The 47,772-nt window shown below is 36.7% G+C and carries 43 protein-coding genes (1 of these 43 cut by a window edge); 26 read left to right on the top strand and 17 right to left on the bottom strand.

Annotation, left to right across the window (positions count from 1 at the left end; all coding sequences use genetic code 11):
• Positions 1-97 precede the first annotated feature (97 nt).
• The 4 genes from MKJ01_RS04270 to MKJ01_RS04255 all read right to left on the bottom strand — a co-directional run bounded on the left by MKJ01_RS04270 (position 98) and on the right by MKJ01_RS04255 (position 2,982).
• Positions 98-352 (bottom strand): DUF3820 family protein, encoded by a 255-nt coding sequence (locus MKJ01_RS04270; RefSeq protein WP_241632500.1) that lies wholly within the window; start codon positions 350-352, stop codon positions 98-100.
• A 13-nt stretch (positions 353-365) separates the two neighbouring features.
• Positions 366-1,451: an AI-2E family transporter gene (locus MKJ01_RS04265; protein ID WP_241611706.1), complete on the bottom strand. Its 1,086-nt coding sequence runs from the start codon at positions 1,449-1,451 to the stop codon at positions 366-368.
• Entirely contained in the window at positions 1,452-2,189 is a 738-nt protein-coding gene (locus MKJ01_RS04260; protein WP_241611708.1) for a hypothetical protein, read from the bottom strand.
• A 70-nt stretch (positions 2,190-2,259) separates the two neighbouring features.
• Complete coding sequence (locus MKJ01_RS04255) at positions 2,260-2,982, bottom strand: hypothetical protein (RefSeq protein ID WP_241611710.1); 723 nt, start codon at positions 2,980-2,982, stop codon at positions 2,260-2,262.
• A gap of 46 nt (positions 2,983-3,028) precedes the next feature.
• On the opposite strand from MKJ01_RS04255, the gene MKJ01_RS04250 reads away from it, so the two are divergent.
• Together MKJ01_RS04250 and MKJ01_RS04245 are read left to right on the top strand one after the other, a co-directional pair.
• Positions 3,029-4,006 (top strand): aminodeoxychorismate synthase component I, encoded by a 978-nt coding sequence (locus tag MKJ01_RS04250; protein WP_241632493.1) that lies wholly within the window; start codon positions 3,029-3,031, stop codon positions 4,004-4,006.
• Complete coding sequence (locus tag MKJ01_RS04245) at positions 3,990-4,616, top strand: aminotransferase class IV (RefSeq protein ID WP_241611715.1); 627 nt, start codon at positions 3,990-3,992, stop codon at positions 4,614-4,616. The genes MKJ01_RS04250 and MKJ01_RS04245 overlap by 17 nt, the downstream gene beginning before the upstream one ends.
• A gap of 2 nt (positions 4,617-4,618) precedes the next feature.
• Here MKJ01_RS04245 and menD read toward each other — a convergent pair whose 3' ends face one another.
• On the bottom strand, positions 4,619-6,289 hold the full coding sequence (menD, locus tag MKJ01_RS04240) for a 2-succinyl-5-enolpyruvyl-6-hydroxy-3-cyclohexene-1-carboxylic-acid synthase (RefSeq protein ID WP_241611716.1): 1,671 nt from the start codon (positions 6,287-6,289) through the stop codon (positions 4,619-4,621).
• 84 nt (positions 6,290-6,373) lie between these two features.
• Between menD and MKJ01_RS04235 the strand changes: the two genes are divergently transcribed.
• Positions 6,374-7,324, top strand: coding sequence for an isopenicillin N synthase family oxygenase (locus MKJ01_RS04235; RefSeq protein WP_241611718.1), 951 nt, complete (start codon positions 6,374-6,376; stop codon positions 7,322-7,324).
• Between the two features lie 36 nt (positions 7,325-7,360).
• Here the strand turns inward: MKJ01_RS04235 and MKJ01_RS04230 are convergent, their stop codons facing one another.
• Positions 7,361-8,248, bottom strand: a complete 888-nt coding sequence (locus tag MKJ01_RS04230; RefSeq protein WP_241611720.1) for a hypothetical protein — start codon at positions 8,246-8,248, stop codon at positions 7,361-7,363.
• Positions 8,249-8,427: 179 nt separating this feature from the next.
• Here MKJ01_RS04230 and MKJ01_RS04225 point away from each other — a divergent pair, with 179 nt between their 5' ends.
• Entirely contained in the window at positions 8,428-8,589 is a 162-nt protein-coding gene (locus MKJ01_RS04225; RefSeq protein ID WP_241632491.1) for a hypothetical protein, read from the top strand.
• A gap of 609 nt (positions 8,590-9,198) precedes the next feature.
• Here MKJ01_RS04225 and MKJ01_RS04220 read toward each other — a convergent pair.
• Positions 9,199-10,020: a GLPGLI family protein gene (locus MKJ01_RS04220; protein WP_241611722.1), complete on the bottom strand. Its 822-nt coding sequence runs from the start codon at positions 10,018-10,020 to the stop codon at positions 9,199-9,201.
• A 60-nt stretch (positions 10,021-10,080) separates the two neighbouring features.
• Entirely contained in the window at positions 10,081-10,266 is a 186-nt protein-coding gene (locus MKJ01_RS04215) for a hypothetical protein (protein WP_241611724.1), read from the bottom strand.
• Between the two features lie 147 nt (positions 10,267-10,413).
• On the opposite strand from MKJ01_RS04215, the gene MKJ01_RS04210 reads away from it, so the two are divergent.
• The gene (locus MKJ01_RS04210; RefSeq protein ID WP_241611726.1) at positions 10,414-10,707 is read left to right on the top strand and encodes a helix-turn-helix transcriptional regulator; all 294 of its coding nucleotides are present in this window, start codon (positions 10,414-10,416) and stop codon (positions 10,705-10,707) included.
• An 11-nt stretch (positions 10,708-10,718) separates the two neighbouring features.
• Here MKJ01_RS04210 and MKJ01_RS04205 read toward each other — a convergent pair whose 3' ends face one another.
• Together MKJ01_RS04205 and MKJ01_RS04200 are read right to left on the bottom strand one after the other, a co-directional pair.
• The gene (locus MKJ01_RS04205) at positions 10,719-11,765 is read right to left on the bottom strand and encodes a PA0069 family radical SAM protein (protein WP_241611728.1); all 1,047 of its coding nucleotides are present in this window, start codon (positions 11,763-11,765) and stop codon (positions 10,719-10,721) included.
• Positions 11,766-11,887: 122 nt separating this feature from the next.
• Positions 11,888-12,082, bottom strand: coding sequence for a hypothetical protein (locus tag MKJ01_RS04200; RefSeq protein ID WP_241611730.1), 195 nt, complete (start codon positions 12,080-12,082; stop codon positions 11,888-11,890).
• 166 nt (positions 12,083-12,248) lie between these two features.
• On the opposite strand from MKJ01_RS04200, the gene MKJ01_RS04195 reads away from it, so the two are divergent.
• Positions 12,249-12,593, top strand: a complete 345-nt coding sequence (locus MKJ01_RS04195; protein ID WP_241611732.1) for a hypothetical protein — start codon at positions 12,249-12,251, stop codon at positions 12,591-12,593.
• A 16-nt stretch (positions 12,594-12,609) separates the two neighbouring features.
• Here MKJ01_RS04195 and MKJ01_RS04190 read toward each other — a convergent pair whose 3' ends face one another.
• Together MKJ01_RS04190 and MKJ01_RS04185 are read right to left on the bottom strand one after the other, a co-directional pair.
• Positions 12,610-15,261 (bottom strand): hypothetical protein, encoded by a 2,652-nt coding sequence (locus MKJ01_RS04190; RefSeq protein WP_241611734.1) that lies wholly within the window; start codon positions 15,259-15,261, stop codon positions 12,610-12,612.
• A 26-nt stretch (positions 15,262-15,287) separates the two neighbouring features.
• Positions 15,288-16,085 carry a DUF2797 domain-containing protein gene (locus tag MKJ01_RS04185; RefSeq protein ID WP_241632489.1) on the bottom strand — a complete coding sequence of 266 codons (798 nt, stop codon included), beginning with the start codon at positions 16,083-16,085 and terminating at the stop codon, positions 15,288-15,290.
• 88 nt (positions 16,086-16,173) lie between these two features.
• On the opposite strand from MKJ01_RS04185, the gene MKJ01_RS04180 reads away from it, so the two are divergent.
• The 9 genes from MKJ01_RS04180 to msrA all read left to right on the top strand — a co-directional run bounded on the left by MKJ01_RS04180 (position 16,174) and on the right by msrA (position 29,838).
• Positions 16,174-17,196 (top strand): GDP-mannose 4,6-dehydratase, encoded by a 1,023-nt coding sequence (locus tag MKJ01_RS04180; protein WP_241611737.1) that lies wholly within the window; start codon positions 16,174-16,176, stop codon positions 17,194-17,196.
• A 139-nt stretch (positions 17,197-17,335) separates the two neighbouring features.
• Positions 17,336-17,557 (top strand): DUF2795 domain-containing protein, encoded by a 222-nt coding sequence (locus MKJ01_RS04175; protein WP_027382805.1) that lies wholly within the window; start codon positions 17,336-17,338, stop codon positions 17,555-17,557.
• Positions 17,558-17,680: 123 nt separating this feature from the next.
• Entirely contained in the window at positions 17,681-20,755 is a 3,075-nt protein-coding gene (gene secA / locus MKJ01_RS04170; protein WP_241611739.1) for a preprotein translocase subunit SecA, read from the top strand.
• Positions 20,756-20,905: 150 nt separating this feature from the next.
• The gene (locus MKJ01_RS04165; protein ID WP_241611742.1) at positions 20,906-23,062 is read left to right on the top strand and encodes a TonB-dependent siderophore receptor; all 2,157 of its coding nucleotides are present in this window, start codon (positions 20,906-20,908) and stop codon (positions 23,060-23,062) included.
• A 46-nt stretch (positions 23,063-23,108) separates the two neighbouring features.
• Positions 23,109-24,314 carry a PepSY domain-containing protein gene (locus tag MKJ01_RS04160; protein WP_241611744.1) on the top strand — a complete coding sequence of 402 codons (1,206 nt, stop codon included), beginning with the start codon at positions 23,109-23,111 and terminating at the stop codon, positions 24,312-24,314.
• Positions 24,311-26,428 (top strand): TonB-dependent receptor, encoded by a 2,118-nt coding sequence (locus MKJ01_RS04155; RefSeq protein WP_241611746.1) that lies wholly within the window; start codon positions 24,311-24,313, stop codon positions 26,426-26,428. Before MKJ01_RS04160 ends, MKJ01_RS04155 begins: the two co-directional genes overlap by 4 nt.
• Before the next feature lie 164 nt (positions 26,429-26,592).
• Positions 26,593-27,804 (top strand): PepSY domain-containing protein, encoded by a 1,212-nt coding sequence (locus MKJ01_RS04150; protein WP_241611748.1) that lies wholly within the window; start codon positions 26,593-26,595, stop codon positions 27,802-27,804.
• Between the two features lie 86 nt (positions 27,805-27,890).
• Entirely contained in the window at positions 27,891-28,859 is a 969-nt protein-coding gene (locus tag MKJ01_RS04145) for an ROK family protein (protein ID WP_241611750.1), read from the top strand.
• A 424-nt stretch (positions 28,860-29,283) separates the two neighbouring features.
• Complete coding sequence (gene msrA, locus MKJ01_RS04140) at positions 29,284-29,838, top strand: peptide-methionine (S)-S-oxide reductase MsrA (RefSeq protein WP_241611752.1); 555 nt, start codon at positions 29,284-29,286, stop codon at positions 29,836-29,838.
• 56 nt (positions 29,839-29,894) lie between these two features.
• Here msrA and MKJ01_RS04135 read toward each other — a convergent pair whose 3' ends face one another.
• The 3 genes from MKJ01_RS04135 to MKJ01_RS04125 form a co-directional block, all read right to left on the bottom strand.
• Complete coding sequence (locus tag MKJ01_RS04135) at positions 29,895-31,892, bottom strand: BCCT family transporter (RefSeq protein WP_241611754.1); 1,998 nt, start codon at positions 31,890-31,892, stop codon at positions 29,895-29,897.
• Positions 31,893-32,215: 323 nt separating this feature from the next.
• On the bottom strand, positions 32,216-33,976 hold the full coding sequence (locus tag MKJ01_RS04130; protein WP_241611756.1) for a RagB/SusD family nutrient uptake outer membrane protein: 1,761 nt from the start codon (positions 33,974-33,976) through the stop codon (positions 32,216-32,218).
• 17 nt (positions 33,977-33,993) lie between these two features.
• Entirely contained in the window at positions 33,994-37,038 is a 3,045-nt protein-coding gene (locus tag MKJ01_RS04125; protein ID WP_241611758.1) for a SusC/RagA family TonB-linked outer membrane protein, read from the bottom strand.
• 330 nt (positions 37,039-37,368) lie between these two features.
• Here MKJ01_RS04125 and MKJ01_RS04120 point away from each other — a divergent pair, with 330 nt between their 5' ends.
• Positions 37,369-38,436: a phosphatidylinositol-specific phospholipase C1-like protein gene (locus MKJ01_RS04120; protein ID WP_241611760.1), complete on the top strand. Its 1,068-nt coding sequence runs from the start codon at positions 37,369-37,371 to the stop codon at positions 38,434-38,436.
• A gap of 260 nt (positions 38,437-38,696) precedes the next feature.
• Here the strand turns inward: MKJ01_RS04120 and MKJ01_RS04115 are convergent, their stop codons facing one another.
• Both MKJ01_RS04115 and MKJ01_RS04110 read right to left on the bottom strand, forming a co-directional pair.
• Entirely contained in the window at positions 38,697-40,487 is a 1,791-nt protein-coding gene (locus MKJ01_RS04115; protein ID WP_241611762.1) for a metallophosphoesterase, read from the bottom strand.
• 73 nt (positions 40,488-40,560) lie between these two features.
• Positions 40,561-41,409, bottom strand: a complete 849-nt coding sequence (locus tag MKJ01_RS04110; protein WP_241611763.1) for a hypothetical protein — start codon at positions 41,407-41,409, stop codon at positions 40,561-40,563.
• A gap of 403 nt (positions 41,410-41,812) precedes the next feature.
• On the opposite strand from MKJ01_RS04110, the gene MKJ01_RS04105 reads away from it, so the two are divergent.
• From MKJ01_RS04105 to MKJ01_RS04060, 10 genes are all read left to right on the top strand, one after another.
• A complete protein-coding gene (locus MKJ01_RS04105) occupies positions 41,813-42,010 on the top strand; it encodes a hypothetical protein (RefSeq protein WP_241611764.1) in 198 nt (65 codons plus the stop codon).
• 83 nt (positions 42,011-42,093) lie between these two features.
• Positions 42,094-43,734, top strand: coding sequence for a tetratricopeptide repeat-containing sensor histidine kinase (locus MKJ01_RS04100; protein WP_241632487.1), 1,641 nt, complete (start codon positions 42,094-42,096; stop codon positions 43,732-43,734).
• Positions 43,735-43,745: 11 nt separating this feature from the next.
• Entirely contained in the window at positions 43,746-44,411 is a 666-nt protein-coding gene (locus MKJ01_RS04095) for a response regulator (RefSeq protein WP_241611766.1), read from the top strand.
• Positions 44,412-44,545: 134 nt separating this feature from the next.
• Entirely contained in the window at positions 44,546-44,884 is a 339-nt protein-coding gene (locus tag MKJ01_RS04090; RefSeq protein ID WP_241611767.1) for a YegP family protein, read from the top strand.
• A 5-nt stretch (positions 44,885-44,889) separates the two neighbouring features.
• Complete coding sequence (locus MKJ01_RS04085; RefSeq protein WP_241611768.1) at positions 44,890-45,960, top strand: type I restriction endonuclease; 1,071 nt, start codon at positions 44,890-44,892, stop codon at positions 45,958-45,960.
• A gap of 7 nt (positions 45,961-45,967) precedes the next feature.
• Positions 45,968-46,321, top strand: coding sequence for a DUF6232 family protein (locus tag MKJ01_RS04080; RefSeq protein WP_241611769.1), 354 nt, complete (start codon positions 45,968-45,970; stop codon positions 46,319-46,321).
• A gap of 50 nt (positions 46,322-46,371) precedes the next feature.
• Entirely contained in the window at positions 46,372-46,683 is a 312-nt protein-coding gene (locus MKJ01_RS04075) for a hypothetical protein (RefSeq protein ID WP_241611770.1), read from the top strand.
• 33 nt (positions 46,684-46,716) lie between these two features.
• Positions 46,717-47,079, top strand: a complete 363-nt coding sequence (locus MKJ01_RS04070; RefSeq protein WP_241611772.1) for a DUF6804 family protein — start codon at positions 46,717-46,719, stop codon at positions 47,077-47,079.
• Positions 47,080-47,085: 6 nt separating this feature from the next.
• Positions 47,086-47,496, top strand: coding sequence for a hypothetical protein (locus MKJ01_RS04065; RefSeq protein ID WP_241611773.1), 411 nt, complete (start codon positions 47,086-47,088; stop codon positions 47,494-47,496).
• A 2-nt stretch (positions 47,497-47,498) separates the two neighbouring features.
• A protein-coding gene (locus MKJ01_RS04060) for a hypothetical protein (protein WP_241611775.1) crosses the window boundary here: on the top strand, positions 47,499-47,772 show its 5' end (the start). 1,058 nt of this gene lie beyond the right edge of the window; 274 of the gene's 1,332 nt are visible here — the first part of the coding sequence; it begins with the start codon at positions 47,499-47,501; its stop codon lies off the right edge, out of view.

Genomic DNA, 47,772 nt, shown 5'->3' with positions numbered 1-47,772 from the left:
ACACAAGGCTCCCGAAAAAAAAAATTGTGTAGCTTGGTCAACATAACTCTTTAATATTAATCCTCCCCCCCCCCCCCCCCCCCCCCCCGAAACTATTTTAAAACTTATACGTCTTCGTTTTGGATTTATCATAATTCACGGTTCCTCCTCGAAGAGGAATCAGTAAATCCATCAGCCCGTTTAATTTGATTTCGTAAATGGTTGACAGCTGCATTCCCAGTTTTCCGGTGGGCATCCCTTTCCGGTGGAACCATTCAAGGTAACTTACCGGCAAATCAGCAAGAACAGTCCCTTCATATTTTCCGAAAGGCATTTTAACGATACAGATTTCTTTCAGTATATCCGGATTTATTCCTTCTGTCATTTTATAATATTAAATCAATTTTCTTTTCCAATTCTTCATCTTTATCAGGAAGTTTCAATTCTGGGATATCGTCTTCTGAAAATTCATTTCTGTACACCTGTATAAGAAGCAGCGTAAGCGAAACCATGATTGGCCCGAAAATCAAACCCATAAATCCAAATAGGTTCATTCCCATGATAATTCCAAAAACCGTATTTAACGGATGAATATCTTCAAGCTTTTTAAGCAAAGTAAAGCGAAGCAGATTATCCGTTAAGCCTACAATAATAAGACAATAAGCAGCCAATCCAAGACCTGTACCCGTGTCTCCTTCAGCAATCATAAATACACAGACCGGAATATAAACAATGGCTGCTCCTACTACAGGAATCATCGATGCGGCTGCAGTCAGGGCAAAAAGCAGGATAGGACTTGGTGCTCCGAAAATAAAATACCCTATCAAAGCAACAATTCCCTGGCCCAGTGCCACGACCGGAATACCAATGGCATTCGCCATAATCAGTTTTCTCATTTTTTCCCCAATCAAAGAAACATTTGATCTCTTTAAAGGAGCGGATGAGGATAAAATTCTTTCAAAGAACCTCGGCTTTTCCAACATAAAGTAAAGAATAAAATACATCGATATAATCACGGTAAGCGTATTTACTGTACCGCTCAATGCTTTTGTCGAAAACTGCCCGACATTGCTTTTCAGCTTGTCCATGTTTTCTTTACTTAAAATATCAATGCTGGTCTTTGAATAAATATAGGTGTGAATTTTTTCAAGGAATACATTAAATTTAGTCATATAAGCCTGTGCATTCCCAAGCTTCTCAATCAATAAATCCCCGATAAAATAAATAGGCAGAATAAGGATAATCAGACTGGCAAACATTAAAACCAATGAGGAGGCCCAAGGTTTCCATTTTTTTTCTTCCTGCAGGTAAAAGTTATATTTTCTGCAAACTACATAAATTGTAATCGCTCCCAATACAGAAGGTATGAAAAGCGCAAGATTAAAACAGATTAAACCTGCCAGAACCAAAATAATGGTAAGCAGTGCGACCTGCTTTATTTTGACACTGCTTATTTGTTCGTCCTTATTCATTTATTTCTTATATATGATTTGTCTAGGTTTTCCAAGGAAAGCACAGTACAGAGAATACATAACCACCATAATAAAAGGTGCCGTAGCAATGATTCCTATTCCGCAGAGTATAATTCCTGCGCATGAAATAATAATTCCTAAAACAGTCGTTCCTAAAAACGTGCCGTAATTTTCTTTCGCGATGTTGAATGTCTTTCCCAAAGCATCCATTGCTGTAGCATTCTCAAAGAGCAAAATAGGATACCCCAACATTAATAAAGGATATACAAAAAATACAGGAATCACACAGAAGAAAGCCGCAACAGAAGAAATCAGTCCTGAAAGAAGACTATAGATAAGGATATTAACAAAATTCTGTTTATATCCGATAAACAGATCAGAAAATTCTACCGGAGTTTTTGTATTATATTTATTGACGATATAAATGAGTCCTACATAAAGCGGTGCTAATAAAACCCCCAGAAGCCATGAGAGGGAAAGGTATGCTGTAAACCCCGGAGCAGCCCAGATATTATAGCCTGAAAAATCATCACCATAGCTCTTCATATCTTCCGCAAGCCCCATAGAATTAAAACCGCTTAAAGTCTGTATCAGGGAACCTCCGATAATATAAATGACCATTGCAATGACAGCATATAGGAATACGCCTTTATACATTTCGAAGGCATGAGAAATAATTGAGCCTGTATTCCTTTCCGGAACAGAACCCTGCTGATCAAATTCGTTAAATTCTGACATGGTATATATTTTAATGATGTATTGTCAAATTTAACTTTTTTTGGCAATAAAACACTGATCCATCTAAAATTTACTTTGTCTCTGTAAAAACTGTTTTATAAAGTGAATAGATCATAGCATTCCAGAAAGGAAATGTAAACAGTCCTCCGATACAGAAAAGTGCGAATCCGGCATATTTGAAAATAACAGCAACGAGTGTACAGACCAATATTTCCAGAAAATACATTTTCAGTGCTTTAAAATTCAAGGAAATGGATTCAAAGATTGTTTTATTCATGAAAAACATTATCGGAGCTACAAACATAGTGATGCAAACCCAGACAATAGCCAAAATAATAGTGGGAAAGGTAAACCTGTAAATAAAATACCAGAAAATATAATACGATATATATCTGAAAAAATTCAGGCCATTATACCCTGCAAACAAATCACTCAGATTCGGTTTTTCGCCAGTATCAATTTTTCTGTAGATCTGATAGAAGCCGAGATTAAGAGGATACAGGAAAATGGTTGTCCCCATAATCCACAAAGAGAAATTCTGATAATTATCGGTTATAATGAGCTTATTAAGCTGCTCCACATATACTTTCATTCCATCCTGCATGTATTTTCCAACTTCATTAAATTCACCCATAATGCCATATTTCATATCACACATAAACAGGATAGTAAGGAAAATCCCGAAATACATGATGGAAAACATCAGCTGATAAATAAGTGTCTTATTCCAGTAGAAAAATGCCTGCTTCAGTATAAAATCTAGTCCCGGTTTCTGTGGATATCTGTTTTCCATTAAAAAATTTTGTGCAAAAGTAATCATCAATAATTACTTTTGCAGGATGTTTTCAATGAATCAGCAAAAATTTTTAGACATGGATGAACTTTCTCTCCGGAAAGTTCCTTTTTTCTTCATCATCGACTTTAAAGGAGAGAATGTTGAAATTTTTGAACATAATGACATTGCAGAATCAGGCCTGCTAATTGATTTTGAAAACTTTTCAAATGCAGAACATCAGCATAAGCTGCAAAAAAATATAGAATGGAATTACTTTCCCGAATCCCTGGAAAACTTTCAAACAGGATTTGATAAAGTCAAGGAAAACATTCATCTCGGAAATTCATATCTGGCCAATTACACAAGGAAAACCAAGATACATACGAACTTAACGCTTAAAGAAATATTTTTTCATTCAAGTGCTAAATACAAAGTTTTGTATAAAGATTTTTTTGTATTTTTTTCTCCTGAAACTTTTGTAAAGATCGTTGACGGAAAAATTCTGACTTACCCTATGAAAGGTACTATTGATGCCTCTTTGGAAAATGCTGCAGAAATTCTGAAAAATGACAGAAAAGAAAAAGCCGAGCACTATACTGTTGTAGATCTGTTACGGAATGATCTTAGCATGGTGGCAGATGAAGTAAAGGTTGATACATTCCAACATATTGATCTCATCAGGACCCGGCAAAAGAATTTATTTGCAATGAGTTCTGAGATTTCAGGAAATGTAAAACCTGAATTCGATGGGAAAGTAGGAAGCATTATGCAGAAACTTCTTCCTGCAGGTTCAATTTTAGGAGCTCCGAAACCTAAAACCCTGGAAATAATCCTCGATGCAGAAGATTACGAAAGAGGATATTATACGGGCGTTTGCGGCTGGTTTGACGGTAAAAATGTTGACAGTTGTGTAATGATCAGGTTTATAGAGAAAGAGGGTGATAAGCTTTACTTTAAAAGCGGCGGCGGAATTACTCATATGAGCAGGTTAGAAGACGAATATCAGGAAATGAAAAATAAAATCTATGTTCCAATTTATTGAAAGCATTAAAGTAGAAGACCAGGAAATTTTTTTATTAGAATTTCATCAGAAGCGTGTAGATCAGACTTTTGCCCATTTCGGGAAAGAAGAATCCATAGATCTTGCTAAAATCTATAAACATTTGGAACACGATGAAGATGGACTTTTTAAGCTGCGAATTGTTTACGATCTGGATAAAAAAATACGCACCCAGATGATTCCCTATGCGATTCCGGAAATACAGAGCTTTCAACTGGTAGAGAACAATACCTATGATTATTCTTTTAAATTTGAAGACCGGAAAGAACTGGAAAGAATAAAAATGAAATCCAAAGCGGAAGAAATTATCATCATTAAGAACAATCATATTACCGATACTTCCTATTCCAATCTTTTATTTTTAAAAGGTAAAGACTGGTATACACCTTCCACTTACCTTCTGAACGGAGTTCAGAGGCAGAACCTTTTAAAAACGAAGAAAATAAAAGAAACTGAGATCAATATCCAGAATATCAAGGAGTTTTCTCATTTCCAAATCATTAATGCCATGAATGATTTTAACGAAAATTTCGTTTATCCGCTGGATAAAATTATCAATTTACCCGGAAATGAAGAATATTCAGTTTTCTAGTTCTATTTAAGGAAATTGAAATAGGCTTTCTGCACCTCTGCATTATTTTTCCCATAGGTATTAACTTCCAATATTTTAGGCTGCGCATCAGGTTTGAAGAAATTTTCAAGAACCCGGTCTAATGTAACCTCTTCATCTACCCTAATGTAAGAAAAACCGAAATGTTTGGCAAGATGTTCTGCATTCTTATGATGTTTGGTAGCGATAAATTCATCCAGTGCATTCGGGTTGGCATTTCCCGGACCCGGAATAATCTTGAAAATATTACCTTCCCCGTTATTAAAAATGATAATCCTTACAAAAGGAGGAATATATTGGTTCCAAAGCCCGTTAATATCATAGAAAAAACTTAAATCTCCAGTAATAAGTAAAGTCGGATCAGTACTTTTAATGGCGAATCCCATGGCGGTTGAAGTTGAGCCATCAATCCCGCTTGTCCCTCTGTTACAGTAGATTCTTCTCTTACCGTAATTAAATAACTGTGCATACCGGATCGATGAACTGTTGCTGAAATGGATATTGTAATGCTCAGGAATCGTATGTGAAATTATGTGGAAGAAATAAAAATCAGAAAATGCCAGTGTATGTAAAAACTCTTCATGCTTCGCATCTTTTTTATCTTTTAAAACATCCCAGAGATTAAAATACGGGCTTGGTTCAAGAGTAATGAAATTGAGCAGTTTAGCAAAGAAAATCTCAGGCTTAGCCTCAATTTTTTCTGTCAGCGCAAAGTAAGTATCCGGTTGCCAGACTTCATCCAGATGCCAGTGCTGTTTCGGTTTTGCATTTCTTAAAAACTGCTTTACTTTTTTAGACACTACGTTCTGCCCCACTGTGATCAGCAAATCAGGTGCATAGGTTCTGTAATCTTCTTCTGTAAAATTAAAAACATACCGGTCAATATGCCTGAAAAATTTTTCATGATATAGATTCGAGTTGGCTTCACTCAATACTACAACCGAATGATTTTTAACCAATTGGGTCAGTTGGTTTTCCAGTTCAGGACTATAATCTCTTGTTCCTACCAGAATCATAATTCTCTGTGAGGTATTCCAGTCCGCCACAAGATTGGATGGGATCTCATAATTTTTCTGCCTGATGGTTTTTTCAACATCAGGAAATGTAGGCAGTTCGGAGATCAGCTCATATAAAGGTTCTTCCAGCGGAATGTTAATATGTACCGGACCCTGCTTTTCTATACAGAGTTCAATTGCTTTTTTTATGGCATCAAAATTAAAATCTTCTGCATTTTCCCTGTTGTCTTCCAACAACTGAAAATCCCCATACGAATGCTGATGAAAAAGATTCTGCTGCCTGATGGTCTGTCCATCGAAAATATCTACATAATCAGTCGGCCGGTCGGCAGTTAATACCAAAAGTGGGATATTCGAATAAAAAGCCTCAGTAACTGCAGGATAATAATTGGCTGCCGCAGAACCGCTGGTACAGGTAACAGCCACCGGTTTTTTATGGCTCATGGCCATTCCCATCCCTACGAATGCTGCACTTCTTTCATCAACGATACTGAAACAACTGAAGCTGTCAATTTCTGAAAAGTGTATGGCCAGGGGAGCATTCCTAGATCCTGGAGAAATGATAATATCTGAAATTCCGTACTGCTGAAGCAGGTGTGCCAATATCTGAATACTTCTTTTGGAAGAATATTTTTTCATAGGACAAATTTAATTTATAATACTCAACATAAAAAAGAATTTAATTTAAAATCTGTAATTTAGCAAGACGTAAAATTTCTATAAATGGACAAAATACCTAGTGTAGACCTGCGTGATTTCCTTTCGGGTGACCCGGAACGCAAACAGAAATTTGTAAATGAAATCGGAAAAGCTTATGAAGAAATTGGTTTTGTAGCCTTAAAAGGCCATTTTCTTGATGACAAATTGGTGGATGAACTGTATGAAGAAGTAAAAAACTTTTTTGAACTGCCCACGGAAACGAAACAAAAATATGAGATTCCGGGAATTGGCGGACAGAGAGGCTATGTAGGATTTGGTAAAGAGACAGCAAAAGGCTTTAAAAAAGGGGACTTAAAAGAATTTTGGCATTTCGGACAGTATGTGACCGATGATTCAAAATATAAAAGCGAGTACCCTGACAATGTAACCGTTGAAGAACTTCCGAAATTCAACGAAGTAGGTAAGGAAGCTTACCTGATGCTTGAAAAAACAGGACAATATGTATTAAGAGCTTTAGCATTATATCTTGGATTAGATGAGTTTTATTTTGATGATAAAATAGCTGAAGGAAACTCTATTTTGAGACCGATCCATTATCCGCCGATTACTCAGGAACCGGACGATGCTGTGAGAGCAGCAGCCCATGGAGATATTAATCTGATTACCCTTCTGATGGGCTCACAGGGCAAAGGCCTTCAGGTTCAGAATCATAAAGGAGAATGGATCGATGCCATTGCAGAACCGGATGAACTGATGATCAATGTTGGCGATATGCTTTCCAGACACACCAACAATAAACTGAAATCTACGATTCACAGAGTGGTAAATCCGCCGAGGGAGCTATGGGGAACTTCACGATATTCTATCCCTTTCTTTATGCATCCGGTAAGTTCAATGTCATTGAATGCACTTGAAAACTGTGTTGATGAAAACCATCCGAAATCGTACGAAGATACAAGTGCTGGAGAGTTCCTTCATGAAAGACTGATTGAATTGGGATTAATCAAAAAATAATAATGAACCGGGTATTTTCCCGGTTTTTTATTTAGGCTAAAGCTTAGCGTGAAACTTTTCAGTTAAAATTTTTTTATATTTTTCTGCTCTTACCAGATCTTTTTTATAAACTAAAAAATTATAGCTGCTTCTGAAATGTTGTTCCTGACATTTTTCCGGTAAATACTGATTAATTTCATCATCATCAGTATGCTCTACAATTTCATATTTTGGCAGCTTCAGATTAAGGAGTTTGATGTGTTGGGAATACTTATAAATAATATCATACTGATCCCATGAATCACACGAATAGGTGGCAATATTTTTTTTGAAATATTTTTCAAAATAATAAAGCAGCAGTTCTTTTCCGGTATTGTTTAATTGACTCCCTCCGTTAAAACTTACAAACACCGTAAAAAACCAACGTTTTCTGGCAATCTTTTCAACTTCTTTATAATGAATATCTTCTATTCCGTAGGGTGAACTATTTAATCTTTCTACCTTTTTCAGAACATCCGCCAAATATAATTCATATGTCCGAATAAATCCTTTTGCGTCACTACTCTGATAATACTTTTGATATTCAGTTATTTTAGGGGTTAGATCATAACCAAACCCTCGGTAAACGTAATCATGCAGATGTTCCTTTTCTCCTTTAAAAGCAATCGCATCTTTAACAAGATAAATAGTCAGGGATTCCTGAGGGTTTAAAAATAGAGAAATGTTTCTTTCTGCCTTTTTATCATTTCCGTAAAGTATAGAAATGTTTTGTATTCCATTCTTATCAATAACTGTTCGATTTTGATTATTCCCAATTTCCATTTTTTTATGATCATACGTAACAACCGTATGATAACCACTTTTATTATCAATGGTTACATTTTGAGCAGCATAAAAGCATGAGAATATTAAGGCAGTAAGTAATTTTCCATTTTGTATCAGCATTTTAAAATGTCTTGAAACCATTATTTGAATTGTATTTGTTATATTCTGGATTAAATCCGCAGACTATTTATTTTCTTAATCAGACAGATAAAAATAGTAAAAATAATATACCACACCTTATTGACTTAATCAATTTTTACTTAACTTTACCATAGTAACAAATTTTTAACTAAAACAATATGAAAAATTTAAAAAAACTAAGCAAAGGTCAATTAAAAAGCATTAAGGGAGCTGGTGGTATAAAACTTCCTGAACCTGAATTTTGTATGTATGCATGCGGAAACGTTGTCATCTGTGCTACTTGCAGTGATGATTTCAAATGTCCGGACACCAATATGTAAGATGGAAATCAAACCGAATAGAGTTAGTCTCACAACTTAATGATGTGGGTTGAGAATCGACTGTACGAAAATCATTCTCTAACAGGAGGTCGATAAAAATCATAAAAAAAGTCCGTTTTCACTAGTTGTGAGACGGACTCATCTTATTAAAAAATTCGGGATCACTGATATCATTTAATTATCACAAAAATAATATGAAAAATTTAAAAAGACTAAATAAAAGCAAACTGAAAACTATTTCAGGAGGAATAAGTTATCCTTATCCAGGAGACTGTCTTTATGTATGCAGTGATGGAATTCTTTACCGGGCTTTGTGCCGCAATGAATTTATTTGCCCAGATGGTGAACAACCGGTGATTTATTAGAAATAATACAAAAAAGAGGCTGTCCAAAAAGTTTGGGCAGCCTCTCTTTTGTTTTCATAAACTTAAATTAGATTTGTAATAAGTTTAGAAGATTATTAATTCCTCAATATCTTTATATTTTTTGAGACATAACGGAAGTTTATAGAATCTATTGTCTTTGAATCTGAAATAATGCAGAACCTCATACAAAAACGTTAGATCCTATGAATGGATATAATTTTTTGTTTTCAGAGTTGTTATAAATCTAATCAGTTGAGTTTAATAAATCTATTTCCAATATATTGTTATCCTTTTTTATCCTTTCTTTGAAAAGCCTTTCTTCGTCCCTGAAAACCTGTTCACCCGTTCTGAAATTCCCTTCACTATCAGTTTGATCAGGATATCTCCCTCTAAGATTCTTCAAAGGATCCTTTCGGTATTCGGTTAGTATTTTTTTGAAATCCGAATCAGAAATCCTTTTAATAGGTTTTGAATTTTCAGTTAATGGGTATGGCTGGTGCACTTTTAGTTTTTTAATCTGAGTTGCTGTAAATATATGATTTTTTTTATCATCTTCCATCTTTAAGATAAGTCCTGGCAATCCATTGAATTTATAAGGACCCTCTTGAAAGGGAATATCCGGGGCAAACCAAGCAATCCAGTTTCTCCCGCCGAAATTAACTTCAGCACTCGTTACAGCATGTCCTAGAATTTCTGATTTCTGATTGGTAATCTTCCATTCCTGCTTCCGATAGTCCGCCACTTCATATACAACTGACCCAACCTTGGTAATCATATTAACCTCATTCGATCCTATATTTTTTACGATTCTGAAATCAATATACTCACGATTGGGTGGCATAAATGACAAGCCTTTGTTCATATATGCTAAAGCTGTGGAATCAACGGAATAATTCCGATAGCTATAAAAATCAGAGCCTTTCTGTTGTACATCCAGAAACATATATTCGCTACGGATAGTTTTCCTGTCATTTATATCCGGAATAAAAGAGTACTCGTATACGATTCGGGTAGCTTGACCAGCTGTTAAACTACAAATAAAAAGGAGGATAATAAATATTTTCATAAGTAAATTTACACTTTTTAATAAAAAAGGCTATCAATAATTGACAGCCTTAAATTGATATTAAGCAGGAGTTAAAACAGCTCCTTTAACACAGCTCAGGTCACCTCCTGAACCATGATCATGATGTACAACAGTACTGCAATTAGTAGTCCCTTCCCAGCAGCATTTGTAATCTCCTGTTGGCTGTGCTTTTCCTCCGGTTACCAATTTCAAATCATTTCTCAAAAGTTTTTTAAAATTTTTCATAGATAAATGTTAATTTGATTTGCGTCATTATTGACAATCAAATATAAAAAACGTCTTGATTGCAAAACAGTTAAAATTACAGCTTTTTACAGGCTATATTTCTACATATAAAGAATTATTATTAATTTAGTAGGATACTACATATCCATGGAAAACACCAAATTAATACATATCCGTAAATCAAAGAAGATATCTCAAACAGATATTGCAACTTATTTAAAAATAAGCCAAACACAATACCAAAAAAGAGAAACGGGAAAAATAAAAATATCTGACTACGAGTGGGATAAAATTGCCAGACTTCTAGATGTTGATGTGAATGAAATATATACTTCAGATCATAACAGCAACCTATTGGAAGAACTGTTATTCTTAAAACAGAGAATCCGAAAATTAGAACAAAGGATAAAGAATATAGACCTTTGGAAAAAACCTGTTTAATATCAAACTAATTATTCAAACAGCCGCAACTGCTGATCTTTTGACCCCGTAAAACCAGCGGTTGATAATTTTGGGAATTCTTTCCCATCAAAGAATTTTTTTCTACCGATCTTAAAAGTATTGTGGATCATTTCAGCAATATTTCCTTCGCCTTTCTGACGATCGAAATATCTCTTTTCCCCCAGCTTTCCTCCACGCATAGAACGGATTAAATTTAAAACTTTCTGGGCGCGGTCCGGAAAAGCATTTTCAATCCACTGAACAAATACAGGCTCAACCGTATCATTCAATCTTACCAGTGTATATCCGAAACTCTGTGCCCCCGCATCGGAAATGGCCTTTAAAATAGTTAAAGGCTCATCACTGTTCAGCCCGGGAATAACGGGTGCAACCATTACGTTGACAGGAATTTTATTTTCGGAAAGAATTTCTATGGCTTTCAATTTATTTTTTGAGGAACTTGTGCGTGGCTCCATTTTTCTCCGCAAATCTTCATTTATCGTGGGGATGCTCAGAGAAACGGACACTAAATTTTGTTCAGCCATCGGCTGTAAAAGATCTATATCTCTTAGTACCATTGCATTCTTCGTCAGAACATGAACAGGATGCCTGTAGTCCAGACAAACCTTCAGAAGCTTACGCGTAATTTCAAACTGACGTTCTGCAGGCTGATAGCAGTCGGTATTGCCGGAGAGTAAGATCGGAGCAGGCTGATACCGTTTTTTTTGAAAAAATTTTTCCAGCAACTCGGGGGCATTTTTTTTAACCATGATTTTCCTTTCAAAATCAATTCCCGCACTGTAGCCCCAATATTCATGAGTGGGTCTTGCAAAACAATACGAGCATCCGCGTTCACATCCCTGATAGGGATTCATGGAATACTCCATCGGTAAATCTTCACTTTTCACCTGATTGACAATAGTTTTCGGGAAAACTTCAGTAAAAGCAGTTTTTATAGTTTCAAAATCTTCACCTTCCGGCTCATAAGTGTATCTCTCGAAACGGTTAACCACATTTCGCTGAGCTCCCTGGCCTTTAATGATATTTTCATTTTGCATCCTGATGTAAAGATAAAATGTAAACAGTATAGATTAATGAGTTTTAACATCAAAGTTTTCCACAAAAAAATCCATTCCCTTTAAGGGTATGGACCATCACATAATTATTTATTCTGATTACTTTACTTTAAGGCATAGAATTCTATCCCGTGATATTCATCATCCTGTGTGTTCTTATCGAAATGTCTGTGATAATCTGAATAGGTATCGTTATATGTTTTATCTTTCTTATTTAATATCTTTTTTATACCGATAATGCTTAATACCGCCAAAAGACCAACTCCTCCTGCCAGTAAAACTCCAACTTCTTTTTTCATATTCCGTATGATTTATTATTCCTTTTAGTGCAAAAAGTATACCCAAGAGACCACAGCTATTATAAATTTTGTTAACACGACATATTCTTACTAATTAGGGTATGTAAATAATGATGACTTACCATCTCTGGTTTAATTATTGTACTTTCAGTAAAAAAATAATATTATGGAAGGACACATCGACAGAATGACAACATTAAGTCAGGTTATGACCAGATTGACTCAGAGAGGCATCCATAGGGAATTCAGAATGAACGAAAACTGTGAAATGAAACTGGAGAATTCTGATAAGATATATCAGCCTCATGAATTAACCATTGTAAAAACATATCGTTTTGAGGGTCCGAGCAATCCGGATGACAATGCAGTTTTATATCTTCTCAAGGATAATGAAGGAAATTATGGAATGATTATAGATTCTTACGGAGCAGAAACCAATTATCCAAAAGAATTTGATACTTATTTACGGGAAATTCCTATTTTAGAAAGTGATGAGTTTAATTTTGATTAAAATAACAACCCCAAAGCTATTTAGTTTCGGGGTTTTCTTTTTTCCTGAAGATTCCTTTAAGAAAAGGCTTTCTTTTGTTATCTTCTTCTGACTCGGTTTCATTTTTATCCGATGCCTGAGAATCCCGTTCCAGTTGATCAGATGGTTTTTCTTCTTTCTTAACAGATTTGTCCGTATCCGGAGTTTTGGTTTTCCCTCCAATGTTAATCCCGATCAGTGTTTTCTTCAATCCCTGCTCTATCCCTTTCCAGAATAAGTTAAAAAATGACTTTGTAGGATCTCTTTCTACATCCTCTACTTTTACATCTTCAGGAAGCTTTCCTGAGTCTGATTTTACCAGAAGATTGGCCACTGCCGTCAGAAAACCTTTTTTCTCCCTGTTATTCTTATCAAGAATAGCCACTTTAAGATCTTTATGCTTAAGATTAAAATCACCATTCAATTCCTTAGGATTACCTCTAAAATTAAAAATCATCTCTTGGATGGTTCCTGTAGCGGTCACATGCAGATAAGGACGGATAAAAGGATTGATTCCCTTTGCAGGAAGATTGATTGTCCTCCCTGAGATATTAAAAACATCCCTCTGATCTGCAACATCGAAATTCCAGTTTACAGAGAGCGGTGCCAGATCCATAAATGAACAGTTTATTTTAATATCCACCCTTGTGGATTTCCCTTTTATTTTTGCTGAATTCAGGTTCCTGACATTCATATTAAAGCTATTAAAGATAAGCTTTCCGGGTCCTGCACTTTCCGGTGTATCCTCTTCATATACAAGTTTTGAATCTTTCAGGTTAAGATTTGCAATGACCATCGGAATTTTAATGGAACGAAGCAATCTTGAGTATAATGGTTTTTCTTTAGGGTCATCATTAGGAATTTTACTTCTGAAAATATTGGCATCGGCTGACTGAATGGTTACCTGGGAAGCATTAACGGATTTTTGATCTGAAAATAAATCCCATGTTCCGGCTGCAGTGATCTGACGGGCTTTTATATCATATAAATCTTTTTCAACAGGAATCATCCGGATAAACTGAGCTCGCGAAACGATAGGATTCATGGCAAAATTACTGATCTGGATATTTTTTTCATTTAGCTTTAAAAAGCCAGCTGTCATACGGTAAAACCTCGTTTTATAAAGAAAATGATTAGTGGTAATGAGATAGTTCTTAATATCTATCGCCATCCCGGAATTGTCTTTTTTTGAGATAAGCCGGAGATCATTAACCGTAGCATTAAGTCCGGTAAAACTCATCGGCTCATTATTTTTATCGTAGGTAATATCTGAATTTTTCAGCGTAACTTTCCTTACAATGATCGGAAATTGTATCCCATTGAGATTCCCTTTTTTATTATTTTTAGCCTCACCTGCCGTAATTATTCCTTTTACCTGGTTGACGATGACATCTTTAATATCAAGATTGAGTTTTTTATCTGCAAATTTCCATGTATTGATATTAAATCCGATAGATTCAACTGACAAATCCATAGATGCTTTATCCGCTGCAAGACCATTAGGCACCACCGTAAGATTTTTCACCTCTCCTTTTTTGGGATTTAAACTCAGGCTTTTAACCGTAAAATCCTGATGATTGGAATACTGAATATTATTTCCGGATAGTTGGAAGCTTTTATATCCTACAGGAATAAGTTCTTCCCGTGTTTCCTTATCAAATCTTACCTGGTTAATGTTTACATTGAATTTTTCAGCAGATAAAAGCTTTTTCCCATCAGGCTTCATCATCTTAACAGAAGCATCAACAAATTTTATATCTTCCAGAGTAAGTTCAAAATCAGAAGGCTTATTAACCTTTACAGGAACTGCATTGGTCGTATATACCAAAAGATCCGGATGATAAAAATTAGCATGGGTAAGGGTTACCTTATTCTTCTTTAATACCAGATCTTTAAACTCCATCTTTTTAATAAGGCACTGAAAGAGCTTTGTTTTCTTAGGATAATATTTTTTAAACTGATCGAAAGCCAGTACCGGAATAAGCTGGAAATCATGAATTGAAACCTGACCATTCGATGTCTGTATGGAATTAATTTTTAAAGCGTACACATTATCTGGACGGATATAAAAATTCTTTCCTTTAATATCATATTTATCAAAAACGACAGGAAGCTTATCTTCGACCGAACCTTCGGTAAGCTGCAGATTCTCTACATACAGATCAAGGTCTTCAATAGAGATAAATTTTTGTTTTGTATGCCTGAAAATACTGATATTCCCTTTATGGATTCTGATATTTTCAAACGCTACAGGATTTCTTTTTTTACCGGTCTTTGTATCAACCGGTTTGGCCAATACAATATTTAAATTAGGCTTGGAAAGTAATAAGTCAGAGGAACTGATCTGCTTATTGAAAAGGGCATCATAGATCCCGAAACGGCTTATCTTCAGCGTATCAATAGTGCCTTGAAGTCCTATAACACTGGTGTTTAGAGGATTTTTACTGTTTACGGTAATCCCCGTCGATAGGATATTTCCCGACATGAGATCAACTTCCATAAGTTTGTATGAAACTTTATAATCCGTATTATTCTTAATGTATCTGGGAAGCTGGGTTTTAAGCCAGATATTCAGTCCGAAATTGGCCATCAGGACCACGATAAGCACAATTCCAAGACCGATGCATATCTTTTTAACCCATTTGTTCATCTTGTGATTCGGTTGTTTAAATATGTTTAATTTTTTATACTCAATTCAATTACATATCCTTCATGCCCTCTTATATTAATAAATTCTCCTCCATCGAAGCCCAGATACTGTCCTTTGATGCCTGTAAGCCTGCCTGTAAATTCAGGCCTTTTATCTAATGTAAATGAGGTTACTTTTTCCGGCTTTTCAAAAGGATAGTCAAATCTCCACAGGTTTTCGCCTTCACTGTAGAATTTCTGAAAATCCTCAGGAAAATATTCTTTTATTTTTTTCTGAAAATCAGCCAAATCAATATCATCTTCCAGATCATCCTTCAGCATCTTTTTCCAGCTTGTTTTATCAGGAACATGCTGCTTAAGAGCGACTTCTATCATTCCTGCTTCATAACGGTTTTCTGTTCTTGCGATAGGCAGAGCAAAAGTCGCGCCCTGGTCAATCCACCGGGTAGGAATCTGTGTATTCCTTGTGACCCCTACCTTTACTTCTCCTGTGTAAGCCAGGTAAACGGTATGCGGCTGAAGCTGAATTTGTTTTTCTACTTCTAAATCGCGTTCCGCAATTCCCAAATGTGCGGTAGAAAGTTCAGGACGGATGATGGTATCGCTTGCATAAGGGCTTTCAAAAAAACAGCTTTTGCAGAACCCCATTCTGTAGATCGGTCTGTTTTCCTGGCAGTTTACGCATTGAAAACCGGTGTGCTTAATGGTAAGTTCTTTCCCAAATAACTCATTCAAATGAATAAGGTCTCCTGACAGGTTTAGATAATACTGAATCGGCTCACTGTTAAAGCACGACATTTTTAAAATTTGCCCTTGAAACTGCATATTAATTTTATATTACTTTTAATAGTAAAATTACTGATTATATTTTTCACAGGTAAATTTATATTTTTGTGGAAAGAAAAATAGACGGATGAATTATCTTGTAACCGGCGGAAGTGGATTTATCGGCTCCCACCTGATTGAACAATTATTGACAGAAGGACATTCTGTCATCAATATTGACAATTTTGATGATTTCTACGATTATCGTATTAAAATTAAAAATACTTTAGACTCCGTTCAGCATTTTTCGGATTTTCAATTTTCTGAAAAGACAGAAGATATCCATAATCTTATTTCATTAACAAGATCTGATCTTTACACGCTTTATTACCAGGACATCCGGGATAAAAATGGATTGGAAGAGGTATTTAAAAATCATAAGATCGATTTAATTATCCATCTCGCAGCACTTGCAGGCGTACGTCCCTCTATTGAAAGGCCTTTGGAATATGAAGAAGTTAATATTCGCGGAACACAGAATCTGTGGGAATTATGCCAGATTTATAATATTAAAAAATTTATCTGCGCTTCTTCGTCGAGTGTTTATGGAAACAATCAAAAGATTCCTTTTTCCGAGAGTGATCCTGTAGACCAACCTATCTCCCCATATGCTGCAACAAAAAGATCTGGTGAAATTTTAGGCCATGTTTATCATCATCTGTATCATATCGATATGATACACCTTAGGTTCTTTACCGTATATGGTCCCAGACAAAGGCCGGATCTTGCGATTCATAAATTCACTGCATTAATTTCGGAATATAAAGAAATCCCCTTTTATGGTGACGGGACCACAGCAAGAGATTATACTTATATTGATGATATCATAGACGGGATTAGAAAATCTATTATCTATCTGGAAAAACACAGTAAGGTCTATGAAATTTTAAATCTCGGAGAAAGCGAAGTAATCACTTTAGAGAAAATGTTGTCAGTTATTGAGAATACCCTTGGAAAATCTGCCATCAGAAAAAATCTGCCACTACAGCCCGGAGATGTACAAAAAACCAATGCCGATATTACAAAAGCCAGGACATTAATCGGCTATAAACCTGCCACAAACTTCCAAAATGGCATAAAAAAATTTGTGGAATGGTTTTTGAGAAAATGACAGCAATCAGGTGAACCTCACAACTGTAACAGCTGCTGCGAGGGACAATGAATAAAAATTAATAAAAAGAATTGAAAATCAGGTATAAAAAAGCATATAATATAAGCTATTTTTATACTTTTGCAAAAATTAAAAAATTATGTACTGGACATTAGAATTAGCTTCATATTTAAGTGACGCACCATGGCCAATGACTAAGGCAGAACTTATCGACTACGCAATCAGAACTGGTGCACCTATGGAAGTAGTAGAAAACCTTCAGGCGATTGAAGATGAAGGAGAAATTTATGATGCCATCGATGAAATCTGGAGTGATTATCCTACGGACGAAGATTATCTTTGGAACGAAGACGAATATTAATGAAAAGCAATAAGCTTTAGGCCTGGCTTAGAGCTTTTTTGCCCTTTTCACATATCAAATTTACACGATAAGTGTTATTAAAACGCTTAAAAGATACCATTTTAAGCATAAAGCAAAAAATTTATGAGTTTTTTAAACAAAGTTCTAAAAGGGTTTTTGGGAGACAAGAAAGCGCAGGACCTAAAAGAAGTAAAAAAAGTTGTAACAAAAATCAAAGCTGTCGAACCGAATATTCAGCAATTGTCTGATGACGGTTTGAGAGAGAAAACTGCTGAGTTTAAAGAAAATATCAAATCTGCAACCAGTAAAATCACAGCTCAGATAGAACAGATCCAGGAGCAGATAAAAAATTCGCAAAACGTTGACGAAAAGGAAGCTCTTTTCTCTAAAATCGAATCCCTTAAAAAAGAATCATACGAAATCGAAGAAAAAGTTCTTCTCCAAATTCTTCCTGAAGTTTTTGCTTTAGTAAAGGAAACGGCCAGAAGATGGGCACAAAACGGAGAAATCCGTATCAAAGCCAGCGACTGGGACAGAAAACTGGCTGCTGCCGGAAAAGATTTTGTTGAAGTTCAGGGAGATACTGCGATCTGGAAAAACTCATGGAATGCTGCCGGAACACCGGTAGTTTGGAATATGGTACATTATGATGTGCAGTTTATCGGCGGGGTTATCCTACATAGCGGTAAAATTGCCGAAATGGCTACCGGTGAAGGTAAAACATTGGTAGGAACATTACCTATTTTCCTGAATGCTCTTCCCGGCAGAGGCGTTCACGTAGTAACGGTAAATGATTACCTTGCAAAAAGAGACTCGGCGTGGATGGGACCATTATATCAGTTCCATGGAATGTCAATTGACTGTATTGATAATCACCAACCGAACTCTGACGGAAGAAGAAGCGCTTATAATTCAGATATCACCTACGGAACCAATAATGAATTCGGATTTGATTACCTGAGAGACAATATGGTAACTTCGCCTGCCGAACTGGTTCAGAGAGAGCTGAACTTTGCCATTGTGGATGAGGTCGATTCCGTATTGGTAGATGATGCCAGAACACCATTAATTATTTCCGGGCCGGTACCTCAGGGAGACCGACAGGAATTTGATGTTTTGAAGCCTTCTATCGACAGAATTGTTGAAGTTCAGAAAAAAACGGTATCTGCCATTTTTAATGAAGCTAAGAAGCTAATTGCTGCAGGAAACACTAAAGAAGGAGGGTTCAAATTGCTGCAAGCATACAGAGGCCTTCCTAAAAACAGGCAATTGATTAAATTCTTATCAGAAAGCGGAAACCGTGCATTGCTTCAGAAAACGGAAGCACAATATATGCAGGACAACAACCGTGACATGCCGATTGTAGACAAAGATCTTTATTTTGTTATTGAAGAAAAAAACAATCAGGTTGACCTTACGGACAAAGGGGTTGAATACATGTCACAAGGAAATGAAGACAGCAATTTCTTTGTGCTACCGGATATCGGAACCGAAATTGCGGAGCTTGAAGCTAAAAACTTAACGAAAGAAGAAGAGTTTGAGGCGAAAGAAAAACTTTTCTCAGATTTTGCCGAGAAATCAGAAAGGGTTCATACCATGAGCCAATTGCTGAAAGCCTATACTTTATTTGAAAAAGATGACGAATATGTGGTTATTGACGGTGAAGTAAAAATCGTTGATGAGCAGACAGGCCGTATCATGGAGGGAAGACGTTATTCAGACGGTCTTCACCAGGCGATTGAAGCCAAAGAAAACGTAAAAATTGAAGCAGCTACTCAAACATTTGCAACGGTAACGCTTCAGAACTACTTCCGTATGTACAATAAGCTTGCGGGAATGACAGGTACTGCTGAAACAGAAGCGGGCGAACTTTGGGAAATCTATAAGTTAGACGTGGTAGTGATTCCTACCAACCGTCCTATCCTCAGACATGACAGACAGGATCTGGTGTTTAAAACCAACCGGGAAAAATACAATGCTGTTATTGAGGAAATTGAAAAATTAACGGCAGCAAAAAGGCCGGTTCTTGTAGGAACGACTTCTGTTGAAATTTCCCAGTTATTGTCAAAAGCATTGCAGTTGAGAAAAATCCCGCACCAGGTTCTTAATGCAAAACTCCACAAAAAAGAAGCGGAGATCGTTGCAGGAGCAGGACAGCCGGGCGTTGTCACCATCGCAACGAATATGGCAGGCCGTGGTACCGATATCAAGCTTACAAAAGAAGTAAAAGAAGCGGGAGGTCTGGCAATTATCGGAACAGAAAGACATGATTCAAGACGTGTTGACAGACAGCTGAGAGGTAGAGCGGGACGTCAGGGAGATCCGGGAAGTTCACAGTTTTATGTTTCTTTGGAAGACAACTTAATGCGTCTTTTCGGTTCTGAAAGAATCGCTAAAATGATGGACAGAATGGGTCATAAGGAAGGTGAAGTTATTCAGCATTCGATGATCAGCAAGTCTATTGAAAGAGCACAGAAAAAAGTAGAAGAAAATAACTTCGGAACCAGAAAAAGACTTCTTGAATATGATGACGTGATGAACAAACAGCGTGACGTAATCTACAAAAGAAGAAAGAATGCCTTGTTCGGAGACCACCTGAAGTATGACATTACAAATATGATTTTCGATGTTTCGAATTCTATCGTAGCAAAAGGGAAAGCCTCCGGAAATTATAAGGATTTTGAGTTTGAAGTAATCAAACATTTTACCATGGCATCTCCTGTTTCCGAAAGTGATTTCAGCAATAAGAATGTTCAGGAATTAACGAATATCTTATTCAAGGCAGCGCAGGAAGACTACCAGATGAAGCTGAACCTGCTGAAAGAAAAATCATTCCCGATTATTGAAAACGTATATCAGAATCAGGGCTCTATGTTTAAAATGATCCAGGTTCCTTTCACAGATGGCCACAAAACCATGACGATTGTTGCTGATCTTAAGGAAGCTTATGATACGCAGTGCGAAAGCCTGATCAACGATTTCGAAAAGAACATTACCTTATCAATTATTGATGAAAACTGGAAGCTTCACCTTCGTGAAATGGATGATTTAAGAAGATCTTCCCAGGGCGCTGTTTACGAACAGAAAGATCCGCTGGTTATTTACAAGCAGGAATCCTTCCACTTATTCAGCGAAATGATCGACAAATTGAATAAAGAAATTATTTCCTTCTTATATAAAGGAGAAATTCCAGCTTAAGAAAAGTATTTCAATAATATAGAGAAGCCGCTTCAGAACTGTCTGGAGCGGCTTTTCTTATTGATGATATATTAATTTTATGATAAATATCAACTCGTTAATTTATTTAGAATAATTAAAAACAATATATTTGCACAAAAATTGTGTTTCATGAAAAATGTACTGATCTGTGCTTCAATGTTGGGTTCTATGCTAACTTTTGCTCAGGAAAATGATACTATTAAGTCAAATGATATCGAAGAAGTAATCGTAAATGGGAAATATTACAAAAAATACGTAGAGAAGGAAGGGTCATCTTCTATGCGTCTTGATGAAGAACTTATAAAAATCCCTCAGAATGTTTCTATCATTACCAATAGAGCATTAGAAGATCAGCAGGTGACAACATTAAGCGATGGTGTTTTGAGAAACGTTGCAGGAGCACAGAGATTAGAACATTGGGGAGACATGTATACAAGAGTAAACATGAGAGGTTCCCGGGCTGCAGCCTTCATGAACGGTGTGAATGTTACTTCAAATTGGGGTCCCTTAAGTGAAGATATGTCCTTCGTCGATCATATCGAATTTATCAAAGGTCCTTCAGGATTCTTAATGTCAAACGGAGAGCCGAGCGGTATTTACAATATTGTTACTAAAAAACCAACAGGACAATCTTTGAATGGTTCCGCAAGAGTAACCTTAGGAAGCTTCAATATGTACAGAGGTGAAACAGATATTGATACCAAAATTACCGACAAAGTAGCATTCAGATTAAATTTAATGGCTCAAAATAAAAAGAGCTTCAGAGATTATGAATTTAACGACCGTTACATTATCAACCCTTCGTTGAAAGTAAATCTTACTGATAAAACGATTTTAACGGCGGAATATATTTATCAAAAAGCAAAAATGTCAGAAGTAGGTTCTGCATATGTCTATAGTTTCGAAGGATATGGAACAAAGCCTGTAGAATTCACTGTTTCTGATCCTGGCATAGATCCAACAAATGTTACCAATAATACAGTAAATGTAAATTTACAACATAAATTTAATGAAAACTGGAAACTGACTACTCAGTTAACCTATGTAAATGAATACACAATGGGTAGTGACATTTGGCCAGGAGTATTTATATCTGATACGAAGTTTATTAGAAATCTAAACTTTTGGGAAGCCAGCAATATCATGAAGTTTGGACAAGCTTTTTTAAATGGATATATTAAGTCAGGTTCTGTTTCACATAAAATTTTAGCAGGACTCGATCTGGGTTCAAAAAAGTACCTTGCAGACTGGACTAAGGCATACGGATTAGATACACAAGCCAATCCTTTTGATTTAAATTCTACAACATATTCGACTCCAAGCAATGGATATCCTCATTTTACTGACGATGGTAAATCGCTCTTAGAAAGAGCAACACCTTATGGAACTATTGAGCAGGAATATACCGGTCTTTATTTACAGGATGAATTAGGTTTCTTTAATGATGCTTTAAGACTTACACTTGCTGCCAGATACACCAACGTAAAAGAGAATAGTTACGGGACAAAAACTGAAGCAAATCGAATCACACCACGTGTAGGTTTAAGTTATTCCATCGATACAGATATGTCGCTGTATGCATTGTACGATCAGGCTTTTTCTCCTCAGTCAGGTTTATTCAGGGACGGTACAACGGCTAAGCCGATTACAGGTAATAATATTGAAGTAGGAGCTAAGAAAGATTGGTTTGGTGGTAAATGGAATACAACATTATCTTTATATAATATTAATAAAGACAATGCTATTACAACAGATCCAACAGATCCAAGCGGTATGTTCTCAATCTTATTAGGTAAAACAAGAGTACAAGGAGCTGAATTTGACTTAAAGGGACAAATAGTAAAAGGATTTAATGCAATTTTTAATTACGCCTTTACGGAAAATAAGTTCACAGAAACTACTGCTAAAGCCACGAAAGGAGATAAAGTTCCAGGTTATGCAAAACATACTATAAATGGTTGGCTAAACTACACTTTCACAGAAGGTAATTTAGAAGGATTTGGATTAAGTTTTGGAGGAACATTCTTAGGTGGGAGAAGCAGTTGGAACTGGGGAAGTACAAATGCTCCATTAGAAATGAATGATTACTTAAAATTCGATGCGGGCCTTTCTTGGGAAAACACAAAGTTCAGAGTGGGCTTAAATGTATTCAATCTTTTCGACAGATATTTATACAGTGGAAGCAGTATCAATTTTACAATGGCTGATAACACACAAAGAGGAGGCTATTATTACCAGGCAGAAGCTCCAAGAAATTTCAGACTTTCAATAGGATATAAATTTTAAATAATTAAAAGTTAGCCCCTCAAAAGGTTAACTTTTTTCTCATCGCATGAGAAAAAAGCATCATCATAAAAAAAAGCCTTCATTTACCAAAAAATGGTCTGCCAAACTGCATCTGTGGTTTGGCTTATCCGTTGGGCTGATCGTTTTTATTGTTTGCTTATCAGGAACATTGTATGTTTTTAAAGATGAGATCCAGCATCAGCTGAGGAGAGATGCTTATTATCTTAATGCTGAAACGATTAGGCAAAATCCGTTACCGATTGAGGTTTTAAAGGAAAAAATTATTCTGGAACTTAAGGACCAGTATCCGGTGACATCCGTTGAGATCCCTTTGGATAAGTCGAGGTCATATGAATTCTGGTATTACGAAAAGGACAAAAATGCCTGGAATTATTTTGATGAGATAAAAATCAATAAACTGGTCTATGTAAATCCGTATAATGGTAAAATCCTCGGTGTTTACAATGAGAAATATGATCTGTTTCCGATCCTCAAATCAATTCACTGGAGTTTATTATTAAAAACAGACTGGGGAAAATATGTAGTGGGAATTCCGGTTGTGCTGTTTATCATCATGCTGATCACAGGAATGATCCTTTGGTGGCCTAAAAATATAAAAGCGGCAAAAGGACGGTTCTCATTCGACTGGAAAAATGTAAAAACCTGGAAACGTAAAAACTACGACCTCCATAATGTTTTGGGATTTTATGTGTCTTTTATTGCCCTGTTACTAAGCTTAACAGGAATCTACTTCTCTTTCCCATGGGTAAAAAATGTCTTTAATCAGGCCTTATCCGGGTCTCCGGAACTGCCGAAAGAAAAAGAAATAAAATCTCCGGATTCACTTTCTGTAAAAAATCCGGCGGTTTTTGATCTTAGCGCGCAGAAAGCAAGAGAAGAATATCCTTCCTATTCCAGCTTCAGGATCCCTTTGAACGGGAAAACCAAAAAAGGCAAAGAATTAAAAAATATCCCTGTTATCGTGTATGGTGAAGACGGGAATTTTGCCATCAGAAGCCAGCTTATTTTTGATACAAATTCAGGAAAACTTTTGATGAATAAATCTCACGATCAGTTAAATAATGCAGAGAAATATGCCAATGCCAACTATGATATCCACACCGGTTCATACTTTGGCATCTTCGGAAAAATCATCTGGTTTATCGCAGGACTACTTTGCACCTCATTGCCTGTAACCGGATTTTTGATATGGCTAGGTAAAAGAAAGAAAAAAGGAATTAGAAAATCATGAAAAAGACCATTTTAGCAGTAGCTGCATTGGCTTCTGCCAACATTTTTGCACAGCAAAAAGACTCTCTCCAGATAAAAGATGTGGATGAAGTTGTATTAACCGCCTCCAGAAAGAAAGAAAACATTAAAGAAATTCCGGGTTCTGTGACCATCGTTAATCAGAAGCAGATCCAGTCGCAGCTTACCGTAAATTCTGATATCAGCAATATTTTACAATATACGGTTCCCAGTCTTGCCACAAGCTCGGGAACAACGACCAACAGCGGACAAACACTCAGGGGAAGACAGGTACTGGTCTTAATCGACGGAATTCCGCAATCTACCCCTTTACGGAACGGTGCAAGAGATATCCGTTCCATCGATCCATCGGTTATTGAAAGGATCGAAGTAATCAAAGGGGCGACATCCATCTATGGAAACGGATCAGACGGAGGAATCATCAATTACATCACGAGAAAAAGTACAGGAGATCAAAAGATATCAGGAATCTCACAGGTCGGAATAACCGGTCAGCCGTACGGCGGAACTTTAGGATTCAGGGCGAGCCAGCTATTGTCCGGGAAAATCACAAAAGATTTTGACTATGTTGCTTCATTCGCTTATGAAAGGACAGGATATTTTAAAGATGCAAACGGGGACAACCTGAGCCCCACATACAGCACGGCCAAAATGAATAATTATAACGGAATGCTGAAGTTGGGATACAATTTTAATGAAAACAACAGAGTGGAAGCTTCCTACATTGGGTATGCCTCAAAATCTGATCTGAATTTAGGCCTCAAAACCGGAAAATACGGGCTTATACCAACAATCGGGGAAGGACTGGGAAAAGGCCTTGAAACCACACCGCAGGGAACTCCCAGAAACCACAACCTTAAACTGAGCTATGACAGTAAAAGACTCTGGCAGGGAACTTCACTCAATGTCAATCTCTATATGCAGGATTTCAGAACCGTATACGGGTACAGCGATACCTTTTTCAACGGAGGCCAGTCTAATGTCATTTCTAAAAAATACGGTGCAAGAGCCAACTTTGATACCCGGCTTTGGGATACTAAGAACTCTCAGGCAGAAATCTTGTACGGTCTTGATGTTCTTAATGATCAGACAGTACAAAAGCTGGAAGACGGCCGATACTGGACTCCCGACATGAATATGACAAACATTGCCCCTTTCATGCTCGTGAAAATCGATCTGTTTAAAAAACTGATTCTAAAAGGAGGACTTCGGTACGAAAATATCAAAGTAAAAGTAGGTGATTTCAACACCTTATCTTCCATCAAAAACGACGGAACTTTTACCCAGAGTATTTTTGTGAAAGGCGGTGATCTTGAATATAATGCTTTAGTGGGAAATATCGGTTTCCGGTACAATGTCAATCCGACTATTAATCTTTTCGGAAGTTTTTCGCAGGCGTATTCCATCAATGAACTGGGAAGAATATTAAGAACTTCCACTTCAGATACTATCAATAACCTTGAAACAAAACCGATCATTGTTAATAATTATGAGCTTGGTGCAACCGGGCAGATTACCAGATGGCTTAACTATGAAGTTACTTCCTATGTTAGCACATCAAAACTGGGTGCCACATTCGTTCAGAGTGCAGACCGTTCGTTAACAATCCAGAGAGCTCCTGAAGTAGTGTATGGAGTAGAAGGATTTTTACACTTCTCACCGGTACGCTGGATCAATTTCGGAGCAAGCTACAGCTGGATCGAAGGAATTACATCTCCTAAAGATGACGGTGATTATTCTACCAAGATCAATAACAGCAGAATTTCCGCACCGAAAATATTGGCATACGTCCAGCTGAGACCGGTGCCACAACTGTCGGTTGGATTGGATATGCTGCACCTCTTCGGACAGGACCGATTCCAGCCGAATGCAAAAACAGGCCTGTATACCTATGGAGAAGGAAGAGTTCCTGAATACACCGTCTTTAACTTTAAATCAAGCTATGATCTTAATCAGAACTGGAAGCTTTCTTTAGGGATTGAAAATGTTTTTAATACATTATACCAGCCGGCCATCGCATGGTGGGCTGCCAGAGACAGTGATTTTGCCAATGCTCCCGGCATGAGAGGCACATTCATGGTGGAATACAGGTTTTAATTCTAAAAAATAACATCTTATAAAAGCGCTTTACTTCTTTACAGTAAGGCGTTTTTATCTTTAATTATAGCTGAATAACCATCTGTTTTATTTCATATAAAATCCTTAATTATAAGTATTCTAAATAAAAACAAAAGTATTATCTTTGCCGGACTTAGGATATCATGAGAAAAAAGCATCATCATAAAAAGAAACCCAGTACATTTAAAAAATGGACCGGTAAACTCCATCTGTGGCTGGGTCTGGGCATCGGATTTTTAATTTTCATCATCTCCATTACAGGAGCACTGTATGTTTTTAAAGATGAAATTGAAAACTTCACCCGGAAGGATGTCATCTATCATAACGAACAGAATATCGATCAGAAAGAGCTACTGCCGATTCGGGTTCTGGAAAAATCCGTTGTGGAACAGGTAAAGGAAAAGTATCCTGTTCACTGGGTTAATATACCCATTGATAAAAAGATGTCTTACCTTTTCTATTGGTATGAGCATGACCCTAAAGGCTGGAATTATTTTGATGAATTCCCTATCTATAAAGTAGCCTATGTAAATCCGTACAGCGGAAAGGTATTAAGAACCTATGATGAAAAAAACGGCTTTTTCCAGATCGTGAAGATGATTCACTGGAGCTATCTGCTGAAGCAGTCGTGGGGAACATATTTGGTTGGAATTCCGGTGATTATTTTTATCATCATGCTAATTTCCGGGATTGTTCTCTGGTGGCCAAAAAATAAAGCGGCCAGAAAACAGCGTTTTTCTTTTAAATGGAAGAATATAAAAAGCTGGAAAAGAAAAAATTATGACCTTCATAATATCCTGGGCTTTTATGGGTCTATATTTGCTCTGATCTTTTCAATAACCGGATTATTCTATGCCTTTTTTATTGTTCAGGCAGCCATTTATTTCATTTTTTCCGGTGGACAAACCGCTTATCCTGATTTTTCATCCATTAAAACAAAAGCGCCTATCGAATTAAGAACTGATGGGACTTTGGATAAAATCAGCAATACAGTAAAGGCTAAATATCCCGATTCTTACGGCTTCTCCATCGATCTCGGCCATGAACATATGGATGATCATGAGCACCCGAATTTTGAAGTGTATGTGAAACATTTATCTTACTCTTATCATAAAAGCAGCAGTCTTATTTTTGATGAAAACTCCGGAGATCTTCTTCATACCCACGATATGAAAGACAAAAATTTCGGGGAAAAAGCGGTAGGTGCCAACTATGATATCCATGTAGGTTCTATTTTAGGGCTTCCTACAAAGATCATTGCCTTTATCGTAAGCCTTATATGTGCCTCATTACCAGTGACCGGCTTTATGATCTGGTGGGGAAGAAGAAAAAAGAAAACGGTAAAACCTGCCTAAAAAAAAAATTCAATAATTATGTTGTTCATAATCCATTAATACAATCTTTTTTATAATTTTAACCTTTTAGAATTTTAGAACAGAACATGTCATTAATCGATTTATCAAAAAACGTTGCCCTGGGAATTGACATAGGAGGAACGAATACCAAATTTGGAGTTGTCAACCACCGCGGTGAAGTTCTTGAAAAAGGAAATCTGCGTACCGATGCCTACAAAACTGTAGAAGAGTATATTGATGCATTGTATGAAAACATTTATCCGCTGATAGAAAAACACAGTAAAGAAAGGACATTCGACGGAATCGGAATCGGAGCACCGAATGGCAATTACTATACGGGAACCATAGAACAGGCGCCTAACCTGCCATGGAAAGGAGTGATTCCTTTTGGAAAATTAATGACTGAAAAGTTTAATCTTCCTGCAACGGTAACCAATGACGCCAATGCTGCCGCTTTCGGGGAAATGCTTTTCGGAGCAGCACGCGGAATGAAAGATTTCATTATGATTACACTGGGAACAGGCGTAGGGAGCGGAATTGTCGCCAGCGGAAAGCTGATCTACGGCCATGACGGATTTGCCGGTGAACTGGGCCATACGATTGTAAAGCCAGGCGGAAGAAAACACTGGAGCACAGGTTCTGAAGGATGTCTTGAAGCGTATGCCTCTGCAACAGGAATTGCGATTACCGCTAAAAAAATGAGAGCAGAATTTCCGGAGTCTATGCTGAGCCAGTTTCCTGAAGAAGAAATCAACTCTAAAACAGTTCATGAATGTGCGTTGAAAGGAGATCCGATTTCCATAGAAGTATTCAGGTATACCGGACAGAAATTGGGCGAAGCGTTAGCGAATTTTGTGATGTTCTCATCACCGGAAGCCATTCTTTTATTCGGAGGCGTGATTAAAGCAGGAGACTTTATTTTAAAGCCTACAAAGCTTCATATGGAAAGAAATCTTCTTCCGATATTCAGAAATAAGGTGAAGCTGGTATTCAGTGAACTTGACGAAGCCGATGCCGCTATTCTAGGAGCGAGCGCTTTGGTTTGGGAAAAGTAGTTTTGAAATTAAATTAAGATATTGGGCATCCTTTTGGATGCCTTGTTTAGTTTATTATTAATACAAAGACTGATGGAATACATATTGATTCATCTTTACTCTCTTAAATATGATATTTAAAATAAAACTTTGCATTAAAAACTCCATCAATCAGTACTAATTCGGCTATGCAATAAGAATATCGCATGAATTAAAAGCTTACTCTGAAAATCCAAAGATTTTAAAGCTGATTTTTAGCCGATAGCTTACAGTTAAAATTACCAATGTGTTAGATATATTTTGATTGGCGAAGTCTATGAGTACAATCGGAGTTTAAATGACTGTTTACTGAATAAATGAAAAACTTTTCCTTATTTTTGATTGGTTTTTTCTCCGTTACTATTCCTTTAACGGGAAAATATGTAAATACAATAATCAACTTAGAATGGACAACAATAATTTAGAACAAATTACTTTCGGCGGCGGATGTTTTTGGTGTGTAGAAAGCTGTTTCAACATGCTAAAAGGAGTGAAGTCTGCCATTTCAGGATATTCCGGCGGCCATAAAAATAACCCGACGTATGAAGAAGTCTGCACCGGGGAAACAGGTCATGCCGAAGTGGTACAGATTACCTATGATCCTGCAGTTATTTCTTATGAGCAGCTGATGGACGTCTTCTTTTTCCTTCATGACCCGACACAGCTCAACAGGCAGGGAAATGATATAGGAACGCAATACCGGTCTGTCATTTATTATAAGGATGATGCTGAAAAAGCAAAAGCCGAAGAAGCGATCAGAATTTCTGAAGCATCAGGGAGATGGCAGGGAACCTATGTGACCGAACTGACACAATTTGAAAAATTCTGGCCGGCTGAACAGTATCACCAGGGATATTACCATGAAAACCCTACACAGCCTTACTGCAGTGCTGTCGTAGGCCCGAAAATTAAAAAGTTTAAAGAACATTTCGGGGAACTGGGAATGTTAAACGCAGAATAAAAATTGAAGCGAAGAAAACCTGTTTTCTTCGCTTTTTTATGAAAAATAACGTTATGTTATTTCATTCTACCATTGGCATTAATGCTGATAAACATTTCATTGCCTTCATCTGAAATGATTTCTAAAAACCGCTCATAGTGTTTTAAAACATCAGAAATCAGTTCATCTTTCGTAAAATACTGGATGTCATATCCTTCACGGGAATCCCCGAAATAGGCCTTGGGATAATAGGTTTTACTTTCCGTAGCATCAGGAAGGTTTTCTTCCTTCATCATATATTCTGAGATTGTTTTTGCCTGAACTTTTACACCATATACAAAGTTATTCACTACATCATACTGAATTTCAATTTCCATCTTTGCAGGATGTTCCGCTGTATTGATTTTTGTTTCAATCCCATTTTCAAGAAATTCTTCTTTTAATTCGGTAAACGCATTTTTTACCGTCTCCTGTATAAAATGCTCCACTTCTGACTGGCTTTTAAAAGAAACAATCTGTTTCAGTCTTTGTTTCCAGATGATCCCTGTCCAGGGAATCGCAGAAGCCGAAAAATCCTTTTCATAATAATTCCGGTCAATCATGAGCGCCTTAATTAAACTTACTATGAATAGAATCATAATGACCGCAAAAGGCAAAGCGGTAATGAGTGTCATGGTCTGAAGAGCCTTTAAGCCTCCTGCATTTAACAACAGCAGTGCTAACGCGGCAAGTAAACCACCCCAGAATACCATTTGCCATTTCGGAGATTTTGCTGCATTTTTCGTAGCTATACTGTTCATGACAAAGATCCCGGAATCTGCGGAGGTTACAAAAAATATAATAATGATCGCAATAACCACGAAGCTCACAATGGTGGTAAGAGGTAAATAATCCAGAAAGCTGAACATCAGCATATCCGGATTCGAGGCCATTCTACTTAACGCTCCGTCCGCAATATTTAGATCAAACCACATGGCACTGTTTCCGAATACGGACATCCAGACAAAATTAAAAAATGTCGGCAGTACCAGGACAGCCATGATAAACTCGCGGATCGTTCGTCCTTTCGAGATCTTAGCGATAAACAGTCCTACATACGGTGACCAGGAAATCCACCAGGCCCAGTACAGGATGGTCCAGTCATAAAACCACGGCAAAGTATCTTTTTCATACACATGCGTATTAAATGTAAGGCTGAAAAAGCTGTTGATATAATTCCCCAATCCTTCCGTGAAGCTTCCGATAACATACACCGTCGGGCCCATAAATAAAACAAACAGCAACAGGACGACAACACTGATAATGTTGATATTGCTCAATATTTTTATTCCCTTGTCTACCCCGCTTACCGCTGAGAATACAGAAAGTGAAACAAGAATACCTACAATGATTACCTGATAGATAAAACTGTTTTCGGGAATGACCTTCAGTATCTGCAACCCGGAACTGATCTGAACCACTCCGAACCCTAATGTTGTGGTAATCCCGAAAAACGTACTGCATAAAGCAAACACATCTATTGCATTTCCCCACTTTCCGTTGATTTTATTTTTCAATAACGGGTAAAAGCAGCTCCGTAAAGACAACGGCAACCGGTATCGATAGGTAAAATAAGCTAAAGACAGCCCCACTACAGCATAGATTGCCCACGCATGAATTCCCCAATGAAAAAACGTATATAATTGAGCATTTTTCGCCCGGTTAATATAATGACCGGATGAGAAGACATCCGAAGAATAATGCTGCATAGGTTCTGCCACACCAAAGTACATCAGCCCTATGCCCATTCCCGCAGCAAACAGCATCGACATCCATGAGAAAAAAGAATATTCCGGCCTGCTGTCATTGCTGCCCAGCCGTATTTTCCCGAATTCACTAAACATTAAATAAATAAGAAAGATTACAAATAGGGTAACCGACCAGATGTACACCCAGTTCAGGTTCACAAATATGAAATTTTTAAGTGTATTAAGAACCTGCTCTGTACCCTGAGGGAAAAAAACCGATACTACCGAGATACCCAGAATAAAAATAAGACTCGGAAAAATTATTCCCTTTTTTAATGTTGTGATCATAGTGTGTTGTAATATATTGTAAACTGAACAGGAATATTTTTCTTAAAAAGGAATTGGTCAAAATTCAGTTTTCCTACTTGTCGAAATCCTTTTTTAAAGTAATACCTATTCTAAGGTACTGAAAAAATTAATTATGTCCATTTAAAATCCTTTGTAAATAGCAAGAGTCCGTCTCACAACTAGTGAAAACGGACTTTTTTTATGATTTTTCTCGACCTCCTGTCGGAGAATGATTTTCGTACAGTCGATTCTCAACCCACATCATTTAGTTGTGAGACTGACTCTTTGCAGTAAAAAATAATTGTTTATAAAAAAGAAAAAATTTAATATCCGGGATTTTGTGAAAATTCTTTCGAAGCATCCAGAGTGGCCTGAGGAATCGGAAAAATTCTCCGGTAAGGCTGGGAAGCCGGTTTTGCCGTTCCCGGAAGATCAAATTTTCCGAATCTGATCATTGCTTTTCTCCTATACATTTCCCAGTACAGCTCGTATCCTGATTCTTTAAATAAAGCGTTGGCATCCAAAGAAGCAAGCATAACACCAGGAGCATTTCCTTTTAAAGCATCATTGGTTCTGCTGGTTCTTAATTTGTTGACGTCACTCAGAGCGGCAGTTATATTTCCGCTTCTGAAATAGGCTTCTGCCCGCATCATATAAATAGTTCCGAGTCTATATAAAGGCACATCCATCCCGCTTGTCCCGTTATTTCCGTAACCGGGATCAAATTCAAACTTGAAGTTTCTTACGCCTCTGTTGATCTGGGCTTGTGTAAATACCGCTTCAGACGGATTATCAAAATTTAGTTCGGGAGTGAAGTCTGCTGCAAGGGTCGTATTTTTTTCTGTAAACAGCTTATATACTTTAATTCTTCCGTCAGCTGTCATATCAAAATTTCCGTTGGCAAGAATTTTAGGACCATATTGCTGGCCTACCTGCAATCCTCTGTTGAAATGGAACCAAGGCTTTCCCGTTCCTTCCACTTTGCTTGTTGAAGGTACGCTTACGTCTGTTCCGTCATTTCTGAACCATGTTCCGTCTTCATACTGATACGTTCTTTGAAAACGGGGATCATTATGGTTTCCGTCCCATGAATAATAGAATTCCGGAGTAATACAGTTTGCATTGGTCCCTCTGTTATCAGGAGAAGGTTTCTGTATTCTTTCCATAGACATATAGGCCAAATCATTATCTGCATTTCTAAGTGAATTCTTCTTTTGCACGATGGTAAAAATCATCTCCTTACTCGTATCATTATTGATATCAAAATTGTGGAAATAGTTTGATTCTAAGCTAAAAAGGGAATTATTAATCAATAAATTAGAGTATTGAATCACTTTATCCATATCGGTTCCTCCTCCATTTACGGCTTGTTCTGTAAAATTGAATGTACTTGCCGTTTTATTCTTCAGAACCGCTCTGTTGAGATACATATCTGCGAGTAAAGCGTATGCCGCCTGTTTTGTAAATCTTCCGGCATGCGTATTCTGTGTTTTAATATCAGCCAAGTTTGGAATAAGTCCTTCAACATCTGTGATTAAAGCATCAATGGTAGTTTCCGCTTTTTTAATTTCAATGGATGCGTTTAAGTTATCAGGGTCTCTGTAAGGCGCCTGCCCGAATAAATCGATCGTGGTATAGGTATAATAATCTAATAACCCTTTTGCTTCGGCTAAAAATAAAGCTTTATTATTAAGATTACTTTTATTAATACTTCCAATTGCCGTTAAAGATTTTGTAATCCCTAATGTCAATTGATTAAAAGTATTTTTTACCACATCGTTATTGGAATCCCAGGTAAATTCGTGCATCGCTCTCCATTTTCCGCCATCTCCCCAGTCGCTTCCTCTTGTTGGTAAGATCGCCTCATCCGTAGAATATTCCTGCAAAGCAAAAACGCTGCCGTGATCTACGAAAGTTCCGTCACCCAGCTGTCCGTAAGCTGCTGCCAAAGAAGCCTCAGGATCTGCCGCTACAGAGCTCGGAACCTCATCAAGTAATTTTTCATCCAGATTGGTACACTCGATTAATGACATTACGGCAAGGGATAAAACGATTGTATTACTATTTAAAAATTTTGATTTCATAATTTCTTTTAACTTAATTAAAATTTAACGGTAGCACCCAGAATAAACGTTTTTGCAGACGGATAGGTTGTGTAATCGATCCCTAGAGACTGGTTCCCTCCAACTTGTTTACTTGTGTCCACCAATGGATCATAACCTGTATAACTTGTAATGGTTAATAAATTCTGTGCGCTCACATAAAGATTGATACTCTTTAAGAATTTAAGCTGATTCATATCAAAAGTATATCCCAATCTTACGTTATTCAGACGGATAAAATCTGACTTTTCAAGGTACAAAGAAGATAACTGAGGCTGGTTGGTAAAGCTTGCTCCTGAATCGTAGAAGTTTTTCAAAACATTCCGATCTGAAGCTAAATTATTGATACTTAAATCTAATGCCGTATTATTTACAAGATAACCGCCTGTTTGCCCGATGAAAGAGAAAACGAAGTCCAACTTTTTGTATTTCATATAAGAGTTTATCCCGAAAGTAAATTTTGGAATAGGTCCTTCAAAAATCTTTTTGTCTGGTTCACCAATTTTTCCGTCCCCGTTTACATCTTCATAAATATATTTACCATTCGAATCAATTCCCAAATAGTTGTACACGTAAAAAGATCCGGCCTGGTAACCGTTTTTATACACGTTTGCTGTAACTCCTGAAAGCCCCGGCCCGGATATTGATCCTGAATAAATTTCTGTAACAGTAAGTTCTTTAACTTTATTATTTACCGTTGCGCCATTGACATCAAGATTCCAAGTGAAGTTTTCATTTTTGATAATTTCAGATCCTAATGAAAATTCGAAGCCTTTATTTACAATAGTACCATTTGAATTTCTCCAAATGTAAGTAGTTGGGCTTAATACCGGTGATGGAATGTACAAAATTGCATCTTTTGTGGATTTATTATAATACTCCAACGATCCGTATAATTTATTTTTCCATAAACTGAAATCTAAACCTATATTGGTTTGCTCTACAGTTTCCCATTTCAAATCAGGAAATTCTGTTCTGTTAATTAAAACTCCATTAATAAGGTTTAAATTATCATACAAATAATATCCTGCAGATGGGGCCAATGAATAACTTGCTTTCGTGATTTTATTCGGAACCTCCTGATTACCGGTCTGCCCCCAACTTGCTCTTAGCTTTAATTCATTAATAATTGAAGAACCTTTAAGGAAATTTTCGTTAGAGATTGTCCAGCCTGCAGCAACTGACGGGAAATATCCGTATTTGTTATTATCCCCAAAACGGGTAGAACCATCAGCTCTTAATGATGCTGTTAAGAAGTACTTTTTGTCAAAATTATAGTTTATCCTTCCGAAATAAGATTGTAATTCATTTTCCTGATCCGTTCCGGGCTGTGGAATAAAGACATCCCCGGAATATCCAGGATTAATTTCAGGAGCAATTCCCGTACCTTGATTTGCAAAGTTTCTTACTCCAAGATAAGTTGCTGCCGCTTTAAATTTCTGATAAGAGAAACCTCCCAATAAATTGAAATTATGCCTGTTCAAGCTAAAATCATAGGTTAAATAATGTTCCAAAAGAATATTGTAAGAATCAAGATTTGCCTGGGAATATAATCCTTTCGGGCTTCTGTCGGTAATATTTGGGAACATTGTTGTATTCCTTTCCGATAAGCTTCTGTCAATTCCTAAATTAAATTTATAATTCAGTCCCGGTAAAATTCTCAACGTAGCTTCTGTATTTCCCAATACCCTGAAGGTGTTGGTTTTATCCTTATAAACACTCAATAAATACAGAGGGTTGTAATGAGCATTCATATTAAAGTTCGTATAATTTCCATTTTCATCATATACCGAACGCGTAGGATTTGCCATCAGAGCATGAATAATTAACTGCCCATCTGATCCTGCAGTACCACCATTGGGAATTCCTGTTTCTCTGATATCACTTGCTGTAAGATTTACTTTAACTTTTAACCGTTTGTTATCCAGAAAGGATTCTTCTGCATTGATACGAGCCGTTGTCCTTTTGAAACTGCTGTTCAGCACAATCCCATCCTGATCCATATGGGAAAGTGAGGCAAAATAACTTCCGGTATCCGTAGCTTTTGAAAACGAAACAGAATGATTCTGAGAAACTGCATTTCTGTAGATTTCGTCCTGCCAGTCTGTGTTTCCGCCATGATCATACAATTTATTAATTCCGGAGGCTCTGTACTCATCAGCTGTTAGAAGGTCTAATTTTTTTATTACAGAAGAAAAACCTAAATAGGTATCATAGGTAAACATCGGCTCTCCTTTCTTCCCTCTTTTTGTGGTGACCAGAACGACTCCATTTGAACCTCTTGCTCCATAGATAGCCGCAGCAGAGGCATCTTTTAATACTGTGATAGATTCGATATCACTGGTATTCAAAAAGTTTAATGGATTTTTTGGTGCTGTATTCCCTAAACCAATATCCGGACTTGAAGCACTTACAGGATCATTATTCAGCGGAATACCGTCTACCACAAATAAAGGCGTGCTTCCGCTTCTGATGGATCCGATTCCCCTGATCGACACATTCACTCCCGCTCCGGGTTCCCCACTCGACTGAACGATACGGACACCGGCAATTTTTCCCTGCATTAAATTGTCAACAGAAATATTCATCCCTTCTTTGAAATTTTCTGCTTTCAATTGGCTTATAGCGCCGGTAAGGTCAGATTTTTTCTGAGAACCGTATCCTACCAGACTTACCTCTTCAATAGAAGTTGCTTCCTTTTTAGCGTGCAGCTGCAGAGAAACGGAAGTACCCGATATTTTTACGGTCTGTATAGCATATCCTTCGTAAGAAACGGATAACGTCTGACCGATTGATGCGGAAACAGAGAAATTTCCTGAAGCATCAGTCGTTGCGGTTGCCCCTGTTTCCACTACTATTATTTTCGCGCCTTCTATCACAGATCCGTCCTGGTCCGTAATATTTCCGGTAATGGTTTCATTCATCCGGAATGAAACCGAATAGTTTGTCATACATTCTTCCGCATGCGCCTGGTTGGCCACCAGAAAAACTAATGCAATAGGAATTAGTTTTTTAAACTTAAAAAAATTAATTTTGTAGTACATATCATTAAGTAAGGTAATTGCATGAAATTACATTGCTTTATAAAATTCCGCTGTTGTTGCCGCAACAGTGGTTTTTCGTTTAAGCACGTTAGTTTTTATTTCGGGATACAAAGTAAAAGCATCTGCCATAAAATCATTTTAACATAATATTATCTTAAAATCAATTAAATATCAATAGGATTTTTTTTGGAGGATTAAATAGAATTCATTATCAAATACTTATAAACAGGCGCTTTTTTCTATTCACATAATCGTAAAAAACACTTAACCTGGGAGATAAGCAGGTTTAAGAAAACACGTGCTAATTTCGCAGTTACAAAATTTAAAGTCATGAAAAAGACCGTTTTCTCAGGTTTATATTTATCCTCATTTACTCTGTTTTGGGCGCAGGCTCAGAATCTGAATGATTTGAAAATCAATGAAATTCAGGTGATCGGATCGCACAACTCTTATAAAAAAGCAATTCTTCCGGAGGTGTACCGCTATTTAGCCAAAAAAGATTCCATGAACTTACTTCCGAGGATTCAATATGAACACATTCCGGTTCCCCGGCAACTTGACCTGGGATTGAGAAACCTGGAAATTGATGTCTATGCAGACAGCAAAGGCGGGAAATATGCCCATCCGAAAATACTGGACCTGGTGCAAACCACCGATTCCTTTGATCCGGAAGGAAAAATGAAAAAGCCGGGCTATAAAATGATCCATATTACCGATATGGATTACCAGACCTGGTATTATACCTTGGAAGATTGCCTGAAGGATCTGAAAAAATGGTCTGATGCCCATCCCGACCACACGCCGGTCTTTATCACGCTGGAACCGAAGGACGGGAAAACGAATCAGTTCGGGACAGAACCTGAACATTATACGGCAAAACTTTTTGATGAGCTTGATCAGGAGCTCAAAAAATATTTAGGGAAAGATAAAATCATAATACCGGACGATATCCGTGGATCTTATAAGACTTTGAATGAAGCGGTTTTGCAGCAAAACTGGCCGAAAATAAAAGAGGCGAAAGGAAAATTTCTCTTTGTGCTGGATAACAACAGTGAAAACCGTGATTTGTATATGAAAGATCACCCGTCTTTACAGGGAAGAATGGTATTTACCAATTCAAAACCGGGAACAGCAGAATCTGCCGTTTTACTGATGAATGATCCGGGTCCTGAGATTACAGATCTGGTAAAACAAGGATACATTGTCCGGACCAGGGCCGATGCCGATACGATGGAAGCAAGGAAAGAAGATTATTCACGGTTTGGGAAGGCCAAAGAGAGCGGTGCCCAGGTCATTACTACGGATTATTACCAGCCCAGTAGGCTTTTTAAATCAAGCTATAAAATCAGCTTTGAGAAAAATACGTATGAAAGAAAAAACCCTGTGAACGGAAAATAAAAACATTTTTTTACGATTAGATTTATAGTAAGCAGCCTGATTTTCGGGCTGCTTTTTAATTTACTTTTAACGCAAAGTTTATTTGGTTATGTATGTCATTGAGGGAGCAAAATAAATCAACACGTTCATTTGATGAGGCTGGAGTTGTAGCTTTGCGAAGCAAGTTTATTTGCCTTTGCTTTCTGAATTAAGCATGACTCATTAAAATAAAATATTTACGTTTACACAGAAGCTTGCTTAAAGTTCAATGTGACTGAAGACTACAACCTTTTTATCTCCTGTCTTTCCAGGTCTATCTCAAAATGATCTGCCGGATCTGCATGTGATAATAAAGTAAGAATATTAAAAACTGATTTCAGCTGTATAATGAACGGGTTCTGAGACTGGCTATTGTGATACATTTCCTCCAGAATCTGATATTGCCCCAGCCTTTCTTTTGAAATATCTTTTTTTGCCAGTTCGTCTGCTGACTGAAATTTATACAGGTCCAACAGGACATCTTCAAAATTCCATTTTTTAAAAGCTTCAGGATTGATTCCGTTTTGTTTTAACCGGTTTTTGTCATGGATTAATAATAACAGATCTTCACCATTCAGTGTTTTTGCTTTTTCAGCAAAATCAGAGGGCCAATCATCCGGGATCATCCTCAAACGCACCAGTTCCCTTAGATGGAACAGCATGAAATCATGGTACGATTTCGATTGTAGAATATCCTTATTCCAAAGGACTTTCTTCTTGTCTTTTTGCAAGGCCTCATATTCTTTTTCGTATAAAGGAAACAGGGCATTGAAATCAGGGACCTCGTTCAAAACTTCTGTCTGAACTTCCATTTTTTCCGGGGAATGAATGGTCAGGATCTTATAGGCCGGCAGATAGCCTGCGAGTGAAGGAACCTGGATATTCACCAGCATCTTATCACCACTTTTCCGGATTCCGGTATCGTTGATGTGCATATGCCCTGCAAAATGAACCTGCAATCCGGCCTCTGCAAAAGCCTGCGCAACAGTTTCTTCAGGGACCCGCTCCGACTGCCATTTTTTGTCTCCCAACAGTTTTTTAATTTCCGAAGTGGCTCCGTCATTGTAATCAATCATCGGGTAATGCGTAAAGGCAATGACCGTCTTTCCTCTGGTTTTTGCTTCTTCCATCAGCTTTTTCACCCAGGCAATCAGATGTTTTTTATGTGTAAGCACATTGTTGTAGCCGATGCCTGCTCCTTTATAATTTGAAGGATTGCGGGGATCTTCAACTAAATTTTTCGGAATATAGGTATTCCCGTCAATGGCAATCATCCAGATGCCTTTTACCGGTTCCACCACGTAGCTCAGGTCAGGAACGGAAAAACCGGGTGAAACCTCATACCTCCTTTTGGAACAGTCTGCCTGCTTCAATGCGTGTTCATAGTAATAATGATTAACAGAAGCCGAATCAAAAGGCGTGCTCCAGAACAGATTTTCTTTTTGGGGATAGAACCCGAAATCTTTCAGCTCATCTAAAATTTCAAGATACCCTGATTCGGCAATATCTTTTGTGATAATTTTCTTCCTGACTTTCCCCATATTTCCTTTACTGTAAATCCCCAACGGGTTTCCATCCTGACCGAGAAAGTCATCCTTGCCTGCATCCTGCCTGAACGGGCCCACCGGATCATGATTTCCTGTCGTGAGGTAAAAACTGATTCCATATTTTGTGTGGTACTGTTCCAGGATTTTATGCAGTCCGCGAAGATTATAAGCCTGTCCGTCGTCCGAAAAATCCCCGGGCATAGCGACAATTTTCATGCCTTTTGCCGCAATATCATCCAGCGCTTTCAGGAAGGCAAAATAGTTTTCATTGAAAATCCGCGTGGAATGCAGTTGGGAATCCATTGTTCTCAAAACGGTGGGTTTCCCGGTTTTGGGATTGGTAATTCCCTTAAAATCAGTATCCGAAAAACTTCCGTACAAGTCCTGAAAATGCACATCCGAAAGAAAAGCGATCTGTACCGGCTTCTGCTGCGCCGAAAAAACCGTAAACGCAAAGAGTAAGAATGAGAATATTCTTTTATTCATCTTAAAATAAGACGAAGGTAAAGGAATATTTCAGGAACGGGTTTAACGGAGTTTTAAATGATTGTGAAAAAACTTATTCTTCGGCTTGTATCGAATCCTGTTTTCCTGCATACTTTAAAATCATATGATCACTAGCTAATTTCAGTTCTCTTCCATTGTCCGGATTAAAGCCGTCCATTGTAAAAAAATCTACTTCATTATTCCATTTGGAACACCAAACCTTTCCTAATGAATTAGAAAGAGTAATTGTATCCTTTCTTGTAATCTTTCTTTGATGCTGAAATGCTTTTTTATCCATTGCAACAACATCAAACTCAGGACTTATATAACTGCTGTCAGTGGCAACATATCTTTCGCCATCCCAATACATATATGCTTTTTCAATAGCAGATGAATTCCAATGTGAAATCAAACCTATTGGATCTGAACTTTTATTATTAGAAAAAGCAACATTGCCCGTAACTAAAAATAATAGAAGGGCCATTTCCATAATTCCTGCACCATTTTGCTTGATAAACTCTGGAACTTTAAAATTTTGTTCATTGGTATTTGTAATATTAACCGTGACATGTGGCTTTTGAAATTGTAAAGGAGTCTCATTATCATCAACATCTATTTTTAATATTGTTTTACAAGCATCTTCTCCTTTTTTTTTAAATGTTCTAGAAAACTCATTGTAATCTTTAAAATCTAAATATTGACTTAATTTATTTAGTATAAAGGGTTCTATGGTGGTTTCTTCTTTTGTTTCTGCTATAAAAGAATCATAATACCTCGAAAGTGTTTTCCCTGATATTGTAAACTTTATTTCTTTCTCAAGAGCATCAGAAAGGTCATCAGCCCATCCACTTTTAGAATCTCTTGTTGATTCTTTTTTAATTTTTTCAAATACTTCATGAATTAGTAGTTTTTTCTTGGACATAATTAGTTTTTAAGGGTATTACAAAATAGGTGATTTTCCACCATGTCTCATTACGGGTTTCCGTAACAAATTTCCTGTCCATTTTCTGTCTGTCGATGTCTATGTTTTGTCTAACACTTGCCCTATGATTTGTCACATCTTTGCATCAGAGATCAGTGAAAAACAAAACATTACAAAAACAAATTTACAAAACTGATTTCAAAAATCGCCAGATAAAACGGAAGAAAATATCCGGGTTGGGAAGCAGATGTTTCTCTTCCGTTTTTGAAGGTTCACTTCCCAAAAAATTTAGAAGCGCTTCAATTTTTTTTAACCGTGTTCCACTGTCTGCGATCGGTTTCGCAGGGAAGAACACGAATGCTTTAACAATAAATTTTTTGACAAAATGATACAATTCTTTTTAATGCTATTAGGTTTAGCATTCGGACATAATAATGCCAATACATCATCATGTAATCACAATAATAATGGGCAGGGAACTACTCAACTTTTGAATCCGAGCGGCGGAACTGATCCGATAACAGGAACTGACCCGGGAACCGGAGGTAGTGGTGGAGAAGGAGATACTGGAGGTGACACTGGACAGACGCCTCCGAGATAATTCATAAAACAATAAATTATTATGATAAGCGAATATATAATTATTCGCTTATTTTTTTTTAATTTCGTTTAAAACTAATCACTTTGAAAATATTTAATTTTATTATTCTACTATTCATTTTATCTTGTTCTCAAAATCAGAAACCAAAAGAGGTTACTGAGAATTTGTTTTATAATAAAGCTTGGGAATTCAAAGACAAAGGCGATACGGATAAAGCACTAATAAACTTTTACAAAGCAAAAGATCTTTTTTTAGCCCATAGAGATAGTATTGGTGCTGGTAAAAGTTTGATAAATATCGGTATAATTTTAACAGAAAAAGGAGACTACTTTGGAGCTCAAGAAACATCTTTAGATGCAACAAATTATTTTGACAAAAGAAGTCCATCAAATTATGAATTTATAAAATCTAATTATAATAATTTAGGAATCGCTTCATATAATTTAAAAGATTATGATAACGCACTGAAATTCTATAATCTTGCAATAAAATTTTCAAATAATATTTTGGATACTAGAATATATCTGAATAATAAAGCAAGAACACTTCAAGATATTAAAGATTACGATGGAGCATTAAAAATATATAATCAAATCTTTAAAAATATCAGTAAAAATGAAGCAGAATATGCAAGAACACTCACAAATTTGGCTAAGACAAAATGGTTGAAAAACTCAACTTACAATCCTGTTCCTGAATTAAAGAAATCATTAGAAATCAGATTAAGAGGCAATGACTTATGGGGACAAAACTCAAGCTATGCACATTTAGCTGACTATTATATAAGCAAGAATCAATTAGATTCGGCATTATTTTTTGCAAATAAAAGATATCTCATTTCGAAACGCCTTAAAAGTCCTGATGATCAACTTGAAGCCTTACAAAAACTTGTAATTACCGAAAATCCTCAAAATTCAAAAAGAGATTTTATTCTATATCAGAAATTAAATGATAGTATTTATATTTCAAGAAGTAAAGCTAAGAATCAGTTTGCTTTAATAAGATTTGATGTTGAAAAGATGAAGTCGAAAAATGCAGAAAATGAAATTAATATATTGTACAGAAATATCGGCATAGGAGCTTTATCATTATTCATAATCGGCGGCATTTTCTGGTACAAAAAAAGAAAAAAAAGACTTGAACAGGAAAAGGAACTCGAAGTCAAAAACACCCAGCTCAAAATGTCCAAGAAAGTTCATGACGTGGTAGCTAACGGGATTTACCAGGTGATGACTAAGATTGAAAACCAGGAATATTTTGACAGGGATAAAGCACTCGATGAACTGGAATACGTTTATGAAAAATCCAGGGATCTTTCTTATGAAAAAGCCGGTGAGGAAAAAGAGTTCAGCGAAAAGATTTCAGAACTGATCGGATCTTTTAAAAATGAAAGGGTCAATACTTATGTTGCAGGAAACGAAAAAGAAATCTGGAAAGAGATAAATCCTGCGGCTCAGGAAGAAGTGTATCAAATTGTCCGGGAGCTTTTGGTGAACATGAAAAAACACAGCCAGGCAGACCGCGTAGTTTTCAGGTTTGAAAGAGAAAACAATACTATCTCCATATTTTACGCAGATACCGGAATTGGTATTTCCGGAGATGTTATGTATAAAAATGGGCTATCGTCTACGGTTTCCCGTATTGAAAGCATCAACGGAAAAATTATTTTTGACACCGCAACCGAAAAAGGACTGAAAATTACCATTTCATTTCCTGTTTCTTAAAAACTATACTAATGTTCAAAAAAATTTTAATCGCCGAAGACCATGAAATGGGAAGTTATTCCGTTCAGAAAACCCTAGAAGACCTCAACATACCAACCGTGGATTATGTATATTACTGCGATGATGCGCTCTCCAAGATACAGAAATCCATTCGGGAAAATTCGCCTTACGATCTCCTTATTACCGACCTTTCTTTTGAAGAAGACCACCGCGAACAGAAAATAAAAACCGGGCAGGAACTTATCCAGGAAATCCGTGAATTTCAGCCTTTCATCAAAGTTATTGTATTCTCAGGAGAACATAAAACAGGAGTGATCAACTCTCTTTTTACCGATTATCACATTAACGGCTATGTCCGCAAAGCCAGAAATGATTCTAAAGAATTAAAAAAGTCGATTGCTTCTGTGTATATCAATGAAAATTATCTGTCCTTCGATCTTAAACAGGAGATGAGAAAATTTAACAATTATGAATTTTCCACTTATGATATTACTCTGGTATCCTTGCTTTCAAAAGGAATCCTTCAGAAAAATATTCCTGCCCAGCTTGAAGAACGGAATATCAGGCCTTCCAGCCTAAGCAGCATTGAAAAAAGATTAAACAGCCTGAAAGAAGACCTTGAAGTCAACAGCAATGAGCAGCTGGTGGCATTCTGCAAAGACATCGGAATTATTTAAACTGATTTGTTCCAAATTAAACTTAACCTTTCATTTTTTTGAAAGGTTTTTTTTGTTTTTTGCCGGTTTTACGGATTCCCGTAATGATTGGATTTTAAAGGGTTATACTTTTGGAGTGTTAAAACAAAACAATCATGGGAAAATTCACCATTACTCAGAGGGTCAATCATGAGTATCAATTCAATCTAAAGGCCGGAAACGGCGAAATTATTTTAATCAGCGAAGGCTATGTTCAGAAAGCATCCTGCCAAAAAGGAATTGAATCCGTAAAGGTTAATTCACAGGATGATTCCAGGTATGACAAAAGGACAGCGGTTAACGGTAAAGAATATTTTGTTCTGAAAGCCCGGAATGGAGAAATTATCGGAAAAAGCCAGCTGTACAGTTCAAAAACAGCGATGGAAAACGGGATTCACTCGGTAAAGTCCAATGCTTCTTCAGCAGAAACCATTGATCAAACCATTAAGAATTAGTTACCATGGATCTTAAAATCAAACTTGAGCAACTGCATCAAAAAGTGATCGGATTAAAAGACCAGATCGGGACAGAAGAAGCGACTAAAAATGCATTCGTCATGCCCTTTATCCAGATTTTAGGTTACGACATCTTTAATCCTACAGAAGTAATTCCCGAACACATTTGTGATATCGGGACCAAGAAAGGAGAAAAGGTGGATTATGTAATCCGCCATAATGACAATCCGATTTTTATTATTGAATGCAAGCACTGGAAAGAAAGTGCCGATGCCCATAATTCCCAACTCCACCGATACTATCATGTTTCGAAAACGAGATTCGGAGTTTTAACGAATGGGATTGTCTATAATTTTTACACTGATCTTGAGAAGCCCAATATCATGGATGAAAAACCTTTTTTCACCATTAATATTGAAGATCTTAAAGACAGTTCCATTAAAATCCTGGAAAAGTTCACCAAAAAGGATTACAATCTTGAGGAAATCCTGGATTCTGCCGAAGCCCTTAAATACATTAAAGCCATCAGAAAAGAGTTTGAAAAAGAAATTGAAAACCCTTCCGATGAATTGGTCAGACTTTTAGTGAGCCGGTTTTTTGAAAAGTCGATTACCGCCAATAGAATGGTTCCTTTTAAAGAATATACCAAAAAAGCCTTAACTACTTCTATTAATGAATCCATCAGCTTCAGATTAAAATCGGCTTTAAGCATCAATGAACAGATCGAAAAGCAGGATGATGCCGCAAAACCGGCACAGCCCGTTGATGAAAACACGGACTCTAAAATCGTAACGACAGAAGAGGAGCTGGAAGGCTTTCAGATTGTCAAGGCAATTTTAAGGGAAAAGATTCCTTCTTCAAGAATTGCCTACCGGGATACCCTTTCCTATTTCGGGATTTTATTGGATGATAATAACAGGAAACCTCTTTGCAGACTGCATTTTAACACGGCAAATAAATATCTGGAAACCTTCCAAAATGGAAAAGATGCCGGAGAGAAAATTTTATTAAACAGCCTTGATGAAATTTATAGTTACAGAAATCAACTGCATCAGACTTTAGAAAATTATAATTAAATATACTATGGAAAATCAAACTGAAACTCAATTCTATCAAGATGGAACTGTTACAGTTACCCAATCAAGATTTATTACGCAATCAAAAACTTATGCTATGAGAAATATTTCCTCAGTACATATTTTTGAAATTGAAAAAAGCAGAATTGTGCCTATTTTAATGGTCCTTTTCGGAATCCCATTCCTTTTTTCTGGAGATATTTTTTGGATTGGGCTGATACTTATCATTTTGGGGATATTATTAATTGTCTCCATTAAAAATGAATTTGCAGTAAGAATTAGCACCAATGCAGGAGAAGCAAACAGCATTGTATCAAAAGACAGAGATTATATTAAAAAAAATTGTATCCGCATTGAATGACGCAATTATTCATAGAGGATAATCAACTTAACATTTAAAAAAAAATTATCATGAAAAAACTACTATTTACAAGCCTATTAAGTTTAGGCTTATTATTACCGGCAAACATTTCAGCATCAACAGACAATGCTTCTTCTACAACAGAATTTTTTGCAAAAAAAGGAAAGAAAAAGAGAGCAAGTGTAAAAAAAAGCAGAAAAAGCAAAAGGAGTAAGGCAAGAAAATCAAGGTCATACTCTCAAAACAAAGGCTGTACATATAACGGATATCCTTTAAATGTTGGGCCAAGAGGTGGATGCTATTATTACTCAGGAAGCAGTAAAAAATATGTAGACAGATCTTACTGTTCTGGCTGTAACTAAATTAATTTTCAAAAGCCTGATAAAAACTTAACCATGAAATACTTCATCATAATCGCCGCACTTCTCTGTTTCATCAGCATTTTTGAACTGCCTTACGGATACTACACATTTCTCAGAATCTTAGTTTCGTTTATGGCATTGATAATCATTGTTAATGAATTCAGAAGCAGGAGTTTTTGGCTTATTACGTTCTTACTCATTTTTGTAATATTTAATCCGGTTATTCCGATTTATCTTTATTTAAAGCCATTTTGGTTAATCATAGATATTATTGTCGGGCTTTTGTTCTTATATTATTTCTATACCCTGATCCCGAAAAAGAAAGCAGAAGAACCCGAAATCATTGATGTTAAACATCAGGAAATTCCTAAAACAAGAGACAGAATAATCAAATAAAATAACATGGAAACAATACAAATACCTGAAAACCTTAAAGCTCATTTCTTAAGATTATACCAAATGGCAATCTGTGATGATGACTTCAGCCCTTTGGAACTTAAAATGCTTTATAAATCAGCAGAAGAAAGAGGAATCCCGCAAAAAAAGCTGGATGAAATTCTTTTGAATCCTATCAATTCAAAATTATTAGTTCCCGAGACAATTGAAGAAAAAGTAGAATATCTGTTTGACCTCACGGTAATGATCTGGGCAGACGGAGTTGTTTCTGAAAACGAATATACCGCATTGAAAAAATACATTGCAATGTTTGGTTTTGTAGAGGAAAATGTGAAAGATATTGCAGATTATTTTATTGAAGCTGTAAAACAGGGAAAAACAAAAACTGACATTCTTAATGATTTAAAAATTGATTAACCATGAACACTATAAAAACCAATATTAAAAACCTTTTTCAATTAAAGCCTGTGCCCATTGATGATCCGAAAGATGACACTGTAAGGTTTGATATCGAACCCAATTCTGAATCGAGTGAAGAAAGCAGGAAGAGAAGCTATCATGAAAATGGCTACAGAGACAGCACCAGAAACAACGGAAACCATACCGCTTTATCCATTTGTCTTGATGCCATTTATTCCAGATTTCAAAATGAAGAAAAAGAATTTGTGGAAAAGCAGAAAAAATTAAAAGAAC

It is taken from the genome of Chryseobacterium sp. SSA4.19 (assembly GCF_022601875.1).
Classification (GTDB): domain Bacteria; phylum Bacteroidota; class Bacteroidia; order Flavobacteriales; family Weeksellaceae; genus Chryseobacterium.
This window is presented reverse-complemented; position numbering and strand designations above follow the sequence as displayed.

Coding starts and splice junctions, on each gene's coding strand:
- MKJ01_RS04265 (WP_241611706.1), bottom strand. CDS start 1,451: ATGAATAAGGACGAACAAATAAGCAGTGTCAAAATAAAGCAGGTCGCA.
- MKJ01_RS04260 (WP_241611708.1), bottom strand. CDS start 2,189: ATGTCAGAATTTAACGAATTTGATCAGCAGGGTTCTGTTCCGGAAAGG.
- MKJ01_RS04255 (WP_241611710.1), bottom strand. CDS start 2,982: ATGGAAAACAGATATCCACAGAAACCGGGACTAGATTTTATACTGAAG.
- MKJ01_RS04250 (WP_241632493.1), top strand. CDS start 3,029: ATGTTTTCAATGAATCAGCAAAAATTTTTAGACATGGATGAACTTTCT.
- MKJ01_RS04245 (WP_241611715.1), top strand. CDS start 3,990: ATGTTCCAATTTATTGAAAGCATTAAAGTAGAAGACCAGGAAATTTTT.
- menD (WP_241611716.1), bottom strand. CDS start 6,289: ATGAAAAAATATTCTTCCAAAAGAAGTATTCAGATATTGGCACACCTG.
- MKJ01_RS04235 (WP_241611718.1), top strand. CDS start 6,374: ATGGACAAAATACCTAGTGTAGACCTGCGTGATTTCCTTTCGGGTGAC.
- MKJ01_RS04230 (WP_241611720.1), bottom strand. CDS start 8,248: ATGCTGATACAAAATGGAAAATTACTTACTGCCTTAATATTCTCATGC.
- MKJ01_RS04225 (WP_241632491.1), top strand. CDS start 8,428: ATGAAAAATTTAAAAAAACTAAGCAAAGGTCAATTAAAAAGCATTAAG.
- MKJ01_RS04220 (WP_241611722.1), bottom strand. CDS start 10,020: ATGAAAATATTTATTATCCTCCTTTTTATTTGTAGTTTAACAGCTGGT.
- MKJ01_RS04215 (WP_241611724.1), bottom strand. CDS start 10,266: ATGAAAAATTTTAAAAAACTTTTGAGAAATGATTTGAAATTGGTAACC.
- MKJ01_RS04210 (WP_241611726.1), top strand. CDS start 10,414: ATGGAAAACACCAAATTAATACATATCCGTAAATCAAAGAAGATATCT.
- MKJ01_RS04205 (WP_241611728.1), bottom strand. CDS start 11,765: ATGCAAAATGAAAATATCATTAAAGGCCAGGGAGCTCAGCGAAATGTG.
- MKJ01_RS04200 (WP_241611730.1), bottom strand. CDS start 12,082: ATGAAAAAAGAAGTTGGAGTTTTACTGGCAGGAGGAGTTGGTCTTTTG.
- MKJ01_RS04195 (WP_241611732.1), top strand. CDS start 12,249: ATGGAAGGACACATCGACAGAATGACAACATTAAGTCAGGTTATGACC.
- MKJ01_RS04190 (WP_241611734.1), bottom strand. CDS start 15,261: ATGAACAAATGGGTTAAAAAGATATGCATCGGTCTTGGAATTGTGCTT.
- MKJ01_RS04185 (WP_241632489.1), bottom strand. CDS start 16,085: ATGCAGTTTCAAGGGCAAATTTTAAAAATGTCGTGCTTTAACAGTGAG.
- MKJ01_RS04180 (WP_241611737.1), top strand. CDS start 16,174: ATGAATTATCTTGTAACCGGCGGAAGTGGATTTATCGGCTCCCACCTG.
- MKJ01_RS04175 (WP_027382805.1), top strand. CDS start 17,336: ATGTACTGGACATTAGAATTAGCTTCATATTTAAGTGACGCACCATGG.
- secA (WP_241611739.1), top strand. CDS start 17,681: ATGAGTTTTTTAAACAAAGTTCTAAAAGGGTTTTTGGGAGACAAGAAA.
- MKJ01_RS04165 (WP_241611742.1), top strand. CDS start 20,906: ATGAAAAATGTACTGATCTGTGCTTCAATGTTGGGTTCTATGCTAACT.
- MKJ01_RS04160 (WP_241611744.1), top strand. CDS start 23,109: ATGAGAAAAAAGCATCATCATAAAAAAAAGCCTTCATTTACCAAAAAA.
- MKJ01_RS04155 (WP_241611746.1), top strand. CDS start 24,311: ATGAAAAAGACCATTTTAGCAGTAGCTGCATTGGCTTCTGCCAACATT.
- MKJ01_RS04150 (WP_241611748.1), top strand. CDS start 26,593: ATGAGAAAAAAGCATCATCATAAAAAGAAACCCAGTACATTTAAAAAA.
- MKJ01_RS04145 (WP_241611750.1), top strand. CDS start 27,891: ATGTCATTAATCGATTTATCAAAAAACGTTGCCCTGGGAATTGACATA.
- msrA (WP_241611752.1), top strand. CDS start 29,284: ATGGACAACAATAATTTAGAACAAATTACTTTCGGCGGCGGATGTTTT.
- MKJ01_RS04135 (WP_241611754.1), bottom strand. CDS start 31,892: ATGATCACAACATTAAAAAAGGGAATAATTTTTCCGAGTCTTATTTTT.
- MKJ01_RS04130 (WP_241611756.1), bottom strand. CDS start 33,976: ATGAAATCAAAATTTTTAAATAGTAATACAATCGTTTTATCCCTTGCC.
- MKJ01_RS04125 (WP_241611758.1), bottom strand. CDS start 37,038: ATGTACTACAAAATTAATTTTTTTAAGTTTAAAAAACTAATTCCTATT.
- MKJ01_RS04120 (WP_241611760.1), top strand. CDS start 37,369: ATGAAAAAGACCGTTTTCTCAGGTTTATATTTATCCTCATTTACTCTG.
- MKJ01_RS04115 (WP_241611762.1), bottom strand. CDS start 40,487: ATGAATAAAAGAATATTCTCATTCTTACTCTTTGCGTTTACGGTTTTT.
- MKJ01_RS04110 (WP_241611763.1), bottom strand. CDS start 41,409: ATGTCCAAGAAAAAACTACTAATTCATGAAGTATTTGAAAAAATTAAA.
- MKJ01_RS04105 (WP_241611764.1), top strand. CDS start 41,813: ATGCTATTAGGTTTAGCATTCGGACATAATAATGCCAATACATCATCA.
- MKJ01_RS04095 (WP_241611766.1), top strand. CDS start 43,746: ATGTTCAAAAAAATTTTAATCGCCGAAGACCATGAAATGGGAAGTTAT.
- MKJ01_RS04090 (WP_241611767.1), top strand. CDS start 44,546: ATGGGAAAATTCACCATTACTCAGAGGGTCAATCATGAGTATCAATTC.
- MKJ01_RS04085 (WP_241611768.1), top strand. CDS start 44,890: ATGGATCTTAAAATCAAACTTGAGCAACTGCATCAAAAAGTGATCGGA.
- MKJ01_RS04080 (WP_241611769.1), top strand. CDS start 45,968: ATGGAAAATCAAACTGAAACTCAATTCTATCAAGATGGAACTGTTACA.
- MKJ01_RS04075 (WP_241611770.1), top strand. CDS start 46,372: ATGAAAAAACTACTATTTACAAGCCTATTAAGTTTAGGCTTATTATTA.
- MKJ01_RS04070 (WP_241611772.1), top strand. CDS start 46,717: ATGAAATACTTCATCATAATCGCCGCACTTCTCTGTTTCATCAGCATT.
- MKJ01_RS04065 (WP_241611773.1), top strand. CDS start 47,086: ATGGAAACAATACAAATACCTGAAAACCTTAAAGCTCATTTCTTAAGA.